Source organism: Leptotrichia sp. oral taxon 498, assembly GCF_002240055.1.
Classification (GTDB): Bacteria; Fusobacteriota; Fusobacteriia; order Fusobacteriales; family Leptotrichiaceae; genus Leptotrichia; species Leptotrichia rugosa.
Window position 1 is genome coordinate 1,726,229 of record NZ_CP016753.1, and the last position, 57,671, is coordinate 1,783,899.

Sequence of the window (57,671 nt, forward strand, 5' to 3'; positions counted from 1 at the left end):
ATTATTGCAGAAAAAGTTGGAGTGGAAATTAGAAACTACAATGTAATTTATCATGCAACAGAAGAAATCGAAAAAGCGATGAACGGAATGCTTGATCCTGAATACAAAGAAGTATATTTTGGAAGAATTGAAGTTAAACAGGTGTTTAAAGTGTCAAATGTTGGAAATATTGCTGGAGCAATTGTTGTTGACGGAAAAGTTACAAAAGATTCTAAAATTCGTGTGATTCGTGACGGAATAATCATTTTTGACGGAGAATTAGGTTCACTTAAGAGATTTAAAGATGATGTGAAAGAAGTTGCAACTGGACAGGAATGTGGAATTGGAATACAGGACTTTAACGACATAAAAGCGGGAGATATTATCGAATCATACATCATGGAAGAAATTCCTAGATAGTCATTTTAAAAAATTTAAATAAAATTTTATCAAATATTTAGCAGAAAAATTTTTGGGGAAGGAGGGGAAAAATGAACGAGAGAAGAAGACAAGGACTTGAAAAAGAAATTTCAAGAATTATTGGAATGACGCTTTTGACAGATATTGAGAATGAAAAAATAAAAAATCTTGTGTCGATTCATAAAGTTGAGTTGACAAAGGATGGTCGTTATCTCGATTTGACTTTTTCTATATTGGATTTAAAAAACAATGTAAATAAAGAAAAAATTGAAGAAGATTTGAATAAGTTAAAAGGATTTTTCAGAAAAAAAATTGGTTCACATCTTTCGATAAGATTTGTTCCAGAAGTGAGAATTCATATGGATAGCAGTGTTGAGTATGGAGTGAAGATATCATCAATATTAAATGATATTAAAAAAAATTAATAATATATTAATTTAGAAAGCGATTTAATTTGTGATGAAATGGGAATTAAAAAAATATGATATAAAATATTTAGCGAAAAAAAGTTCAGAATTTAGTAAAAGTAAATTGATTACGAGACTTTTGCTGAATAGGGGCATTGATACACGAAAAAAAGTTGAAAAATTTTTAAATACGAGTGAAAATGACTTACTAGATCCATTTTTGTTTGAAAATATGGAAAAAGTCGTTGAAAGAATAAAAGTAGCAAAATTAAAAAAAGAAAAGATTGTAATTTACGGAGATTATGATGTAGATGGAATTTCAGGAGTCGCGTATTTAGTTATTATGCTAAGAAAATTGGGTTTAAATATTGACTACTATATTCCAAATCGTGTGCATGAGGGTTTTGGAATAAATAGATCCACGCTGAATTTTTTGAAGCGAAGAGATACAAAATTATTTATTACAGTTGACATTTCTATAAATAGTCGTGAAGAAATAATGCTGTTAAAAAAAAATGGAATTGACATAATCGTGACAGACCACCACAGACAAACAACCATTTGTGATGAAATGGAAATTTTGACAATTAATCCCAAAATAAGTAAAAGTTATCCAAATAAATATTTATCTGGAGCTGGAGTCGCCTTTAAAGTGGCTTGTGCCATTTATGAGAGATCTGGAATGAGTAAAAAGATACTTTATGATTACTTGGATATTGTTATGATTGGGACGGTTGCAGATGTAGTTCCGATGGTCAATGAAAATAGATTTATTATAAAAAAAGGATTAAATAATATAAAAAAAACGAAAATAAAAGGTTTAAAGTATATTATTAATTATTTGAAAATAAATCCGAAAAATATTACGACGAGTGATATTGGATTTTTGATTGCACCAATTTTTAATGCTCTTGGAAGAATTGACAACTCAAAAATTGTAGTAAACTTTTTTATTCAGGAAGATGATTTTAAATTGATTTCCATTATTGAAGAAATGAAAAAAGCTAATAAAATACGGCGTTACTTGGAAAATGAAATTTACAATGAAATTGAAGAAAAAATACAAAGGTTAAATAGACCCAAATATATTTTTATGAAAAGCAGAAGTTGGCATTCTGGCGTTGTTGGTGTCGTTTGCTCAAGAATTTCCATAAAATATAATATACCTGTCATTTTAGTTTCAATAAAAAATGGGTACGGAAAGGCATCTTGCCGAAGTATTGAAGGAATTAATATTTTTGATATGTTAAAAGAAATTTCTACAAAATTGGAGCGGTTTGGAGGACATGATTTGGCGGCTGGTTTTTTGGTTTCGGAAAAATATCTTTTTGAAGTGGAGAGATATTTGCGGCAAAGATTGGTCAGAAAAAATCGGGAAGATGTGGAAAAGATTTTAAATGTGGATTCTTGGTTAAATATTAAAAGTATTAATAAGAAAAAATTATGTGATATAAATAGACTTGCTCCATTTGGCCTAGACAATCCAGAGCCAAATTTTATTGACACAGAAGTCGAATTTATAGGAATTTCAAAATTTGGAATAAATAATCGGCACTTTAAAGGATTTGCCAAAAAAAATGACAGGGTTATTTCTGTGATTGGATATAATTTGGGGCATAAATTAAAAGCAAAAAGCGAAAATGAAAGAAAGTACCGAGTTATTTATACTCCAATATTTAAATCGGTTCATTCTGATTTGTATATCGAACTCAGAATAAAAGATTTCATTTAAAAAATATATAAAAAAATTATTTTAAGTAATAAATTAATTAAATTTAATTAATATATAAAATAAAAAAATTAGGAGGAAAAATTAAATGGCAGTAAAAAAATTAGATGAAACAACTTACGAAGTATCAGCAGTTAGAGAAGGAGAAGAATTTAAACACTTAAAAGAACATGTTTTAGTGCATTTTAAAGATGCTAAAGTGGATGGATTCAGACCTGGACATGTACCTGCAAATGTTATTGAAAAAAAATTTAAAAAAGAAATTGACGGAGAAATTTTAAATCACATAATATCTGATGAATATCAAAAAGCAGTTGCAGAAAATGAATTAAAGCCAATTGCAGATATAAAATTAGAAAAATATGAAATTCAAGCAGACAAAGCTGAAGTTGTATTTACAATTCCTGTATTACCTGCGTTTGAATTGGGACAATATAAAGGACTAGAAGTTGAAAAAGAAAACTTTGAAGTAACTGATGAAAAAGTGAACGAAGAAATTGAAGGAATGAGAAAAAATGCTTCTAAATTAAAAGAAGTTCCTGAAAATGAAGAAGCTAAAAACGATGATGTTGTAAATATTAATTTTGAAGGATTTGTTGACGGAGTTGCATTTGACGGTGGAAAAGCCGAAGGATATGACTTGACTTTGGGATCTCATAGCTTTATTGACACTTTTGAAGACCAAATCGTAGGACACAAGAAAAATGACGAATTTGATGTAAATGTTAAGTTCCCTGAAGCATATCATGCGGAAAACTTAAAAGGAAAACCTGCTTTATTTAAAGTAAAGGTAAATTCTATTAAAAGAAAAGAAGAAGCTGAATTAAACGATGATTTGGCAAAAGAATTAGGATTTGAATCAGTTGACGACATGAGAGCTAAAACTAGAGAAAATATTACAAAAAGAGAAGAAGCTAGAGTAGAAAACGAATTTAAAAATAAAATAATCGAAAAAGTTGTTGACGGAACAAATGTTGAAGCTCCAAGAGCACTAGTTGACAGAGAAATTGAATTCCAAATTAATAGATTTGCACAACAATTGCAAATGCAAGGAATTAACTTGAGTCAATATTTCCAAATGACTGGTCAAACTATTGACAAAATGAGAGAAGATTCAAGAGAAATGGCAGAAAAATCTGTTAAAACCGAATTAGTTCTTTCTGAAATTTCAAAAGTTGAAAATATCACAGTTACTGACGAAGAAGTTGATAACGAATTTGAAGTAATGGCTACAATGTATGGAATGGATAAAGAATCAATGTTAAATGAAGTTAAAAAATCAGGGAATTACCAAAGATTTGCCGATGAAGCAAAATATAGATTGGTAAACAAAAAAACTATTGATTTATTGGTAAAAGAAACTAAAGTAAAGTAAGATAATAATTTAGTAAATCTTAATTATTATATATTTTGATTTTAAAAGAATTTTGTGATATACTTTATTGCAAGATTCTTTTTTATATAATTTTATAAATTAAAAGTGTTGATTTTATGGGAATATTATGATATAGTAAAAATAGTTTAAAAAAATTAGAAAATAAAAAAATAAATTTATAAATAAAAAGTAAGAAAAGGAGACGGTTATGTCAGTATATAGTCCAGTAGTTATTGAAAATGACGGTCGTGGAGAAAGAAGTTACGACATTTATTCAAGACTGCTAAAAGATAGAATAATTTTTGTGAGTGGAGAAGTTGAAGATAATATGGCAAATGCGATTGTTGCTCAACTTTTATTTTTAGATGCGCAAGATAAGGAAAAAGATATAGTTATGTATATTAACAGTCCAGGAGGTGTAATTACAGCGGGACTTGCAATTTATGACACAATGCGTCATATAAAATGTGATGTTTCGACAGTTTGCGTGGGACAGGCTGCCAGTATGGGAGCAGTTCTTTTAGCCGCTGGGACAAGAGGGAAGAGATATTCGTTGCCGAATTCTCGGATAATGATTCATCAGCCACTTGGAGGAGCAAGAGGACAAGCGACAGATATTCAGATTCAGGCAAGAGAAATTGAACGAATGAAAGAAATCACAAGTAAAATTTTGTCTGAAGCAACGAATAAATCGGTTGAAGAAATTTATAGAGATACAGAAAGAGATAATTTTATGTCAGCCGAAGAAGCTGTGGAATATGGATTGATAGATAAGATATTATAAAAAATTTTAAAAATTTAAAGAGGTGAAAAAATGCCAAAAGATAAGAAAAAATATTACTGTTCTTTTTGCGGTAAAGAAGAGTCCCAAGTTGAAAGACTTATTCAAAGTCAGGAAGAAGAAGATGTCTTTATTTGTAACGAATGCATAGAAGAAAGTGAACAGTTACTTGAAAGTTTCAGAGAATATGACGAATTTGAAAATAGACATAAAGAGATAACACTTTTAAAACCAGTTCAAATAAAAGCAAAACTGGATGAGTATATCATTGGTCAGGAAAAAGCAAAAAAGGTTTTATCTGTCGCAGTTTACAACCATTTTAAAAGAATTACACATAAACAGAATAAATCGGTTGATGACGATGTGGAATTGCAAAAATCTAACGTTTTGTTAGTTGGACCTACAGGAAGTGGGAAAACATTACTTGCACAGACGCTTGCTAAAACGTTGAATGTACCTTTGGCAATTGCCGATGCGACAACTCTTACAGAAGCTGGATATGTTGGAGACGATGTGGAAAATGTGCTGCTTAAATTAATCAAAGCTGCAGACTATGACATTGAAGCTGCTGAACACGGGATTATTTACATTGATGAAATTGATAAGATTGCTAGAAAATCAGAAAATATGTCAATTACAAGAGATGTTTCTGGAGAAGGAGTACAACAGGCACTGCTTAAAATTATTGAGGGGACAGTTGCAAGTGTGCCGCCTCAAGGTGGAAGAAAACATCCAAATCAAGAGATGATAGAAATTAACACAAAAGATATTTTATTTATCGTTGGTGGAGCATTTGAAGGGCTTGAAAGCAAAGTTAAAAATAGAATTAATGAAAAGAAAGTTGGATTTGGTTTGGAAACTGAAAATATTAAGTTGGACGATTTGACTTTATTTGAAAATGTGCTTCCTGAAGATTTGATTAAATTTGGACTTATTCCTGAAATAATTGGAAGACTTCCAGTTATTACGGCGCTTCACGGACTTGATGAAGAAGCTATGATTAAAATACTTACTGAGCCTAAAAATTCGCTTACTAAACAATATAAAAAATATTTTGAGATGGAAAATGTGGAGCTTATATTTGAGAAGGATGCGATTGTTGAAATTGCAAAACTTGCTCTTAAGAGAAAAATTGGAGCCAGAGGGCTTCGTTCGATAATTGAAAATGTTATGACAGATTTGATGTATGAAATACCATCTGAAAAAGGTGTAAAAAAAGTTATCATAACAAAAGAATCTGTTACGGACAAAACTAAAGTAAAGATTGAAAAAGAAGAAAAATAAAACAGAAAAATTTAAATTATGAAAGGGGAAAGAATGTCAAATAAACCATATATAGCGACGAGAGAATTAGTTATATTTCCAGAAACTGTAACGCCGATTTTTATTGGAAGAGAAGCTAGTTTAAAAAGTCTGGACGAAGCGATAAATAATTTTGACGGGAAATTAGTTCTTTCAATGCAAAAGGATACGGAGATGGAAGAGCCAAAATTACCGAAAGATGTTTATACAACAGGTGTTTTAGTAAAAATAATCCAATCTGTTGAAATGCCGAATGGGAATATAAAAATTTTGGTTGAATCAAAATCTAAAGTTGTAATAAATAAATTTGAAAAACAAAATGGTGTAATTTTTTGTGAATATGAAAAAATATTTTTAAGACCTATTTCTGAGAGCAAATCTCAGGCATTGAGAAAAAAAGTTTTGGAAAAATTTTCAGAATATGCGAAAAAGACGCAAAAAATTTTGCCAGACATTGTTCAAAATATAAATGGGATTGAAGATGTAGAAAAAGTTTTTAATTTAATTTGTACACATCTGCCAATAAAATCAGTTACAAAGCAGGAAATTTTAGAAATTACGGATATTGAAAAATGTGCTCTAAAAATTTTGGAAGTATTGAGTATTGAAATGGAAGTATTTGTACTGGATATGAATATTGAGAGCCGTGTAAAGGAGCAGATGGCAGAGTTACAGAAGAATTACTACTTGCGAGAAAAAATTAAAGTTATAAAAGATGAGCTGGGCGAAGAAATTGACAATGAAGAAGATGCGCAAGAATTGGATGGAAGAATTAAAAATTCTAAAATCCCAAAAGATTTGAAGGAAAAACTTTTGAAGGAAGTGTCAAGACTTAGAAAAATGCCTGATTTCTCTTCAGAAGCATCGGTTATTAGAAGTTATGTTGAAACGGTTTTAGATTTGCCTTGGAGCAAGTCGACGAAAGATGAAATTGATATTGAAAAAGCAAAAGAAATATTGGATGAGGACCACTACGGTTTAGAAGAAGTTAAAGAGAGAATCTTAGAATTTTTGGCAGTTAAAAAATTGAATAATACGTTAAAAGGTTCAATTATCTGTCTTGTTGGACCTCCAGGTGTTGGAAAAACTTCGCTTGCGCACTCAGTTGCTCGTGCGATGAACAGAAAATTTACAAGAATTTCGCTTGGTGGAGTCAGAGATGAAGCTGAAATTCGTGGACATAGAAGAACTTATGTGGGAGCTATGCCAGGAAGAATTGTAAATTCGCTGAAACAAGTTGGAGTAAATAATCCTGTTATGTTGTTTGACGAAATTGATAAAATGGCATCTGATTTTAGAGGAGATCCAGCATCTGCTATGCTTGAGGTGCTAGATCCCGCACAAAATAACAATTTTGAGGACCATTACATAGATCACACTTTTGACTTGTCCAAAGTATTTTTCATTTGTACAGCAAACGACTTGGGTGGAATTCCAGGACCATTAAGGGATAGAATGGAGATAATTTTTATCGAATCGTATACAGAATTTGAGAAATTAAATATTGCAAAAAGATATTTAATTCCACAAACTCAAGAAGAAAATGGATTGAAAGATTATAAAATTCCATTTTCAGATGCTTCGATTTTAAAGATTATTAACGAATATACGAGAGAAGCTGGAGTTAGAAACTTAAAAAGAGAAATTGGGAAATTATTTAGAAAGATGGCAAAGGAAGCAGTTCTTTCAAAAACTAAAAAATTGTCGGTTACAGAAACAAAAATTAAAAAATATTTGGGAAATGTCAAATATAGACCTGATAAGATTAGAAAAGAAGAAGGAAAAGTTGGAGTTGTAAATGGACTTGCATGGACAGTTGTCGGAGGAACTACATTGGAAGTTCAGGCGGTTAAAATGGATGGAAAAGGAAGGCTGCAGCTCACTGGAAAATTGGGAGATGTGATGAAGGAATCTGCTCAAGTTGCCTATTCTTATGTGAGATATATAAAAGATAAATTGGGAATAAAAGAAAACTTTTATGAAAAATGCGATGTTCACTTACATTTTCCTGAAGGAGCGGTGCCAAAAGATGGACCTTCTGCGGGAATTACAATAACTACAGCGATAATTTCTGTCTTGACAAATAAAGAAGTGAGACAAGATGTAGCAATGACTGGAGAAATCACGATTACAGGAGAAGTTTTAGCAGTCGGTGGAATTAAGGAAAAAGTTATAGGAGCGCACAGAGTTGGAATAAGAGAAGTTGTACTGCCTTTTGACAATAAAATCGATACGGAAGAATTGCCAAAGGAAATATCGAAACAAATGAAATTTTATTTTGCCAAAACTTACGACGATGTTAAAAAAATAGTTTTTAAAGATGAAAAAAAAGCGAAAAAAGTTGTAACTAAAAAAGTGGCAAAAAAGATTTCTGAAAAAAAAGAAAATAAAGTAATATAATAAAAAGTCAGATGTTTTGTGCATCTGATTTTTTTGTATAAAAAATATTTAATAACATTCAAAATCTATATAAGTGTATATAGAAATATAGTGATATAGAAATTTTTTGATATATTTACAAAAAGGTTTATATATCTTAACATTCTTCTTTTAATTTTTTAGCTTTTATTTGTTTTATAAATGCCTTCCGCACGTCTCCTAGTCGCAGTTTTAGAATACCAAGTATCTTCCAAAATAAGCGAATCTCTAAAAGGAGTTTTTAAAACTTGCTGTTTCATATGATTTAAAAACATACATCTGGAAGAATGATGATTGTCAAGTGTAACACAGGAAGCAAAGTGTATAGCCACTTCTTCAGGTGTAATCTTTCCTTCTTTTTTAATACATTTATTCACATTCGACAAAAGGGAATTTATTCCTTTTCCATTACATCCTCCACATTGAAACATAAGAAGTCTTATATCTTGCTCCAATGGATATTTTGAAAATCCACCGCTTCTCTCATAAAATGACTGGCTGCAATGATACCCACTACAGCGTCTTTTTGCAATTTCACATTGAATTATTATAACCAATTTAATTTTTGATAAATCCATAGCATCACCTCAAAATATATTTAAAACTTTTAAAATCTACTTAAATAAAATTATTTATTATAAAATATCATAATTTTAGGGAAAAATCAATTAAATTAATTTTACTTGATAAGATAAGTAAATTGCAAAAATTAATTGACATTTTTTTTAAAATAAATTATAATTTAAAAAGTAAAAACTTCAATAACTAAGGAGTGAACAAATTGAAAAAAGTACAATTTATAATAATTTCTACAATATTATCTTTTGGGTTGATTGTGTCGGCGGCGTTAATTTCAAATGCAATTGATAAGACAAATAAGCTGGATAATAGAATTACAGTAAAAGGAGTTGCCGAAAAGAGAATTAAATCGGACAAGGCACTTATTAAAATAATAATTTCAAATAAAAATGAAAATTTAGATAATTTAAAAAAAGAAATAGATGCGAGGGAAAAAATTGTAATTGACAAGTTAAAAAGTTTAAAAATCAGTGAAAATAGTTACGACATTGAAAATTTAAAAATTCAGCCAAATTATGATAAAGCAAAAGAGAAAGCTTCTCAAAATAATGAAGAGACAGTGGCTTTAGAAAGTAAAATTTTAAATTACGACGGACAGGAAATTATATCAATTGTAACTGGAGATATTGATAAAGCTAAAAAGTTCTATGAAAATTTATTGGAGTTAAAATTACAAAGTGACAATATTGAAATTACAAAGCCAGAATATATTGTTACAAACATTGATAAATATAAGAAGGATTTGTTAGTTGATGCAACAAAAAATGCAGAATTTAGAGCAATTGAAATGTTAAAAGTAAACAGCAATGAAATAAACGGTTTAAAAAGTATGACACAAGGACAATTTGAGATATTAAAAGATAATGAAGATATCTTAAATAAAGATGAAGAAATGCAAAATCAAATTTACAAAAGGATGCGTCTAGTTGTAACAGCCACTTATTTTATAAGATATTAGTTAATTTAAAAATAATAAATAAAATAAATCAGGAGGAAAATTAATGAAACCAGCAGCAGAATTAAGACAGGGAAGTACATACAGAAAGGACAACATACCATATTTAATACTAAAAGCTGAAAGACATCAATCGACATCAGGAAAAAGACAAAGAGCGGCAGAAGTAAAATTTAAGACAAAAGAATTAATTTCTGGAAAAATTCAAGAAATTACAGTACTTGCTACCGAACTTATGGACGACATTATTTTAGATAGAAATCAAATGCAATTTTTGTACGAGAGCGACGGCGATTACAACTTTATGGATCAGGAAACTTTTGAGCAAATAGCATTAACAGCAGAAGATTTAGGAGATGCAGTAAACTTTTTAGAAGAAGAAATGATTATTCAAGTATTGATGTATGAAGGAAGACCAGTTGGTGTGGAACTACCTAATACGGTAATTAGGGAAATCACTTATACTGAGCCAGGATTAAAAGGAGATACAATCGGAAGAGCAACAAAACCTGCAACACTAGCAAATGGTTACAGCTTACAGGTTCCTTTATTTGTCGTAATTGGAGATAAAATCAAAATTGACACAAGAACTGGAGAATACATCGAAAGAGCAAATTAATAACGAAAATAAAAAAAAGGATAAAATTATGAGCTATCGTTAAAAAACGATGGCTTTTTTTTGAAAAATAAGTTATAATTAATATTATATTAAAATTTAGGAGATGAGAAATTTATGGATGATAAAAAAACAAAAAAAGCTGAAATAGCTGAAAAAATAAAAAGAATTGAAGAAATGGAAAAAATTTTGGATAAATCGGCAGATATATTTAGAGAAGTAAATTTGGCGCTAGATAAATTAGAAAAAAATTTTTCAGATTATAGAAAATTAGACGAGTATTACAGCAGTAAAAATTGGTTTTCGGATGCAAACGATTACAATAATGGTAATTTGCCGCAGGACTTAAAATGCGGAGTTTTGAGTGAAGATGCGGCTTATGATTTGTTTGGGGACAGCCATGAGTTGGCGATTAGAATGGTGGAAATTGCGGCGAAGATGCTTAGAAGATAGTTTTTTATTTAAAGGGGAATTAGAGTCTTTTAAATTTATGAAAAATCATTTTAGATGAAAAAATTAAGGGGTTGATTGAAGTGAAAAAAAAGATAATAAAAGGGTTAATATTTATAATTATCATTTTAGGTTTATTTTGCTGTTCAAAAAAGAAAAATACTGATTTAGATTTAGGAAGTGGGATTAATCGGAGTGAAAATACAGTTTTAATTGCTTCGTTTAATGCGTTAAGACTTGGAGAAAAGCAAAAGGATTATTTAGCATTTGCAAAAATTTTGGCAAATTTTGATTTGATTGGGATAGAAGAGGTTATGAATGAAAAAGGTGTAAAAAAAGTGAAAGCTCAATTGGAAAAATTGACGCAAGAAAATTGGAATTATATAATTTCAGATCATTCTGTGGGAAGTGAAAATTATCGGGAATTTTATGCTTTTATTTACAGAAAAAATAAATTTTTGGAAGCAAAGCCAGTCGGATTTTATGTGGAAAAGGATGAAAATGAGTTTATGCGGGAACCTTTTGGCGCATATTTTAAAAGTGGAAACTTCGATTTTGTCTACATCATAGCGCACTCGGTTTTCGGGGACAAAGAAAAGCAAAGACTTATTGAAGCTTCAAATTATGCGAATGTCTACGAATATTTTTCAAAACTCACAGACGAAGATGACATAATTATTGCGGGAGATTTTAACATGTCTGCGGATAGCTTAGCTTTTAAAAATTTGTCTGAAAAATACGATGTTTCATATATTTTAGACCCAAAGGAAAACCCAACAACATTATCGGACACTAAACTTGTAAGTTCATACGACAATTTTTTTATTAATCGTAAAAAAACAAAAGAATTTACTGGAAATTCTGGAGTTTATAACTTTATAAAAAATGATAATTATGCTGAAATTAAAAAATATGTGTCAGATCATTTATTAATTTTTTCAGAATATTCGACGACGAGTGAATGAAATTAAACTTAAAAGAAAAATAAATTTTAATTGAATAAAATATAATATATAACTCATTTATTAAAATTTGCGGAAATATTAAATTATCAAGGTATATAAAAGTTGTAAATTTCTTTTTTTTGATGGTCTTGACTTTGATAGAAAATAAGGTATAATATATTGTTATTGAAAAATATCGAATTATAATTTTATCTTAGAGAGGAGTTTTTATTAAGTGTGTTAGAACACTCGTGGCTTTAGCCATGAGATGAATAACACCAACATTGAAAATATTGCTTTAAAATTTGCAATATTACTAATTTTAGAGTATAATATATTTGGGTTTAAAATTAATATACAGATAAAAAGTAGCAGTGTAGACATAATGTCTTATCTAGTAGTGGCTATTGTGGACTAGCCAAAAAGAATAAGGATTTTAAAATCAAACTTCTTAGAAGATAACTTACTTTTTCAGTTATCTTATGAAGCTCTTGACTTTTAGTCGTGAGTAGTTCACGAATAAGTATCATGATGATGCCGTTAAGTTATTAAAACTTGTCGGCGGAAAAGAAAATGTCGTAGCAGTAACTCATTGTGCGACTAGAATGAGATTTTCTCTTGCGGATGAGAAAAAAGCAAATCCAAAAGAGATAGGACAGCTTGATTCTGTTAAGGGAACGTTTACTAATGCGGGACAGTTTCAAGTAATTGTCGGAAATGATGTTGGAGACTTTTATAAGGAATTTATAAATGTGTCAGGTATTCAAGCGGCTTCAAAAGAAGATGTAAAAAAAGCCGCAATGAAACAGCAGCCATTATTACAAAGAATGGTTGCACATTTAGCGGAAATTTTTGTGCCGTTAATTCCAGCATTGGTAGCTGGAGGGCTTATGCTTGGTATTGGAAACTTTTTACAAGCTAATTTACCATTTTTAGGTGGAAAATCATTTAAAGATATTTCGGAATTAGCAAGAGTTATTTTATTCTTTACAGACTGGATTGGTGGAGCTGTATTCGGAATGCTGCCAGTATTAGTTTGCTGGTCTACAGTTAGAAAGTTCAAGGGGAACGAAGCTCTTGGTATTGTGCTAGGATTGATGTTAGTAGCAGGAACTATGTTAAATGCCTATGTTTACGGTGATATTTCTTCAAGTAAGGAATTGGCAGGTGCAGGAGTTCACCTAAAAGATATTTTAATTAATGGTTCAGCTAAATATGCTCATTTATTTGGTGGAAAAGATCCGTTTAACATTGAGGCAGGAAAGCATGTGTTAAATTTAGGATTTACAAAATTAATGTTAGTTGGATATCAGGCACAAGTATTGCCAGCAATGTTTGCAGGAATTGCATTATGTTATATTGAAGGTTTCTTTAATAAGAGAACACCAGAAGTATTAAAATTAGTGTGGGTTCCATTTATTACATTGATAGTTACAGGATTCTTAACAATTTTATTCATTGGACCATTTGCTAGAACATTAGGAGAATGGTTAGTTGCAATATTTGCGTTCTTATTTAAGACACCGGGGCTAAAATATGTTGGAGCACTTTTATTTGGTTCAACTTATGCACCATTGGTTATAACAGGACTACATCACACATTTATAGCAGTTGATTTACAATTGGCGGCAGCTTCGGGTGGAACATTCATTTGGCCATTGATTGCACTGTCAAATATGGCACAATCAGGTGCAGTTTTTGCAACATACTTTATTTACAAAAAAGATAAAAAACAAGAATCAGTATCGTTATCTTCAACTGTATCAGCTTGTTTTGGGATTACAGAACCAGCTTTATTTGGGGCAAACTTGAAATATATGTACCCATTTTATGCAGCAATAACAGCTTCAGCATTAGCAGCAGTTATTTCTACTGGATTTAACGTATTGGCAAATGGAATCGGAGTTGGAGGAATTGCATTAGCATTCCTATCAATTAAATTTGAAGGTGCTCATCAATTAGGATTCTGGTTAGCTTCAATAGTTGCTTTTGGATTGGCATTCGTATTGACATTTGTATTCTCTAAAAATCCAAAATTAAACAAAGGAAGTTTAACAAATTAATAAAAAGCTATAAAAATATAGATTAAGCTTTACAATAATATTATTTGTTGCGGAATTTGAGAATAAATTAATAAAATTTGGCGGGAGTTTTAACTCCTGCTTTTTTTATTTTTTTATTTCAGTCCTTGAATTTTAATCAAAGATTTGGTAAAATAAATACATAATTAAGTATTGCAAATATTAAAAAATATCGAGATATAGTGTAAAATAGTGATACATTATAATATTTGTATATAAAATAGAAATTTTAAAGTCAAAAAAGGAGAGACTATGTTCAAAATACTAGTTGGAGAATATATTGATGATGAAGCAATTTCACATTTAAAAGAGGCAAAAGATATAAAAGTGGATGTGAAAATTGGAATTAAAAGAGAAGAAATCTTAGATATTATACAAGATTATGACGCTTTAATTGTGAGAAGTGTTATTAAAGTTGACAAAGAATTGCTTGATAGAGCTAAAAATTTAAAAATAGTAGGTCGTGCTGGGAATGGAGTTGATAATATCAATATTCCCGAAGCTACTGCACACGGAGTAATTGTTGCAAATACGCCTGACAGCAACACAGTTTCGGCTTGTGAAATTGCAATTGGACTTATGATAGCGTCAGCAAGAAATATAGTTTCAGCAAATAATTTTATAAAAAGCGGAAAATGGGAAAGAGAAATTTTTGTTGGAAATGAATTATTTGAAAAAACATTGGGAATCATTGGTCTAGGAAGAATTGGAAGTCTTATGGCAAAGAGAATGAAAGCGTTTGGAATGAATTTAATTGCATATGATCCATATATTTCTGATGAAATATTTAAGAGAAATAATTGTGAAAAAGCAAATACGCTTGATGAACTTTTAAAAAAATCAGATGTAATTACAATTCATACACCGAAGACAAATGAAACAATAAATATAATAAATTCTGAAAATATTTCTAAGTTAAAAGATGGAGTTAGACTTGTCAATGCGGCTCGTGGAGGATTATTTAATGAAGAGGCAGTTGCAGAAGGTCTAAGAAGTGGGAAAATAGCAAGTTTCGGTTACGATGTTCACTCAGTTGAGCCAAGAAGTGAATGTGTACTTTATGAATTTGAAAATGCGATTGCAACACCACATATCGGAGCGACAACTTACGAAGCGCAAAGAAATGTTGGAACTCAAGTTGTAAAACAAGTATTAAACGGACTTCGTGGAGAAATCGTGGAAACAGCGGTGAACTTGCCGTCAATTGGAAGAGAAGAATATTTAATCGTAAAACCTTATATAAATTTAGCTGAAAAATTGGGAAAAATTTATTTTCAAATTGAAAAAAATCCAATTTCAAATATCGTAATTAATTATTACGGTGAAATAGCCCAGCAAGAAACAGCATTAGTTGATGCAACTGCAATAAAAGGGATTTTGGAGCCTGTATTAAAAGAAGAAGTGAATTACATAAATTCAAGACCGCTTGCTGAAAAAAGAGGAATTAATATTTCAATAAATAAAAAAGATGAAAAGTACAAAAATTACGCGTCAGCAATTGAATTTGTTGTAAGTAATGAAGAAGGGCATAAAGTTCATGTTGTCGGAACAATTGGGATAAATGGTGAAGAGAGAATAGTAAACATCAAAAAACACGATGTCGACATGGCAATTTCAGATAACATGATTTATCTTGGAAATGACGATGTTCCAGGAGTAATTGGAGCTGTTGGAGCAACATTAGGAAAAGCTGGTGTGAATATTGCAACAATGAATGTTGGAAGAAGAGATAACAGTGCTATAATGCTACTTACTGTGGATAGTGAAGTAGAAGGAAATGCGCTTAGAAATTTGAGAAAATTAAGTCAAATTAAATGGGCTCATTATTTGGATTTGAAATTATAAAAAATATAAAACAAAGAAAAGAAAAAAAAGAATAAGAAAGGAGCACGATCGAAAAGTTTTAATCAAATTAAAATTTTTCGATTTATAACAAGAAATGGGTTTAAAATTTAAAGTTAGAGTACCGGGAACTTCTGCAAATATTGGTGTTGGTTATGATTGTCTGGGAGTTGCACTAGATTATTTTTTGGAAATGGAAGTTGAAGAGAGCGATAAAATTGAGTTTTTTGAAAATGGAAAACCTTTTCCAATACCGATTGAAGAAAATTTAATTTTTGAAGCGATAAAATATACTGAAAAACATTTGGTAAAAAATATTCCAAGCTACAAAGTGAATATTACAAGAAACGACATTCCTATTTCTCGTGGGCTTGGGAGTAGCTCATCAGCAATTGTTGCGGGAATTTTAATTGCAAATAAATTTGCTGGAGATGTTTTGGACATGGATAAAATCGCAGAATTAGCTGTAGAAATGGAAGGACATCCAGACAATGTCGTACCTGCAATATTTGGAGGAATGGTCTTGACTGCTCACGACAAGGATAAATTGGTGTATAGTTCGCTTCTTAGTTCAGATGACTTATGTTTTTATGTTATGATACCAGATTTTAAATTATCAACTGAGAAAGCTAGAAGTGTACTTCCAAATTCTTATTTAGTTTCGGATGTAATTAACAATATGTCAAAACTTGGGTTATTAGTAAATGCTTTTAGCAAAGGAGAATATCAAAATTTAAGATTTTTATTGGGAGATAAAATTCATCAGCCTTATAGATTTGCACTTATAAACGATTCTGAAAAAATATTTGAAATGTCGAAAAAATATGGAGCATTGGGAGAATACATAAGTGGTGCGGGACCAACTTTAATCTCGCTTAATTATGACAACGATGAATTTTTGGAAAATATGAGAAAAGAACTTGAAAAATTGCCAGATAAATGGACTATTGAAAAGAAAAAAATAAATTTATATGGAGCTGAAGTTTTTTGAATAAATAAATAAACAAAAATTTAAATAAAAATTTTAAAATAAATAAATTTAATAAAAAATAATTGATATTTACTGTATTTTACAGTTTATATCTTTTATTTTTTTTATAAAAAATTAGAAAGGGGAAAGATGGAAAATCCTAAAATAGGAACACTCGAAGTAATAACTGGAAGTATGTTTTCTGGGAAAAGTGAAGAACTTATAAGACGACTCAGAAGAGCGAAATTTGCAAAACAAAAAGTTGTTACATTTAAACATTCTGTCGATAATAGATATGGAGAAAATGGCGTATTTTCTCATAGAAAAGAAAGTATTTTTGCATATCCGGTAAAAGATGTCGCTGAAATGGAAAAAATTATGGATGAAAATATTGATGCTGAAATTATTGGAATTGATGAAGTTCAGTTTTTTGGTGATGAAATTGTGGATTTTTGTAAGAAATATGTAAATTTTGGAAAAAGAGTGATTGTGGCGGGGCTTGATTTAAGTTTTAGAGCAGAGCCGTATGAGCCTGTTCCAGAACTTATGGCAATTGCTGACGAAGTTGATAAATTACATGCTATTTGTACCGTTTGCGGAAAACCTGCTTATGCGAGTCAAAGACTTTTAGATGGGAAACCTGCGTATTATGAAGATCCGCTTGTGATGGTTGGAACAAGTGAAAATTACGAAGCTAGATGTAAAAGGCATTTTATTATAAATCACAGAAATGAAAAAAAAGCTAAAATTTATTTTTTTGTTGGAACTGAAATTAATGTTGGAAAAAAATTTGTTGAAGAAATGTATATAAAAAATTTGGCAAAACATGAAAATATTAAAAGTGAAACGATAATTCTAAGTGGAAATATTTTAAATTGTGAAAAAAATGCGCTAAAAAATTTGCGGAAAAAAGTTGGAGAAAAAATTTCAAAAAATGATTTTTTGTTTGTGAGAATTACAGGTGGGATTTTGCTTCCAATTGAAAAAAATTATACAATTTTGGATTTTATGTGTGAGTTACGAAAAGATTCTGAAGTTATAATTGTTTCAAAAAATAAAAAGGGAGCTTTGAATCAAATTTTGGTCATGGCTGATCTGATAAAAAAATCGGATTTAAATTTAAGAGAAATTGTTTATAAAAAGACTAGCAATAATAATGAAATTGAAGAAAATCAAATAATTGAAAAAATTTCTAAATTAGCTGGAATTGGGTATAGAATGATTTAGAAAATAAAAAAGGAGAAGAAAATTGAGTATTTTAGATAAATTGAATGAAGAACAGAGAAAAGCGGCGGAAAAAGTTGAAGGGCCTGTGTTAATTTTAGCTGGAGCTGGAAGCGGGAAAACGAGAACAGTCACTTACAGAATGGCACATATGATAAAAGAAAAAGGAATTTCACCACTTAACATACTTGCGTTAACTTTTACTAATAAGGCTGCAAGAGAGATGAAGGAAAGAGCTGAAGAACTTATTGGAAGTGAAGCACAAAATTTGGTAGTTTCGACATTTCATGCTTTTTCTGTAAGACTTTTAAAAATGTATGCTGATAGAATTGGATATGACAGAAATTTTAATATTTATGATGTGGATGACCAAAAATCCATTATTACAAAAATAAAAAAAGAAATGAACATTGGAGACAATGACAGTTCAAAACCTGGAGTTTTGGCAAATAGAATTAGTAAATTGAAGGAACAGGGAATTGGCGTGAACGAATTAGGGCAGCAAGTTGACTTGAAAATTCCAGCAAATAAAATTTTTGCACAAATTTATCAAAGTTATAATGAAACTTTGAAAAAAAATAATGCGATGGACTTTTCGGATTTGCTTGTGAATGCAAGAAAATTATTGGACGATAAATTTATTCTTGAACGAATACAAGAGAGATATAAGTACATTATGGTGGATGAATATCAAGATACAAATGATATTCAATACGAGATAATCAATTTGATTGCAGAAAAATATAAAAATATTTGCGTCGTGGGAGATGAAGATCAGAGTATTTACGCTTTTCGTGGAGCAAATATTAACAATATACTGAATTTTGAGCGAGATTACAAAGATGCGTTTACCGTAAAATTGGAGCAGAATTACCGTTCAACTAAAAAGATACTTGATACAGCAAATGAACTTATTAAAAACAATAAAAGCTCGAAAGGAAAAAATCTTTGGACAAATTCTAGTGAAGGAGAAAAAATTAAAGTTTACAACGCCACAGATATTTTTGATGAAGCAAATTACATCGTGTCGGAAATAAGAAAAAAAGTTAAAAATGGAGCTTCTTATAAAAATATGACGATACTTTATCGTACGAATGCACAATCTCGAATATTGGAAGAAAAATTGCTGGCAGCTAATGTACCATATAAAATTTACGGTGGAATGCAGTTTTTTCAAAGGAAGGAAATAAAAGATATTTTGGCATATTTAAGTTTGTTAAATAATAGAAATGACAATCACAATTTTGCAAGAATTATAAATGTTCCAAAAAGAGCAGTTGGAGAAAAGACTCTTCAAAAAATTTCAGAATTTGCGATCGAAAAAAATGTATCAATGTTGGATGCACTGAAATATGTTGATGAAATTTCAATTAGAGCAACTGTAAAGCCAACATTAAAAAGTTTTTATAATATGATGGAAAGTATTCATTCAAACCTTGAAAATTTATCAATAAAAGAGATCTTTGAACAAGTTTTGTCAAAGACAAGCTATATTGATAGCCTTGAAGATAATAAAGAAGATAGAATAAAAAATATAGAAGAACTTTTGAATAGTATAATTGAAGCAGAAAAACAAAATCCAGATATTTCATTAGCTGAATATCTTGATATGATTTCATTAACTTCATCATCGGACAACATCGAAGAAGATGAAAATTATGTAAAACTTATGACAATTCACAGCTCAAAAGGATTGGAATTTGACTATGTATTTTTAGCGGGAATGGAAGAAGGACTATTTCCCTCAATTTCATTTGATACGCCAGAAGAAGAAATTGAAGAAGAGCGAAGACTTTGCTATGTGGCAATTACTCGTGCTAAAAAAGAACTGTTTATTTCTTACGCTTCGACAAGAAAAATTTGGGGAAGAGACGACAACTTTAGAAAACCTTCAAGATTTTTGTATGAGATGAAACAGGATAACTTAGAATATGTTGGTGGAAGATTTGGAACTTTAAGAAGATCTTCTGTAGCCAAAAGTGTTCCAACAATTGAAAACTTTAATCCATTTTCAAAAGGTGGATTTGGTAGAAAAGTTAAGCTAAGAAAAGTTGAAAAAACTGAAAATTCAAAATATAAAGTGGGGCAAACTGTGACTCACAAAAAATTTGGTTCGGGAAAAATAAAAAAAGTTGATACAAAAAGTATGACTGTGGAATTTAAAGTTGGAGAGAAAAAAATTGCGTTGATACTTGCCGATAAAATTTTGGAAAATTAAAAATTTAATAAATTAAAATAATTTAATTAAAATGAAACTTAAAATTAATGAAACTTAAAATTGTAGTTAGAATTGAAGAGTAGAAAAAAATTCTACTCTTTATTATTAAATAACCATTTTTTATAATTTAAAAAGATAATTTTTGAAATAATGAAATTAAAATAAATTAATATTAAAATCTAAAAAGTAAGTAGATATAAGATAATGAAAAAAATGTAAATTTAATTTTAAAGCTCTCGATAAAAAACTGAATAGATATAAAGAAAAAAATTATAGATTTTTTTTAGATTTATTGAATTACCCCAAAAAATATGTTATTATTTAATCAGTAAAAATTCTTGGGATAAAAATAAAAAATAGGAGAAAAAGATGAAAAAAGATATTATTTCAATGAATGATATGGCAAAAGAAGAGATAATGGAAATTTTAAGGTTAGCAAAAAAAATTGAAAATACTCCAGAAGAAGAAAAATTAAAAATTTTAAGTGGCAAAATTGTTTCCACTCTTTTTTTTGAACCGAGCACACGGACAAAGATGTCTTTTGAGTCGGCAGCTTATAGATTGGGAGCAAATGTTTTGCAGTTGCCACCAGCGGAATATTCTTCGCTAAAAAAAGGCGAATCATTTTTGGATACAATAAAAATGGTGGAAAGCTATTCTGATGTGATTGTTGTAAGACACCCATTTGACGGAGCGGCAAGACTTGCTTCAGTTGCTTCAATAAAACCTGTCATAAACGCAGGGGATGGTTCAAATCAACATCCAAGCCAAACTTTATTAGATTTATACACAATTTTGGAAGAAAAAGGGACGCTCGAAAATTTATCAATTGCGTTTGTTGGCGATTTAAAATATGGAAGAACAGTTCATTCACTTATGAGAGCGCTAACTCACTTTAATCCAACAGTTTATTTTGTGGCACCGCAAATTTTGCAGATGCCGGATTATTTGCTGGAAAATTTGCGTAAAAATAACATAAAATATGAAATTTTATCTGATTTCAGAGATTGTCTTGATAAAATCGATGTCTTTTATATGACTCGAATTCAAAAAGAGAGATTTCTCGATGTTGATGAATATGAGAAATTAAAGGGAGTTTACATTATAAATAAAAAAAATATTATAGGAAAATGTAAAGAAGATATGATTATTCTGCATCCGCTTCCAAGAGTTGATGAAATTTCGACAGATTTAGATTCGACAAAACATGCGCTGTATTTTAAACAGGCTAAAAACGGAATTCCTATTAGACAAGCAATGATGTTAAAAGTTTTAGAAAAAGAAAAAATGGTATAATAATTTATTATTTGATTTTTAAACGAAAGGTAAATGGAATGAGTAAAGGAAAAGAATTATTAATTGGAGCTATAAAAGACGGAATTGTAATTGACCATATTCCATCGAAAAAAGTTTTTTTGATTGTGGAAATTTTAAAGTTAAAAAATTATTCGCAAAGAATTACAGTTGCTACAAATATGCCAAGCAGTTCGCTTGTGAAAAAAGGGATTATAAAAATTGAAGATAAAATTTTGCAGGAAAATGAGCTTAATAATATTTCGCTTATTGCGCCAGATGCTACAATAAATATTATTGAAGATTATGAAGTTGTGGAAAAAACGAAATTAGAAAGACTGGATGAAGTTGAAGAACTTGTGAAATGCGATAATCCAAAATGTATTTCAAATCACGAAAATATTAAGACAAAATTTGTAAGATTAAAAGAAGAAAATAAATACAAGTGTTTTTATTGCGAAAAAATAATTTCAGAAGATGAAATTCATTTAAAAACTAAATAAATTTTTTGAAAAAATAATAAAATAAAAATTTTTAACAAAAATTTGAAATGGAGAGAAAATTTTAAAATGCAAGATAATTGTGAAAAAAATAAAAAAATGGAATTTTTAGAGAATGTGGAAATTTTGGAAAATAAAGCTGTTGGCGGAGATAATTTTTTGATGAGAGTAAAGTCTGAAAATGTTCCAAATAAAAAAAGCGCTCCTGTCGCTGGACAGTTTTATATGTTAAAGTTAAAAAATGAAATCATGATTTTAAGACGGCCAATAAGTTTGCACAGTGTCAATTCTCAAACTGGAGAAATAGAGTTTTTGTACAAAGTTTTGGGAAAAGGGACGAAAGAGTTGGCAAGTTATGCAAAAGGAGATGTCATAAACATTCAAGGTCCACTTGGAAATGGTTTTGAATTAATAAAAAAATCATCAAAAATAGTGATTGTTGGCGGTGGAATTGGACTTGCGCCGTTAAAACAGCTGTTAAAAGAATTATTGAAAAATAAAGAAAATAAAAAAATTGTCTTTATCGCTGGAGGTCGAGATAAAAAAACTTTGGAGATGCTTGACAGTTTTGATTTTTCAGATAAAAGAATTTCTCTTAAAGTTTGCAGCGACGATGGAAGCGCTGGAGAAAAAGCGAATGTTATTGAGTTATTAAAAAAAGAAATTTCAATTGATGAAAAAATTGATATTATTTATTCTTGTGGACCACACAAAGTGTTAGAATTAATTTCTGAATTGTCGAATGAAAATAATTTAACTTCGCAAGTTTCGATGGAAGAAAGAATGGCTTGTGGAGTTGGAGCTTGTGTGGGATGTTCTATTCCAAGCGAAGAAGGGATGAAAAAGGTTTGTAAAAATGGACCTGTTTTTTACAGCAAAATTTTTGGAAAAAAATCTGAAAATGTAAAAAATGGAGGTAAATTAAATGGAAAGTAAAACAAATAAACTTTCAACAAATTTTCTGGGAGTAAAATTAAATAATCCAATTTTTACAGGAAGCGGCTGTTTTGCTTTTGGAACAGAATATATGGATTATTTCGACCCAAATGAATTGGGAGCAATTGTAATAAAAGGCTTAACTTTGGAGAAAAGAGATGGGAATTCTGGCTCAAGAATTGCAGAAACGCCAGCGGGAATGCTAAATAGTGTGGGTCTTGAAAATCCTGGAATTGACTATTTTGAGAAAAATACGCTAAAAGAAATAAAAGAGCATTTAAATGTGCCAGTGGTCGCAAATATCAACGGAAGTACAGTTGAGCAATATGTGGAACTTACAAAAAGACTTGATAAACTTGAAGAAATAAAAATTTTGGAATTGAATATTTCATGTCCAAATGTAAAAGATGGAGGAATGGCTTTTGGAGCAAATCCTGAGATGGCAAGACTTGTCACAAGAGAAGTGAGAAAAGTCGCAAATAAGCCGTTAATGGTAAAATTGTCACCAAATGTGACAAATATTGTGGAAATTGCAAAAATTGTAGAAAGTGAAGGAGCAGACGCAATTTCGATGATAAATACTTTGCTTGGAATGGCAATTGACACAAATACTGGAAAAGCAATTTTGGGAAACACTTACGGCGGAATGTCGGGTCCTGCGGTTAAGCCAATTGCATTAAGAATGATACATCAAGTTTCACAAGCGGTGTCAATTCCGATTTTAGGAATGGGTGGAATAAGTTGTGCGAAAGATGCGATTGAGTTCTTTTTGGCGGGAGCATCGGCAGTTTCAATAGGAACGGCTTTTTTTGGAAATCCTTTAGTAGCTCTTGAAGTAAAAAAAGAACTTTTGGAATATTGTGAAAAGAAAAATTTATCGAATATTTCAGAGATTATTGGATTTTCTCATCCTGATGATGGAGTTTCTTATAGAAAAAGACTTGAAATTAAATAAATTAAAATTAAAATTATTTCAATTAATAGAGCTTTATGGTCTTTTAAAAATAATTAAATAAAATAAAAAAGGAGAAAAATTTTGAATAAAATAAATGAAAAAGCTAAAGAAAAAATATTTGTAGCGTTGGACTTTGACAATTTAGAAGATGCAAAAAAATTGGTGGAACAACTTGGAGATAATATTTCAATGTACAAAGTTGGGCTTGAGAGTTATTTGAGCACAGATGGGAAATTGGTTGATTATTTGCATGAAAAAGGGAAAAAAGTATTTTTAGATTTAAAATTTCATGACATTACAAATACAGTAAAAATGGCGTGTAAAAATGCTATTCAAAAAAATGTTTTCATGTTTAACATTCATTGCTCAAATGGAAGCAAAACTATGAGAGAAGTTTCAAATTTAGTGAAAGAAAGTGGTTCAAAAAGCCTTTTAATCGGTGTGACAGTTTTGACAAATTTATCTGGCGATGACATTTCTGAAATGTTCAAAAGTAGCTTAAATGTCGAAGAAATGGTTCTAAATTTAGCAACAATTGCAAAAAATAATGGAATGCACGGGATTGTCTGCTCTCCTTTGGAGTCGAAGAAAATTAAAGAAAAGTTGGGACAAAACTTTGTAACTGTCTGTCCTGGAGTAAGACCAGCGTTTACATTAAATGCGCAAGGAAAAAGTGATGATGACCAAAACAGAATAATGACACCATTTGATGCGATTAAAAATAATGTAGATTTTTTAGTCGTTGGAAGACCGATTACCAAAGCTGAAAATCCTGTGGAAAGTGCTAAATTAATTTTAGAAGAAATTTCCCAAGCTTTATAAATTTTATAAAAAAAGAGATAAAAAAGTTAAAATAAATTGAATTCAAATAAAATTGGATTATAATAACTAAAATAGAAATTTAAGGAGAAGATTATGAGAAAAAAAGCAATAATGATAGTAGTAGCACTTTTTTTATGTCAATTGTCATATGCAGTAAGTAATGTTGAGAATGTTAATCAGTCTGATGTGCCAAAAGATGTACCTTTAAATGCATATCCAAATTCAAATGATGAAACTTCAAATACAGCTGCAACTTCAGAAAAAATTCAAAATACAATAAATGATGGAACAGATGAAACCACAGTTTTAACTCCTGCAGCTGGAGATGAAGAAAAAGAAACGACTTCAGAAAATACAGATGCAAATACAAAAATAACAGAAACTAAAACAAAGAGAACAAATAAAACTCAGAAAAATCAAGTTAAAACAAAAAAAGAAAAAGCTAAGAAGCTGACTCTGGATGAAAAATTGGATTTGGAATTATCAAATCTAACTCGTATGTTAGACAGATTGGAAGGAAGATAAAAAAAAGAAATCTCTTGTAATATTTGATTATTCAAGGGATTTTTTTATAAAAAAAACTATCTTAAAATTATCTAGTCTTTAAGATAGTTTTTTATTTTAATTATATATTTCTTCTTTCTCTTTCTCGTCTTTCTCTTCTTGAAAGTGGTCTTTGAGGTTGTTCAAGTTTTTCTGGAATAACTTCTTGCTGATAGTCATCGCCAATTATGATTTTATCGTCAGTATGCTCATATTTTACATTTGAAACTTCTTCGTGAGTTAAGTTATTTGTGTCTTCTTCCCCTCGAACTTTTAATTTCAAGATAAACGAGCTTGTTTCCCTTTTAATCGCATCAATCATTTCATTATAGATATCGTACCCAACAATTTTGTAGTCATGAATTGGATTTCTTTGACCGTAAGAACGAAGTCTTATTCCCTCTCTTAATTCAGTCAAATCTTTTAAGTGTTGTCTCCATTTTGAATCCAGCACTTCTAGCATTATGTAACGTTCTATTTTTCTAAATACTTCATCTCCAACCGCTTTTTCTTTTTCATCATAAATTTTTATCAAATCGTCATAAATTAAATTTGAAACTTCTTCTGCCGATTTTCCTTCGATTCTATTAAGATCAATTTGGTAACCAAATATTTCGTTTAATTTGTCTTCTAACAAATTCAAATCTTTTTCTTCAGATTCTCCTGCGAATGCATTGCCTACAACAACGTCAACAGTTTCTGAAATCATTCCTTCAATCAATTCTCTTAAATTCTCATTTTTTAAAATGGCATCTCTTTGCTCATAAACAGCTTCCCTTTGAGTGTTATTTACATCGTCATATTCAATAAGACTTTTTCTTGATGAAAAGTTTCGGCTTTCAATTCTTCTTTGTGCATTTTCAACCGATTTTGTAATTTGTTTATGACGAATGTCCTCATCTTCATCAATTTTTAATATTTTCATCATAGATTTTAATTTGTCTCCACCAAAAAGTCTCATCAAGTCATCGTCTAATGACAAATAAAATTCTGATGCTCCGGGATCTCCCTGACGGCCAGCACGACCTCTCAACTGATTGTCAATACGTCGAGATTCATGTCTTTCGGTCCCTAAAATGAAAAGTCCTCCAGCTTTTAGAACTTTTTCTCTATTCTCAGCGCACTCTTTCATATAGGTTTGATAGATATCCTCATATTCAGGCGTTCCTTTTATAGCAACTTTAGAAGCAAAAGATTCAGGATCTCCACCAAGTTTTATGTCGGTTCCCCTCCCTGCCATATTTGTCGCAATTGTTACAGTTTTAAATCTTCCAGCTTGAGATACAATTTCCGCTTCTCTTTCATGATGTTTTGCATTTAATATTTCATGCGGAATTCTTGCTTTTTTAAGTAGTGCCGAAACTTCTTCCGAGTGCTGGATAGATGCAGTTCCGACTAAGACTGGCTGTCCTTTTTCATATAATTCTTCAATTTTTCTTGCTATTGCTCGATATTTCGCATTTTTATTCATATAGATAACATCTGGCAAATCTTTTCTTATAACAGGTTTGTTTGTAGGAACAACTATAACTTTTAAGTTATAAATTTGTTTAAATTCTTCTTCTTCTGTTTTAGCTGTCCCCGTCATTCCTGACAATTTTTCGTACATCCTAAAATAATTTTGCAGTGTGATAGAAGCTAGAGTCTGATTTTCTCCCGCAACTTCCAAATGTTCTTTGGCTTCAATCGCTTGGTGAAGCCCGTCCGAATATCTTCTACCTTCCATAAGTCTTCCAGTAAATTCGTCAACTATTATAACTTCTCCATCATTGTTGATGATGTAATCTCTATCAATTTTAAACAGTTCTTTCGCTTTTAATGCCTGTGTTAAAAAGTGTGTAAGTTCAACATATTCAGGTGAATAAAGGTTATCAATTTTCAAAATTCTCTCAACGTTTTTAATCCCTTTGTCTGTAATTGTAACAGTATGTGATTTTTCATCAACTTCATAATCTTCCCAATCTTCGTCAGGAATTACAGTATTTTTTTTATCTTTTATTTCTTCAGTTTTGTAACTTCTTTTCAATCTTTTAGCAACTTCCGCAAAAGTGTTGTACCACTCTGTCGTCTCTTCAGCCGCTCCAGATATAATTAACGGAGTTCTCGCTTCATCAATTAAAATCGAATCCACCTCGTCGACAATTACAAAGTTATGTCCTCTTTGAACTTTTTCTTCAAGTGAACCAACCATGTTATCCCTTAAGTAGTCAAATCCAAACTCACTGTTTGTTCCGTAAGTTATATCCGCTTGGTAAGCGATTTTTCTCCGTTCTTGAGTAATATTTCCACCGATAAAATCAGATCTCAATCCCAAAAATTCAAATAACTCAGCCATGATATCCCTATCCCTTTTGGCTAAATAGTCGTTTACGGTCACGACATGCACCCCTTTTCCAGTTAGTGCATTTAAGTAAATAGGAAGTGTCGACATAAGTGTTTTACCTTCTCCAGTTTTCATTTCTGCAATACTTCCCTTATGCAAAATCATACCACCTATGATTTGGACATCGTAGTGACGCATTCCTATTATTCTTTTAGACGCTTCTCTTACAGTAGCAAACGCTTCTATTAAAATATCATCTAAAGTTTCTGATTTTGAAATTCTTTCTTTAAATTCCACAGTTTTGTGCTGCAATTGTTCATCTGTCATTTTTTCAAATAGTGGTTCAATTTCATTAATTTTCTCCACTACTTTTCTCATTTTTTTTATTTCTCTTTCATCTGAAGTTCCAAATATTTTTTCTCCAAGTTTTTTTAACATTTTATTCTTCTTTTTCCTTTCGATTTAAATTTATTTAATTTAATTAAAATTTTTTGTAATTAAAATCGAAAATTTTTATTCTCTTATTCGCAAGTCATTCTCTTTTCTTTTTTCAAAAAATCTGTCATTTTGGAATAAGTTTTTATTTCTTATTACATCGTCGAAAAAATCTATATTTTCATTAATTTTTGTAATAACGTGAAATTCATTTCGTGAATTGCTTTCAATTTTTTTTCTTTTTCCAATTTTTTTAAGTTCTTTAGCAAAGACATCATTTTTATCACTATTTATTTTGCTAATTTCATTCGCAATATCATCAATATCTTTATGCGACAAATTATTGTCGTTTACAAAGTTATTAAGTTTACTTGTGAATTTTGGCGTTCCCAAAAGACTCGAATAAGTCATCATAAAAATAATGCTCATAACGACTAAAACTATATTTTTTTTATTCATCTTGTCATTTCCTTATAAAATTTTAATATGCATTGTGTTCATTTAAAAGAATAGTTCCCTTGAAAAATAAAGTTATTGCATAAAGTTATTATATCAAATATGTTAAATTATATCAATAAAAAAATAGGAAAAATAGAAAGCTAAATAAATAAAAATTATTGTAACTTAACTTTAACTTCTTATTTTCAAAAAGAATGCAAGAATATTCAAAATCCAAAATTGCAAAGGATAAAAAATATAGAAAAACCATTTGTGAATTGGTGCCTTGCTTCCTTTTTTTCCATTATACAAAAATATGAATGGCAAAAATAAAAATGTTAAACCGTCGCTGTTATAGCAAAAACTGTCAAACCATGCTCTTGAATTAGGGTATTTTGCAGGATTTAACGATGGCGTAAATAATGGAATATATAACATATTCAAAATTAAAAATGTTATTATCTGCTTTTTTCTATTTCCATAGAATGCCCAAAAACTAATCATTGTAAACAAAGTCTGTATTCCACCTTCAAGTCCCATGATATAATTTCCAATCACAATAGGAACAAAAGAAAATACCAATCCCAAAATAAAAAGAAAAATTCCTAAAATATTATAAATTACTTTTTTACTACTTCTCCCTTTTTGCAAGAAATAAATTATTGTAAATCCAATCGCAAGACTTAAAAAAATATTATCTACTATTTGATATCTTTCTCCTAGTATGATAAATGAAATTACATTTCCAAATTGCATCAAAATAGCGGCTATCCACAATCTTGCCATATATTTTTTACGGTTTCTTGTATGATAAAAGCCTTCCACTGTAAAAAATGCAAATAATGGTGCCACAAATCTTGTGATTAAATGAATCCAAGATGGTAAAAATCCTGAAAATGCAAAAAATACTGAGTCTAAAAACATAAAAAATAAAGCAATATATTTCAACTGATTTGTATTTAATTTTTTCATAAAATCCTCCTCAAATATTATTTTTGTAAAAAATTATAACACTTTTATCAGATAGATTTATAATATTTTATATAAAATAATCTTTATTATTAAAAATAAATAAAATATTTTTAAAAATTGAACTAATAAATATAAAATTTTTATATTTGAAAAAATAAGCACATTATTTTAATATGTTTAGGTGTTGTATTTTAATTATAAAATCCATATTACAAATTCCAAAGTAAAAATTCCCAATCCTCATTCTTAATTTCTTCATTAGACCTGTTCGATAACCTTGTATAAAAAATTAGAATAGGGTATAATAATACTGGTGATGAAGATGATAGATAATATTGAAAGAATAAAAAAACTTAAAAAAGAGAATTATCAAAAAATTTTTGGCATAAAAAAAGATACCTTTGACAAAATGCTGAAACTTTTGAATGAAACATACATAACTGAACATTTGAAAGGCGGGCATCCGCCAAAACTATCAGTTCTTGACAGGCTTGTAATCATGCTGTCATATTATCGCGAGTATAGAACTATGGAAAATATCGCCTTTGATTACGGCGTTGCCAAAAGCACCATTTGCGAGAGCATCAAATGGGCTGAAGGCATACTGATAAAGAGCGAGGCTTTTTCCTTGCCTAAAAAAAGGGAGCTTGCTAATGATGTAGACATTGAGGCGGTATTGGCTGATGCTACGGAATGTGAAATTGAGCGTCCTAAAAAAAACAGCAGAAATACTATTCGGGGAAAAAGAAAAAACACACTGTAAAGGCTCAGATAGCTGTGAACGAGAAGGACTTGAAAATCCTTAATGTTTCATTTTCATATGGGAGCGTGCATGATTTCAAGCTTTTATGCGAAAGCGGCCTACATTTTTCAAAGGATGTAGTTTTAATTGCAGATAAAGGATATCTTGGAATCAACAAGATACACAGTAATAGCCTGATACCGAAAAAGTCGACAAAGAAGCACAAATTAACGAAAGAGGAAAAGAAATACAATTCAATTATTTCAAAGCGGAGAATTTACATAGAGCATGTGAACAGATGTATTAAGAAATTTAAAATAGTGTCTGGACGTTACAGAAATAAAAGGAAGAAATTTTTTATGAGATTCTCATTAATTTGTGCAATTTATAATTTTGAATTATAGGTTATCGAACAGGTCTAATTTAATAACTTCGTGGATTGAATAAGAAACTTAAAATAGAAGTTTTTATTTACCTTTAAATGTTTTGCTTCATCTCAATTTTTTTATTATGATTGAAAAATTTTTCAAATAATGGTAATATTATTCTTGTATAATTTTATAAAAATAAAAAAATTTTAAACATAATTATTAAAGGAGAAGAATGAAAAAAACACTTTATAAAAAAGTCTTTTCTGTAGGACTTCCAGTTGCAATAGAAAATATGATTTACAGCCTTATGAATTTTATTGACATATTTATGGTTGGAAAAAATAATGTAGCTCTTGGACTTGGAACAATTGCAGTTGCTGGAACAGGATTTGCCAATCAAATATTTATGATTTTCGTGACCTCGCTTTTTGGAATGAACAGCGGTGGCGGAATTTTAGCAGCTCAGTATTTTGGGAACAAAGATTATAAAAATTTGAAGCGATGCCTTGGAATTACAATAATTGTTGGATTTGTGTTTTCGTTAATTTTTTTCTTTGCAGGAATTTTTATTCCAGAAGTTATAATTTCGATATTTACAAAAGATGCAAATGTTATAAAAGTTGGAGCAGCATATATGAAAATAGTCGCTTGGGTTTATCCACTTATGGGAGTTGGACTTGCGTTTAATATGCAGCTTCGTGCGATTGGAAAGACAAAATATTCGTTTTATTCAAGTGTCATTGGACTAGTCGTAAACTTAATGTTTAATACTGTGTTAATATTTGGATATTTTGGTTTTCCTGCGTTAGGAGTTAGAGGGGCTGCAATTGCGACTGTCATTGCAAGAATCATAAGCACCTTTTATATAATTTTTATAATTTATAAATTGAAGTTGCCAATTGCGGGGAAAATAAGCGAATTATTTGATTTATCGCCACATTTTTTTGTAAAAGTTATGAAAATTTCGCTTCCAGTATTTTTGCATGAAATACTTTGGGTTTTGGGGTCAAGTGTCTACATCGTAATTTTTGGACGAATGGGAACAAATTATGCGGCTTCGATTCAGACGGTAAAAGCAATAAGCAGCTTAGTTTTAACATTATTTTTTGGACTTTCAAGCGCAACTTCAGCGATTATTGGAAATGAAATTGGTGCGGGGAATGAAGAAAATGCCTACAACTATTCTATGATTTTATTAAAAGTGTCATTTTTTTGTGGACTTTTAGTCGGACTTTTTGTGCTTTTATTCAGTCCGTTAATTTTGTCGCTGATGGGAATTTCTAAAAGCATTTACCCATTGACAAAGCAAATTGTAAAATCAGAAGTTTTTATAATTGTTGTAAAATCTTTGAGTCTGCAGCTTTTAGTTGGAATTTTAAGAGCTGGGGGAGATGTGATTTGGACGATATTTATGGATTTAATTCCGCTTTGGTGTGTTGCAATTCCAATCACATATTTTACAGGACTTCAGCTAGGGTGGCCAATTTATATAGTTTATTTACTTTCATGCAGCGACGAAGTCATAAAAATTTGGCCTTGTATTAAAAGATTAAAAAGTAAAAAATGGATTAATAATCTGGTAAGTTAGGGAGAAAAAAATATGAAAGAAAATATAAAAAAGAATATAATAAAAAGAAGTTTTACAATAGGAGTTTTATTTTTTCTTGTGTCTTGTTCTACAATAAAGACGCCACCTGAGGGAGTCGACTATGAAAGCCCGGTTAGAGATAGTAAAAATGTCGACTTTCACTATGATTTAACATATTTGGACAAAGATGGAAATATTAAATATGATAGAAAGATTTGGGATGCGACTTACGAAGTTGTCGATAATGCAAAAGATTATTTGGTAATCGAAATGTTTTTATTTAACGATATTTATAACAAAGATGTGGATAAATTTCCTGAATTTGCAAAAGAATACACGAGAAGGCTTGTGAAAAAGAAAATGGAAAATCCAAATTTAAAAGTATATATATTATCGGACGAAAATAATGATTTGTATGGAGCATTTGAGCATCCGCTTATCACAGAAATGAAAAATGCTGGAATTGATGTTATAGATGTGGATATTTACAAGTTAAAAGACACTTTTCCATGGTATTCGCCCATTTGGCGAAGTGTGATAAAACCTTTTGGGAACCCACAGGGAAAAGGATGGATTACTAATTTTTATGGACCGATGTGGCCAAAACTTACGCTTAGAAATTTATTTCGTGCTTTAAATGTAAAAGCTGACCACAGAAAGATTTTTTTGAATGAAGATAAAGTTGTAATTGCGAGTGCAAATATTCACGATCCTAGTTATTTTCATGAAAATGTGGCAATTTCTGCTGATGGAGAAATTACTAAAGACATTTTAAGAGATTTACAGCTGGTTGCAAAATTTTCAGGTGGAAATATAGATGTCTCAAGTGAAAGTGAAGCTAAAAAACCTGTTAATATAAAAAATTTTCAAGCATCAAAAATTAAATTTAAAGAAGATGAAAGTTTAAAATCAGATTTGCAAAAACAAGTTGAACAAATTGAGAAGAATAAAGGAAATTTTGTAGATAAAGGAACGAAAGAATTTTACGAAACGGGAGAACTTACAAAAAATGAAGATGTTTTGCAAAATGATGATCCAAATAATAGTTACAAAGTTCAATTTGAGTCAGAAGCTAAGATTGGTGAAAATTTAGACAAAGATATTGACAGTTTAAAAGCTGGGGACGAAGTTCTTATGGGAATGTACTTTTTGGCGGACAGACCAGTTATAGATAAACTTATTAAAGCGGCTAACCGTGGAGTCAAAGTGAGAATTATTTTTGACAGAAGCAGGGATGCTTTTGGAATGAGTACAAATGGACTTCCAAATAAACCTGTTTCAAAAAAATTAAAGAAAAAAACAAAGAATAAAATCGAGATAAAATGGTATTTTACAAACAATGAACAATTTCATACAAAGATAATGCTAATGAAAAAAACAGATGGAAATGTTATAATACATACAGGTTCTGCGAATTATATTAAAAAAAATATTCGTGGCTACATAATGGATGCCAATTTAAGAGTTTTGACAAATAAAGATTCTAAGCTGACAAAAGATGTCTACAACTATTTTGACAGATTGTGGGAAAATAGAGATGGACTGTTTACAATAAATTTTGATGATGAGCCAACGACGAAAGCAAGTCAAGACTTTATGTACAAAATATTAGATGCGGCGCAATTAGGTTCGTTTTAAAATAATAAAAAATATAAATAATTTTAAAAGAGAGGAAAAAACTATGAAAATGAGAAAAAAAATGACATTTTTGCTAATTATATTAGCACTGGGAACAATGACAGTATCTTGTAAAAAGAAAGCAAGAAACAATAAGTCGGCACAGACACAGATTTCAAATAAACCAATAAATACAGATATTTTCAATTTAGGAGCGAAACAAGCACAAGGAAATCCAAATATCCAAAATCTGACTCCTGAAGAACAACAAAAATTGATTGACAATCAAATTGATCCAGCAAAAGTTTCAGAAGCGTTGACAAAAGCGCAAAATGGAGATAAAGAATCAATTATGTCATTGGCACAACTTTATTACAATTTAAAAGATAATAACAAAGTAAAACAAATTTTGCAGTATGGAGTTGATAAAGGTTACCCTGAAGCAATTTATAATTTGGCAGTAATTTTAAAACAGGAAGGAAATACAGAACAAGCTAATAAACTTATGGCACAACTTCCAAGAACTGAAAGAGTTGTGAGAAGACAAGGGGGAAGAGTTGTAAGCAGTGGAGGACCTGTCATGATTAGACAGCTTAGAATGCGTCTAGGAGCTGAAGAATATAATAGAGCGGTAGATTTGGTAAGAGCCAAAAAATATGATGAAGCCAAAAAATATTTTGAAAAAGCCTACAATGCCGGAATAAAAGAAGCGGATGTCCGTATAGCGCTTATTAATAAAGAACAAAAAAATACAGATGAGTCTGTAAAATGGTTTCAAAAAGCAGCTAATCGTGGTGTAAAAGAAGCAAATTTTGAAGTGGGAGCAATGCTTTATGACAGTGGAAAACAAGAAGAAGCTAGACCCTATTTACTAAAAGCATATAAAGCGGGAAATAAATCACTTGCCATGCCTATTGCAATGTCGTATCATAACCAAAAAGATACAGCTGAAGCGGTAAAATGGTATAAAATTGCTGCACAAAACGGAGATAAAAATGCAAAAGCGACACTTGAAAGACTTGAAAGACCAAATTCTTCAGGTGAAAACAGTTCTACAACTAAAGGTGAAGAAGGAAAATCTAGAAACTCTACGACTTTTTTAGGAAATCAAAATTCAAAAAGTCTTACTGAAAGCACTTTAAACAGTGTTAAAAGTAAAGGTAAAGCTGAAGAGGAGAAAAAAATAGAGGAAAAGAAAGATACAAGCGAAAAACATAATAATGAAAAAAAAGAAGTAAATATAGATGAAATTATGAACAGTAAAGCAAAAGAATATAGCAAATAAAAAATATTGACATTTAAAAAAAAATGTTGTATACTAATTATACAATAATCAAATTAAATAACTTATCAAGAGAGATATTAGGGACAGGCCCGTTTTGAGTATCCAGCAACCTGTATTTACAAGGTGCTAAATCCTGGCATTGAATGCGAAGATAAGAATTATAATTCTCTTCCTAGCAGGAAGAGATTTTTTTTTAAATATTTGAAATGAAATTTAGGAGGAAAAAATGGGAAAAAAAGTTTATTTTACATCAGAATTTGTATCACCGGGGCATCCAGATAAAATTTGTGACCAAATTTCTGATTCAATTTTGGATGCTTGTTTAAAAGATGATGAAAATTCAAGAGTTGCTTGTGAAGCGTTTGCAACAACTGGACTAGTTGTTATAGGTGGAGAAATTACAACTAAAACTTATGTAGATGTACAAAAAATTGTGCGAGAAAAAATAACTGAAATTGGATATAGACCTGGAATGGGATTTGACGCTGACTGTGGTGTGTTAAATACTATCCATTCTCAATCGCCAGATATTTCAATGGGAGTTGACACAGGTGGAGCTGGAGATCAAGGAATTATGTTCGGTGGTGCGGTAAACGAAACTGAAGAGCTTATGCCGCTTGCGCTTGTTCTATCTCGTGGAATTATTCAAAAATTGACAAAACTTACTAGAAGTAAAGAGCTTTCTTGGGCTAGACCTGATGCTAAGGCTCAAGTTACGCTTGCTTATGATGAAAATGGTAAAGTTTTAGGAGTAGATACAATTGTATTATCAGTTCAACACAACGAAGAAGTTACGCAAAAACAAATTGAAGAAGATTTAAAAGAAAAAGTGATAAAACCTGTACTTGAAAAATATGATTTAAAAATTGACGAAGTTAGAAAATTTCACATAAATCCGACTGGAAGATTTGTAATTGGAGGGCCTCACGGGGATTCTGGGCTAACTGGAAGAAAAATTATAATTGACACTTATGGTGGATATTTTAGACATGGTGGAGGAGCATTTTCTGGAAAAGATCCATCAAAAGTTGACAGATCGGCTGCCTATGCGGCAAGATGGATTGCTAAAAATATCGTTGCAGCGGGACTTGCCACTAAATGTGAAGTTCAGTTGTCTTATGCGATTGGAGTTGTTGAGCCGGTGTCAATAAGAGTCGAAACATTTGGGACTGGAACTGTTGACGAAACTAAAATTGAAGAAGCTGTTTCTAAAATTTTTGATTTAACACCTAGAGGTATTGAAAAATCGCTTAGTCTTAGAAAACCGTCGTTTAGATATCAAGATTTGGCGGCATTTGGACATATTGGACGAACTGATATTGATTTACCTTGGGAAAAGCTTGACAAAGTTGAAGAAATAAAAGAAGCATTAAAATAAAAAAAATTAAAAAAATAGTAAAATAAATTATGTAAATTTAGCATATTAATGAAAAAAGTACAAAACCATTTAATATATTTTAAAGGAGGAATTGTGAAAAAATTTAAAATTTTATTTTTCGTTATAGTTATTTTAATTTTAGGAATAGGGATAAAAAGTATTTTTTTTAAAAGTAAAACAAAAAATGATGATCCTGTGGTATTTAATTTAGGAATTAATTACAACACATTAGATCCACATTTATTTACGGAAATGATTTCTGCTCAAGTTGACAGTTCTATTTATGAAGGACTTTTGCGTCTTGACAAAAAAGGAAACTATACTGGTGGAGTGGCTGAAAGTTTTACAGAAAATAATAATAAGATGACTTTTAAAATTAGAAAAAATGCCAAATGGAGTGACGGTTCTAGGGTTACTGCAAATGATTTCGTGTTTGCATTTAGAAGAGTTTTAAATCCTAAAACAGCTGCAAGATTCTCAGAAATGCTTTTTCCAATAAAAAATGCGGAGAAATATTATGAGGGTAAAGCAAAAGCTGATGAATTAGGAGTTAAAGCGATAGATGATAATAACCTTGAAATAGAATTTGAACATCCAGTTGCTTACTTTAAATATATTTTAACACTTCCAATAACAGCACCTATTAAAGAAGATTTTTATAAAACTCACGAAAAGACTTTTGCTGTAAATTTAGATAGTTTTTTGTTTAATGGACCGTATAAAATAACAAAATTAAGCGATGGGGAAACATTACTTGAAAAAAATGAAAATTATTGGAATGCTAAAAATATAAAAATACCTAAAATAAAATACATTGTTTCTTCAGATTTCCATGCTGTAGATAATTTAATAGAAAATGGAGAAATTGATATTTCGAGAGTTGAAAACTATAATCTTGAAAAATATAGAAAAGATAAAACATTAAATTCTTTCTTAATAGGAAAACTGTGGTATTTAGATTATAATTTAAATAATAAATTTTTGAAAAATCAAAAATTAAGACAAGCTATTTCAATGGCGATTGACAGAGATGTGAATATAAAAAAAATAAAAAACAACGATGGTTCAATAGCCGCAAGATCAGTAATTAGTAATCAAATTTCTGGATATTCAAAAAAATATAGGGAAGAATATCCTGATAATAATTACATAAATGATAAAGATCCAAAATTGGCTAAAAAATTATATGACGAAGCATTAAAAGAACTTGGAGTGAAAGAGCTTGAACTGGGATTACTCGCAGGAAATTCTGATCCTGAAACATTGGAAATACAGCATATTCAGGAAGAATTAAGAGTAAAATTGGGATTAAAGACAAAAATAACAGTTGTATCGCTAAAAGAGCGTCTAAATATGACACGAAGCGAAAAGTACGACATCGTTCTAAATACTTGGTCACCAAAATATGACGATGCTACTACATATTTTGACAGATGGAAGACAAAAGATAATAAAAATGCTTCTGTTTGGCGAAAACAAAAATATGATTTGTTAGTTGACGAAATTTACAAAATGCCAAAAAGTGCTGAAAGGGATAAGAAAATTAACGAAGCAGAAAAAATCTTAATTGACGACGCAGTAATTGCACCAATTTATTTTGCAATCGAAAATACTTACACAAATCCTAAAATTCACGGACTTGTTCGAAGAGAAATAACAGGAATAACAGATTTTACATATGCGTATATTAAATGATTTATAATTTATTTTAACAACATAATTTAAATATAAAAAAGTTTCTTAAATAATGTAACTAAAAAATTGCATTTTTACAGAAACTTTTTTTATAAAATATTTTGTAAATCGAAAAAGAAAGAAAAAAATAAATAAAGAGAAAAAATTTGATATAATTTATTTTTTGTAGTAAAATATAAAAAAATATTAAATATTAAAGGAGTGAACTTATGAAACTAAAAAAATATTCTAAAATATTTATGGGTTTAACACTTTTAGGAATTTTGTCAAGCTGTACTACTGCACCACTTACAGGAAGAAAACAGCTTAGCCTTGTCAGCGATGAAAGTGTCAGAGAGAGCTCAATATCTTCTTACAACGAATTTATTCGTCAGGCGAGTGCAAAGGGACTTCTTGCTAATAATACGGCTGATGGGCAAAGACTTAGAAGAATAGGAAACAGAATATCTTCAGCGGTTGAACAGTATTTACGTGAAAATAATTTATCGAGTAAAGCTAAAAATTTGGACTGGGAATTTAACTTGATAAAAAGTAACGAAGTAAATGCTTTTGCTATGCCAGGTGGAAAGATTGCCTTTTATACGGGAATTTTGCCAGTGTTAAATACAGATTCTGGAATAGCGTTTGTAATGGGGCATGAAATAGGACATGTCATTGGAGGGCATCACTCTGAAGGTGCAAGTAATCAAGCATTAGCTGGAGTTGCGGCATCTGTTACAGGACTTTTTGCTGGAAACTTGGTAACTTCGCTTGTATCAGAAGGACTTAGTATAGGTCTGTTAAAATTTAATAGAACGCAAGAATATGAGGCTGATAAATACGGTATGATTTTTATGGCAATGGCAGGTTATAATCCAGCAGATGCCATTACCGCTCAAGAGAGAATGGAATCAATAGGTGGCAGAAATATAGAAATTTTATCGACACATCCATCTGGAAAAAACAGAGTTGAAGCAATGAGAAAATTTTTGCCAGAAGCTATGAAATATTATAAGAAATAAGAAAAATTAAGAAATAAAAATTAAAGAAATAAAAAAATAGAATAGTAATAAAATAAAATAAAAATAAAAAAATTGAGATAGAGTAAAATTTAAAAATAAAAATATTTTGCTCTATTTTTTAAATTATTAAAAAATAAAAGGAGTTTTATAAAAAAATGAATAAATATAAAAAAAAAGAAATTATAAAAAATAAAATAAGTGTTGCTCCAATGGTTGATAGAACTGACAGGCACTTCAGAAATTTTGTCAGAATGATAAATAAAGACGTGTTGTTGTATACGGAAATGATCACAGCACAGGCAATTATAAATGGGGATTTAGACTACATTTTAGGTTTTGACAAAATTGAAAATCCCATTGTTTTGCAAATTGCGGCGACAAGTCCTGAAGATGCATACAAAGCTGTAAAAATTTCGGAAAAATATGATTACGATGAAATAAATTTGAATGTGGGGTGTCCGTCAGACAGAGTTTCTGGAAATATGATGGGAGCTTGTCTTATGGCGTATCCAGAAAAAGTGGCAAAAATCTTGGAGGCAATGAATTCAGCTACTTCAAAACCTGTTTCGATTAAGCATAGAATTGGGATAGATGGAACAAAGATATTGCCTGATGAGATTTCAAAAAAAGTGTTTGACACATATGAAGATATGAAAAATTTTGTTGAAATTGTAAAAAAAGTTGGGATTAAAAAATTTATAATTCATGCAAGAATAGCAGTTCTTGCTGGTCTTGATACTAAGCAAAACAGAGAAATTCCGCCTTTGAGATATGATGAAGTTTATAAAATAAAAAAAGAAATACCAGATTTGTATGTAGAAATTAATGGAGGAATTAAAACAGTTGAAGAGATTGATAAGCACTTGGAACATGTTGATTCAGTAATGATTGGGCGGCAAATTTATGAAAATCCGATGATTTTAACACAGTTTGGAAAGTATTATGGTAAAAATATAAAAATTACGAGGGAAGAAATTATTGAAAAAATGATAAAATATGTTGAAAAGATAGAATTAAATGGAATAAGACCACATTTATTCTTAATGCACACTCACGGTTTATTTTTTGGAAAGAAAGGCAGCAAGTTTTGGAAAAGAGCTATTAATAATCCAAAAGCTGATTCTTTTATGTTAAAAAATTTATTGAAAGAATTAAAAAACGAAAGAAAAATTTAAAACAATGAAACTACTTTTAAAACCAAAATATTAATGTAACAAATATAAAAAAGTATTTTACAAATTAAAAAATATATGTAATAATTATAATGTTGATATTAAATTAAGTGAAAAAAATAATTTAAAAGGAGAATATTTATGCACGAAGACACAATATCTAAAGTTTCAAATGCGGCAAAAGGTAAAGTTGAACTACTGCGAGAAAGTAAAGCCAGATATTTAATGTCGGCAGGACTTGCGGGATTGTTTATTGGATTTGGAATTATGCTTATTTTTGTAATTTCAGGACTTTTAGGAAAGAGTCCAGCAACTAAAATTGTTATGGGAGTAGCTTTTCCAGTTGCCTTGAGTTTGGTGGTTGCACTTGGCGTGGAACTGTTTACTGGAAATAATATGGTTGGTTTTGCAGGATTTTTAAATAGAGCAATAACTGGAAAAGAATTGATTGAATTATGGATATTTTCATACATTGGAAATCTTATTGGTTCAATTATAGGTGGAGCGTTATTTGTTTTTTCAGGAGTTGCAACGCCGCAAATAGTTGATACATTTGTAAAAGCGGGTGTGGCAAAGACGACAGCACCAGCGGGACAATTTTTTTTAGAGGAATTTTATGCAATTTTCTTGTCTGCCTTGCCGTTCTTTCTGGAATAAAATTAAAAGAGGAAACTGCAAAATTAATAATGGTTTTCTGGTGTTTATTCGTTTTTATAACATGCGGATTTGAACATAGTGTAGCCAATATGACGCTTTTTACGATCGCAAATTTATTAAACGGTGCAAAAGTTACATTGGGAGGATGTGCTTATAACTTATTATTTGTAACATTAGGTAATATAGTTGGTGGCGGATTTATCGGTTTCGCATATTACTATATTGGAAGAGAAAAAAATAAATAAAATTTTTTATTAATATACGGAGAGAAATTTAATTCAGGAGGAAAAATGAAAATAAGTTTAGATTACGAAAATTTTAATGCAGCACTTTCAAAATTGAGCAAAGAATATGAAATCTATGCTCCGATTGAAATACCGTATCGTGGAACTTTTTCTGATACGCCTGTTATCAGATATTCAAAAATAAATAAAGTGGAAGAAATTTGCTTTGATAAAAAATCGCATTTTTCAGCAAAGGAAATAATGCTTCCTATAACTCAAACAATGTTCTATTTTACTGGTGACGAGTGTAAAATGCCAGAAGAACAGGATAAAAAATATTTAATATTTTTAAGAAGCTGTGATTTTCATGGAGTAAAAAGAGTGGATGAAATTTACTTAAATAACAAATTTTTAGATATTTATTATAAAAGAGTGAGGGATAAAGTTAAATTTGTCGTATTTGGATGTCCAAATTCATTTGAAAATTGTTTTTGCGTGGATATGGGAACTAACAAAACTGATAAATATAATTTGGGAATTAAAGTTACAGAAAATGAAATTTTTGTTGATATAAAAGACGACGAAATGAAAGAGTTTTTTGAAGAAACACAAAATAAAGAAAAAGATTTTGAAATGGAATTTGTAACTGACAATGAAATTCATGTAGATATTCCAGACAATATTGAACTTTCCGATATTATAAATTTAGATTTATGGCGTGAATATGACAGCCGTTGCATAGCTTGTGGAAAATGTAACTTTGTCTGTCCAACTTGTACTTGTACGACGACGCAAGATATTTTTTACAGCGAGAATGACAATAATGGTGAGCGGAGAAGAGTGTGGGCTTCGTGCCATGTAAATGGATTTACTGATATGGCTGGTGGTCATTCGTTTAGACAAAGACATGGAGATAGAATGAGATTTAAAGTTATGCATAAAATTTCTGACTTTAAAAAGAGATTTGGGTACCAGATGTGTACTGGTTGTGGACGATGTGATGATGCTTGCCCTGAATACATTTCATTCTCAAACTGCATAAATAAATTAAGTGCGGAACTAAAGAGAATTTCCAAAGAAAAAAGGGGTGAAATCTAATGGAAAATATTTATTTGCCGACAGCGCACAAAGTTTTACTTGTGGAACAGACGACAGAGTTGGAGTGGCTTTTTCGTGTGGAATATAATGAAAGTAGTGTGAATGCTGGACAATTTATGCAAGTGTCGCTTCCTAAAGTTGGAGAAGCTCCTATTTCAATTGCAAATTTTGACTTGGAAAAAGGATATTTGGATTTTTTGATTAGAAAAGTTGGGAAAGTAACAGATGAAATTTTTAAATTAAAAGCTGGAGATAAAGTATTTTTGCGTGGACCTTACGGAAATGGTTTCCCAATTGAGAAATATAAAAATAAACATATTGTAATGGTTGTTGGAGGAAGTGGAATTGCACCAGTTCGTCCGATTATTGAATATTTTACAAAACATCCTGAAGAAATGAAGTCTTTTAAAATAATTGTAGGTTACAAAAATTATGAAAGCGTGATTTTTGAAGAAGAGTTTTCTCGTTGGAGGGAAAATATTGAGATTTTAGTCACTTTGGACAATGCTGAAAGTGCAAGAGATTTAGGGAAAACTGAAGAAGAATTTCATGAAGGAATGGTAACTAAATATATTCCAGATTTGAAAATTGAAAATATGGATGAAACCGAGTTTATTGTAGTGGGACCGCCAATAATGATGCATTTTGCCTGTCTTGAAATTTTGAAATTGAATGTGCCAGTTGAAAAAATATGGGTTTCATTTGAGAGAAAAATGTCGTGTGCGGTTGGAAAATGTGGGCACTGTAAAATTGATGAGACATATATCTGCTTAGAAGGGCCTGTATTTAAGTATGACAAGGCACAAAAATTGTTGGATTAGAAAAATTTTTAGAAATCTAAATTTAAGAAAGAAGGCAATAAAATGAGTATGGATTTAAATAGAAAAGTTGTTACAAAAAATGCATATAGAGTGACAAAAGACAGATCAAAAACTGCACTTCGTGTAAGAGTTCCAGGTGGAGCTATTACAGCAGAAATAATGGGCTTAGTTGCAGATATAGCAAATACTTACGGAGATGGAAATGTGCATATTACAACTCGTCAAGGATTTGAAGTTTTGGGAATCAATTGGAAGGACATTGAAAAAGTCAACAAAATGGTTCAGCCAATTATGGAAAAATTAGATATTAATTACAAGGACAAAGATAAAGGATATGCAGCAGCTGGGACAAGAAATGTGGCAGCATGTATCGGAAATAAAGTTTGTCCAAAAGGGGCTTACAACACAACTGAACTTGCAAAAAAAATAGAAAAAGCGATTTTTCCAAATGATTTTCACTTTAAAGTTGCTCTAACTGGCTGTCCAAATGATTGTCAAAAAGTAAGAATGCACGATTTTGGAATAATCGGAATGGCAAAGCCTGAACTGGATGAATCAAGATGTGTTTCGTGTGGAATGTGTGAAAGAAAATGTAAAAAATTGTCTACAGGAGCGATTACATATAAAAATTATAAACCTGTGAGAGATCATGACAGATGCATAGGTTGTGGAGAATGTGTCTTAAACTGTCCTACAGGAGCGTGGACAAGATCACCCAAAAAATACTATAAGCTTGCGATAATGGGAAGAACTGGAAAGCAAAATCCAAGACTTGCTGAAGATTGGCTTTTGTGGGCAGACGAAGAATCAATTATAAAAATTATGAAAAATACTTATGAATATGTTGACAAATATATAGATAGAAGTCTTCCAAAAGAGCATATCGGTTATATCGTTGACAGAACTGGCTTTGATGAATTTAAGAAATGGGTTCTAAAAGATGTAAACTTACCTGAAGAAGCCATTATGATTGATAGAATTTACTGGGGAAATAGCATAAAATATCCTGGAATTAAATAATTTTTTGTAAAAAAATAATAAACTTGAAAAGAAAATAATAATTTGATACTATTTAACAAAAGAATAGTATCATTTTTATTTAATTTAATTAAAAAAAGGAGTAAAGAAATTGATAGAAGAAAATATAAAAAATGCGAAAGAAATACTTGAAAAAATGAATCCAAATCAAAAAATTAATTATCACACAATTTTGGGGAAATTAATAGATGATTGGAAAAAAAATGAAATCCGACCGAAAATATTGGTTCATAGTTGTTGTGCGCCGTGCAGCACCTATGTTTTGGAGTTTCTTACGCAATATGCCGATGTTACCGTACTTTTCGCCAATAACAACATTCATCCCCGAGCTGAGTATGAAAAAAGAGCTTTGGTGCAGAAGGAATTTATTGACAAATTTAATAAGAAAACTGGAAATAATGTTGGATTTATTGAAGAAGAGTATAAACCTGCTGATTTTTATCGTGCTGTAAAAGGTCTGGAAAATGAAAAAGAAGGAGGAAAAAGATGTACAATTTGCTTTCAAATGAGACTTGATATAGTGGCTAAAAAAGCGCAGAAACTGGGATTTGACTACTTTGGGAGCGCTTTGACACTGAGTCCACATAAAAATAGTCAGCTTATAAATACTTTGGGGCTAGAAATTCAAGAAATTTTTGATGTAAAATATTTGCCAGCGGATTTTAAGAAAAATAACGGCTACAAGCGTTCAGTTGACATGTGTGCTGAATATGATATTTACAGACAATGTTACTGCGGCTGTGTATTTGCAGCACTAGATCAAGGAATTGATTTAAATGAATATAAATAGATATTAAAAATAAAAAAACTCATTAATAGACGACCGATAATCATTTTAATGAGTTTAATTTTTTAAATTAAATTATTTAAAATGCTGTAACTGTTGCAAGAAATCCAAAAATAACTCCTGGTAAATTTGCTGCTGACAACGGATAATCTTTTTTTTCTTTTAAAAGTCCATAACTTGTCCAAATAGCACAGTTAACTGTTGCAGCTAATGGTTGTAGGAAAAATGTTTTATGTCCATGTAAATTTCCCATTATTTGCGGAACATAAGATACATACATTATTACAGAAAGTAATGTTCCGAGCCATCCTAAAATTTTTAGATTTTTTTCAGTCATCTTTTTTCCTTCTTTCTTTAACACTCTAGTTTTTTATTTTTTCTATAATTATATAATTATAAAATGTTGAGTATTAATCTTTATATTTTTATTTATTCAATAATTATACTACTTTTTATTTAAAAATTCAAGTAAACTTTTATATTTTTAGTAAAATTAAAATCAGAATTTTTCTAAATAAAAGAAAAAAATTATAAAAGTATAACTTAATTCAAAGTAAGATTGTGGTATAATATCAAAACGAAAAAATTTTTAAATATTAAAGTTAAATATTAAAATTTAAATTTTAGCAATAAAAGTTGCTAGTTTTTTTTATTTTAAGAAAAAAATTAAGAGAAAATGTACTTTCAAAAATTAAAAAAAACTTTTGAAGTATTGAGAAAGGAAGGAATATGATAAAGACACTGTTCTCACATATTGGTGAATATAAAAAAGTACTTTAATTGCGCCAATTTTCATTGCGCTAGAAGCTATTCTGGAAATGCTTATACCGACACTTATGGCTTCAATCATTGATTTAGGATTAAACAAGGGAGATATGAGCTTTACTGTAAAAGTTGGATCATTTACGCTAGTTATTGCGATGGTTTCGCTTACAGCTGGAATTTTGGCGGGAAGATATGCGTCACATGCTTCTGCTGGGTTTGCTAAAAATTTGAGATGGGCGATGTTTAATAAAATACAGCAATATTCATTTACAAATATTGATAAGTTCTCCACAGCTGGACTTATCACAAGATTTACAACCGATGTAAATAATATTCAAATGTCATTTCAACTTTTGATAAGAGCATTTTGCAGAGCACCAGTTATGCTTGTTGTAGCGATGTTTATGTCGTTTCTAATAAGTCCAAAACTTTCAGTTATATTTTTAATTGCAATTATATTTTTAAGCTGCGTTTTGGCATTTATAATGTTTGGAGTTCATCCTTATTTCTCTCGTGCGATTAGAAAATATGATGATTTGAACATAAATTTGCAGGAAAATATAAACGGAATTAGAGTTGTAAAATCTTTTATTCGAGAAAAGTATGAAACAAATAAATTTAAAAAAGCTACAAAAGAATTAAAAGAGTTGATGTTAAAAGGGGAACGAATGATAGTTTTTATTGCACCAGCAATGCAGTTAACAATATTTTCATGCATTTTATTATTATCTTGGTTAGGAGCAAAAATGATTGTTGTAGGAGATTTGACAACTGGACAGCTGACAAGTTTATTTGCGTATACAACAAACATTTTGATGAGCCTGCTTATGATGGCTATGGTTATGGTGAATATCGTTTTATCTCGTGAATCAGGGGAACGAATAGCACTTGTATTAAATGAAGAGTCAAGCATAAAAAATCCGCAAAATCCCATAAAACAAGTTAAAAATGGAGATATTGAGTTTAAAAATGTAAACTTTAGCTATAGCAATAATCCTGAAATATTAAATTTGGAAAATATTAATTTAAAGATAAATTCTGGACAGACCATTGGAATAATCGGCGGAACGGGAAGTTCAAAGTCGGCACTTGTTCAGCTTATTCCAAGACTTTATGATGTGATAAGCGGAGAAGTTCTTGTAAGTGGTAAAGATGTTAGAAATTATGATATAAAGACGCTTCGTGACAATGTAGCGATGGTTTTACAAAAAAATGTTCTTTTTTCTGGAACAATAAAAGAAAATCTTCGTTGGGGAAATAAAAATTCAACGGACAGTCAAATTGAGCATGTGTGTAAATTGGCACAAGCTGATGAATTTATCCAAAAGTTTCCTGATAAATACGATACTTATATAGAGCGTGGCGGGACAAATGTTTCTGGTGGACAGAGACAAAGACTTTGTATCGCAAGAGCATTGCTTAAAAATCCTAAAATATTAATTTTAGATGATTCAACAAGCGCAGTTGACACGAAAACGGATAAATTAATAAGAAATGCGTTTAAAAATGAAATTCCACATATTACAAAAATAATTATCGGACAAAGAATTTCATCAATAATTGATTCAGATAAAATCATTGTCATGAATGAAGGAAAAATCGTAAATTTTGGAACACACGAAGAATTGATTAAATCTAGTCAAATTTACCGAGAAATTTACGAATCACAGACAGAAGGGAGTGAAAAATAATGAAAAAAATTGAGAAAAAAATAAAAAAGAAAAAAAAGAAAGAAAAGAAGAACTTGAAGAAAAGAAAAGAATTCAAAAAAATCTCAAATAAAAGGTTTACTCAGACTTTTAAAATATATGTTTGAGCACAATAAAATTTTGACTGTATTAGTTATAATATTCATTTTATTAAGCACCCTTGGAATGGTTCGTGGGACAATGTTTACAAAAGAGCTGATGGACAATTTTATCGTGCCAAGCGTAAAACAATATAAATTGCATAAAAGTATTGATTATTCACTTCTTTTGGCGATTATTTCCAAAATGATAGCAGTTTATGGATTTGCAGTCATTTGTTCATACATTTATGGACTTATGATGATTTATATCGCTCAAGGAACGCTAAAAAGTTTAAGAGATGATGTTTTTGTCAATATGGAAAGTTTGCCAATAAAATTTTTTGACACAAATGCACATGGGGATATTATGAGTGTTTATTCAACTGATATTGACACTTTAAGAGCGATGATGGTGGAGAGCTTGTCACAGGTAATTTCATCAATTGTCACAATTATTGGAGTTTTAATTTCTATGTTTATTTTAAATGTGCCACTTACTTTTTTTGTCGTTTTTATGATAATCGTAATGATTTTTACGACAAAAGCGATTTCTAAAAGAAGTTCAAAAAATTATGTCGCACAGCAAAAAAATATTGGAGCTGTAAACGGATATGTTGAAGAAATAATCGAAGGATTGCGGGTTGTAAAAGTTTTTTCGTATGAAGAAGAAGCGAACAAAAATTTTGAAAAGTATAATGAAGAATTATTTAAAAGTGCCGACAAAGCGATGAAATATGCCAATATATTGGGACCTGCGGTGGGAAATTTGGGAAATATTAATTTTGTGTTGACTGCCGTTATTGGTTCAATAATTGTGTATAACAACATTGCGGGATTCACCCTTGGCGGATTAGTTTCATTTTTGCAGTTTATAAAAGTGATTAATCAGCCAGTTTCTCAAATTGCACAGCAGCTAACTTCAGTTATATTGGCGGCAGCTGGGGCACAGAGAGTATTTGAGCTATTGGATCAAGTTTCTGAAAAAGATGAAGGTTATGTAAAATTGATAAATGTGAAAATTGATGAACACGGAAATATTACAGAAGTAAAAGAACATACTGGAAAATGGGCTTGGAAACACCTTCATTCAGATGGAACAGTAACTTATACAAAACTTCTGGGAGATGTTGTCTTTGAAAATGTAACTTTTGGTTATAATGAAAATAAAACAGTACTTCACAATATAAATTTATTTGCAAAGCCAGGGCAGAAAATAGCGTTTGTTGGAGCGACAGGAGCTGGGAAAACTACGATTACAAATTTAATAAATAAGTTTTATGATATTAATTCTGGAAAAATTCGTTACGATGGAATAAATATTGATAAAATTCATAAGTCAGATTTACGAGCTTCACTTGGAATAGTTTTACAAGATACAAATTTATTTTCTGGAACGGTTGCTGATAACATACGATATGGTAAATTAGATGCGACAGATGAAGAAGTGAGAGCCGCAGCAAAATTAGCAAATGCGGATTATTTCATAACTCATTTGCCAAATGGCTACAACACAGTCTTAAGTGGAAATGGTGCAAGTCTTTCTCAGGGGCAAAGACAACTTTTGTCAATAGCAAGAGCAGCGATTGCCGATCCGCCAGTATTGATTTTGGATGAAGCGACTTCCAGCATTGACACAAGAACGGAAAAAATTGTGCAAGATGGAATGGATAAATTAATGGAAGGAAGAACGGTATTTGTAATTGCGCACAGATTATCAACAATAAAAAATTCAGATGTTATAATGGTTTTGGATCAAGGAAAAATAATAGAGCGAGGAAATCATGAGGAATTAATTGCACAAAAAGGAACTTATTATCAATTATATACAGGTGGCTTTGAAAATCAGTAATTAATTTTAAAATAAATAAATTTTGAAATTTAAAAAGAAGAAGTTTTGAATTTCTTCTTTTTTATTTTATTTAAAAATTTAAATTATTTTTATAAAAGAAACTTTTTTATTTTAAATTAAAAATCTTAAATTTATTATCGGACATTAAATTTTTTATAATTAGACAATCTATCTAACAAAAAAATTAACACTTTGAAAAAATCATTTTTTGTTGTATAATTAAAACGTTCATTATTTTTTATTTTATTAAATAAAAATATTGTAACTTTAAGTAATGAAAATATTTTTGATTGTCATACAAAATAATAATAAATAAAAAATTGGAGATTTTATGAAAAATATAATTTTTACTATTTTGAAAATATTTGTTATTTTAATTTTTGTAGCATTTATTTTGGAAGAATATTTTGTGATAAAAGAGTATAAAAATGATGATAAATTAATTTATAAAAATAAAAAAATAGATTATGTAATCATTCTGGGAGCTAGAGTTTATGGTGAAAAACCAAGTGAGTCACTTGTAGAGAGAATTAAAAAAGCTAGTGAGTTCTTACAGAAAAATAATTCGGTAAAGGTAATAGCAACTGGAGGAAAAGGGTCGAATGAAAAAATTTCGGAAGCACTAGCGATTAAAAGGGAACTTTTGAAATTGGGAATTTCGGAAGAAAGAATTATTTTGGAAGATAAATCTCGAAACACCATTCAAAATTTTGAATTTTCACTTAAAAAAATAAAAGAAGATAATCCACAAAAAAATAAAAAAAATATTTTGATTGTGACAAATAACTATCATATTTTTAGAGCGAAAAATATTGCAAAGTCTTTGGGATATGAAAAAGAAGGATATAAATTTTACGGATTACCAGCCAAGACTCCTTTGATTTTTATTCCAAAATCACATTTCAGAGAATTTTTGTCAAATATAAAATTTTTTATTTGGGATAAAAAATAAAAATGTTGTGAAAATTAAAAAAATATTATATAATTAATTAACAAGTCAAAAACGAAAGGATTAAAAAAATATGAAAAAATTAATGATATTTTTAATTGCGGGACTTAGTTTACAATCTTTTGCAAAAGTAAATGCCGGTGCTAATGTTATAGACAAGCCTCAGAATGAATTGACAAAAATTAACTCTTGCGAATTTTTAAACAAATCAGATGACCTTTTGAAAAGAGTGATTTCTCAAATAAAATCGGGAAATAAAGCTAATGAAATTTTTTGTGATTCTGATGGGACAAAAATGGTATATTATTTACTGCAAAATGGGAATTATGACCTGAATATAGGTATTGCAATTAAAGTTGATAACAATACGACAAATTCTGAATTTAAAGAAACTTTTTATAAAAAACTGGATGAATATAAAAATCTTTTGAAAACAATAAATACAGCAAAAATAAAAAAAGAAAATCTGCCAGATAGTGAAGTTGTGAGATTTTACGGACAAATAGATGAAAATAAATTTTTTGTAATTGGTAAATTGGTTTATGATATGAAAACGAAAACATACAGAGTAGTGGGAAGTACGCAAGGAAAAGAGTTGTTTGACAGAATATCTTTGTTTGACCGATTGGATTCTGTGACTTACAGTGATGAAATTTATTTTTAAAAAATAAGCGTTAAGGAGAAAAGTATGAAAAGAATTAGAAAAGCTGTTATTCCTGCAGCAGGTCTTGGGACTAGAGTATTACCTGCAACAAAAGCACAGCCGAAAGAAATGTTGTCAATCGTTGACAAACCGGCGCTTCAGTATCTAGTTGAAGAATTAGTGGAATCTGGAATTGAAGAAATTTTAATTATTACAGGTCGGAATAAAGTTTCGATTGAAAACCATTTTGACTACTCTTTTGAATTAGAAAAGACATTGGAAGAAAATGGTAAATTAGAATTGCTCAAAGAAGTGAATAAAATTTCCGAAATGTCCAATATTTATTATGTAAGACAGAAAAAACCGCTTGGACTAGGTCATGCAATAAGTTGTGCCGAAGCATTTGTTGGAAATGAACCATTTGTCGTACTTTTGGGAGATGATATCATTTATACAGATAAATCAAAAGGAGAAGTTCCTGTAACAAAGCAATTAATTGAAAAGTACAGTGAATTAGATGGAGGAAATATTTTAGGAGTACAGGAAGTTTTACAAAAAAATGTTTCTAAATATGGAATCATAAAACCGAAAAATCAAATTGACGCAAAAACTGTGATGGTGGAAGATTTTATTGAAAAACCTTCAATTGAAGAAGCACCAAGCAGAATGGCAGCTCTGGGACGATATGTTTTAGAGCCTGAAATATTTTCGTATTTAAAAAACACAAAACCTGGAAAAGGTGGAGAGATTCAATTAACCGATGCTATTTTAGCAATGAAAAAAGATAAGGACAGGTTATACGCTTACAATTTTGAGGGAAATAGATATGATACTGGAGATAAATTTGGAATGTTTGTAGCAAATGTTGAATTTGGACTTAGACATCCTGAATTAAAAGATAGAGCAAAAGAATATCTGAAAGAATTGGCAAAAAAATTGTGAATTTTTGAAAAAATTAAATAAAAAATAAAGGAGAATCTTAAGTTAAGGTTCTTTTTTTATAAAAAATAGAGATAATACCTATACAGATATTATCTCCTCCAAAGTCTTAATTTTAATTTTCAATTCTACAATTTGAAAATTATATTGATTTTTCTGATTGATTTACAAGTAACAGAAAACTTGCTATAAATATTATGTAAAAAATAAATTTTAAATTAAATACAAATTGTTGACTTTTTAACTAAACGGATTAATTGCCCATCTAAATGTTTTGTTGTAAAAACTACTGTCTAAACTAGAAACCATTACTTTTCTACCTCCAGAAGAAGCATGAATAAATTGGCTATTTCCCATATAAATTCCTACATGTGAAATTCTACCTTTTCCAGTTGTTTCGAAAAATACTAAATCACCTTTTTTCATGTTCATTGATGAAATTCTTGGTTTATATGCGGCTTGTGAACTTGAAACTCTAGGTAAGTCTACATTAGCAGCTTTTTTGAAAACATAACCAACGAAGCCAGAACAATCAAATGTATTTGGTCCTGTAGCACCCCATACATATGGCGAACCTAATTTAGTTTGTGCAAAACTGATAACTTTATCTCTTACTGCATTTGAAGTAGGATTAGCATAGCTATTATAACTATTCGCAGGTTCCACCTCTCTTTTTATAGTCAAATCAGTATTTTTGTAATGATTCTTGATTGTACTTTCTAAGTCTGCAAAAGATACTGCAGAAATAAGCAAAGCTCCAGCTAGTATCAATATTTTTTTCATTGTAACCTCCTATCTACCTTTGAACTTTGGTATACACATTATAGCAAGGCACACTTTTTATATTGTTTGATAAATTATATTTTTATCTTAGAAAAATGGCAAAAAAATCAGAAAAATTTCGATAAAACATTGATTATTAAAGGTTTTTTATCAAATATAAAAAAATTTAAAAAAATTATTAATTTTTAAAAAAATTCAAGAAAATCAATAAAAAAATTATCTTTTAAAGACTTATTTAAAAGATTTGTTTAAAATAATATTGACAAATTAACTTCCAATATTGTATTATTTAAGTGTGAAAAAGAAAATTAAAAGACGGGAGAGAAAAAAGAATGAGTAAATATTTTGAAACGATAAATTTTTGGATTGAAAATTTATTGGATTCTACGGAAAATTATATGATTGAAAGCAGTGAGAAAGGTAGACATATTGATGTTACAATTAATGTGATAAAAGAAGATATGGGAAAAGTTATCGGAAAAAATGGAAGAATTATCACGGCTCTTCGTGTTCTCATTTCTTCAATTGCCAAAAAAGACAAGAGATCTGTAAAAATTGAAATAAAAGAGATGTAAGGGAAAAATTTATGAAGAGTTTTAAACTTAGAATATATTATTATGATACTGATAAAATGGGAGTTGTTTATCACTCAAATTATTTGAAATGGATGGAAATTGCAAGAACTGAATATTTTAGAGATATTTTACCCTATAAGAACATAGAAAATATGGGATTTATTTTGCCAGTCAAGTCTCTTAATATCGAATATATTGACTCGGCTAAATATGACGATGAAATTGAAATTTTTGTAAAAATTGAAGAAATCAATAGTATAAAAATAAAATTTTACTATGAAATGTATGACTCTAATAAAGTTTTAAAAGCAAAAGCACGAACAGTAAATGTATTTGTAGATAAAAATGGAAAATTAAAAAGAATTTCAAAAGAGATGTTAGAAATTTTAAAAAAATAAATTTTATTAAAATACAATAAAAAATTTTTGAGAAAGAGGATTTTTAGATGAAATTAGTTATCGGAAATGATCACGCAGGAGTGGAATTTAAAGAAAAATTGGTAAAGGCGCTCAAAGGAAGAGGACACGAGATTATTAATGTTGGAACGGATTCATTGGAATCGGTTGATTATCCAGATATTGCAGCACTTGTAGGTGAAAAAGTTTTAGACGGGAAAGCTGAATACGGGATACTTATCTGTGGAACAGGGATTGGAATTTCAATTGCAGCAAATAAAATTAAAGGAATCAGAGCAGCACTTGTTCACAATGAATTTACAGCAAGACTTGCTAGACTTCACAACGATGCGAATGTCATTGCATTGGGAGCCAGAGTAATTGGAGATGAATTGGGACTTGCATGTGTTGAAACATTTATAAATACTGAATTTGAAGGTGGAAGACATGCTAGAAGAGTCGATAAAATAGAAAGATAATTTTAATTTAATTAAAAAATAAAGTTAAATGAAACTTACAAAAAAAATAATTTAGGCAGATTAGATGGAGATAAAAGAGATAACAGTAGAATAAATATAGAAAGGATAAAAAAAGTTATGTCAACAATTTTTAAAAAAATAATAGATAAAGAAATACCAGCAAATATAGTTTATGAAGATGATGATTTTTTGGCTTTTTATGATATTCAGCCACAAGCTAAAGTTCATGTCATTGTGATACCTAAAAAAGAAATTAAGAATTTAGATGAAGCGACTGAAGAAGATGTGCTGGTACTAGGAAAATTGCAATTGACAATTGCAAAAATTGCTCGTAAATTGGGAATTTCTAAGGATGGTTACAGAGTTATTACAAATATAAATGAAAATGGTGGACAAACAGTTTTTCATATGCATTATCATATTTTAGGTGGAGAAAAATTACCAGAAAACTTTAAATAATGAAGATAAATAAAAAAATTTAAAGATTTTATATAATTTAACTATAAAGAATTTAATTATGAAGAAAAAAAGAGAAAGAGAAAATAAATTTAATGAAAGATATAATAGCAAGTTCAGATAATAAGTTTTATAAATTGTTAAAAAAGTTGGATAAAAAAAAGTATAGAGATGAAAACAGTATTTTTAAAGCTGAAGGTGAAAAATTTTTAGGCGAAAATATAAATTTTAATAAAATTATTGTGAAAGAATCAAAATTTGAATATTTTGAAAAAAAATATAATATTTCTCAAAATGAAAATTTGACAATTTTAAAAGATAATTTATTTGACGAAGTTTCAACACAGGAAAATAGTCAAGGAATAATTTTTTTGTACTCCAAAAATTTGAATACGATTTTAGATATAAAAGGTGACGTTGTAATTTTAGATGATATTCAAGATCCTGGAAACGTTGGAACAATTATTAGAACAATGATTGCAACGGGTTTTTATAACTTAGTTCTTACGAAAGGTTCGGTGGATGTCTATAATCCAAAAACTGTGAGAGCGACTATGAGCGGGATTTTCAAATTAAATGTCATTTATGAAATGCCTAAAAATATTGTAAAATTTTTGAAAGAAAATAATTATTTGACAATTTCAACAGCATTGTATAAAGATTCTGTTTCATATGAGAAAATAGAATTAAAGGAAAAAAATGCTTTTATTTTTGGGCATGAAGGTGGTGGAGTTTCAGATTATATGATAAATAATTCGGATATAAAAGCAATAATTCCTATATATGGAAATATTGAATCCCTTAATGTAAGTGTTGCGGCTGGAGTTTTTTTATATAAAATGAAGGAAAAAATTATTGGCAAAAAATAAGAAAAATATCACAGTCATTGTCATTAAATTGATTGTGATTTTTTTAGTAAATTTCAAATAATTTTATTTTTTATAAATAAAAAATTATTAAAATAAATTTTTTTGAAATTTTGTAAAAATATAAAAATTATTGAAATAAAGTAAAATTATTTAATAAATTTTCAAAATAACTTGAAAGAACAATGGAATTTTGGTAAAATAAGAATTATATGTAATATTGTAATATTTTAGTAAAAATTTTAAAAGCAAAAAGAGTTTTGAAAAAATTTCTTGTTGAAATTAACTTTTAAAAATGTTACCATAAATAAAAATGGTAAAAATTTTATAAAATAAAAAGCATAGGAGGTAAAAATTTTGAAAAAAGTTTTGATGATAATATCAATATTAGCATTTGCAAGTCTTTTAAATGCAAATAATAATGATTCTTCAAAAGATGTTAAAAAGCCAGTTGAAATTATAATAAATAATGGCGCAAGTAATAATGGAAACTCAAATCCAAATCCAAATCCAGTTAGAAGCGGAAATCAGACAATTAGAAACTCAATAGGAAATATTACGATAAATTCTGACTACACTTCGGAAGGGCAAAATTATAGACAAAGATTTATAATTCTTCACTATACAGCAATTGGAAAGGAAGGTTCGCTTAAAACTTTGACAAAAGAGGAAGTGAGCGCACATTACTTAGTTTCTGACCAAAAAAATGATCCAGTTTATTATTTAGTTGATGAAAGCAAAAGAGCTTGGCACGCAGGAGCCAGTGAATGGAAAACAACTAAAAATCTAAATGATAGTTCAGTTGGAATTGAAATTGTAAATGATGGTGATGCACATGGATCATTTGTTCCATATAAAAATTTTCAAATAAAAAATGTCGCTGTTCTTGTAAAATACTTGGCTGATAAATATCAGATACCTGCAACAAATATTTTGGGACACGAAGATATAGCGCCTCAAAGAAAATCTGATCCAGGTCCTTTATTCCCTTGGCAAGAATTATATCAAAAATATAATATTGGAATGTGGTATGATAATGACAGAAAACAAGCCTATGAAGCACAATATTCAAGTGCTTGGAATACCGTTACACCATCAGTAGTACAAACTGAGTTAAAAAAGTTTGGTTATGCAATAGATATTACAAACGGATGGGATAAACAGACTCAAAATGTAATAAAAGTATTTCAGCATCATTTCAGACCATCAAAATATGATGGAAAAATTGATTTAGAAACATTTGCGATTCTAAAGGCATTAAATGAAAAATACAATAATAAATAAGTTAATTTTTATACAAGAAAAGAGGGAAAATGAAAGAGAGATTTTCAGATAGAGTACAAAATATGCAATATTCACCGATTAGGAAACTTGTTCCTTATATTGATGAAGCAAAAAAAGAAGGAGTAAAAGTTTACCAATTTCATATTGGTCAACCTGATGTGGAAACTCCGGATACTTTTTTTGAAGGATTGGATAATTATAAGGAAAAAATTGTAAAATATGCAAATTCCGCAGGAATACTGGAGCTCCGAGAAACATTTGTAAAAGCTTATAAAAAAGTGGGAATAGATATTTCAACAGAGGAAATTTTAATAACTCAAGGTGGGAGTGAAGCGATTCAGATTTCACTTCAGACAATTTGTAATCCAGGTGACGAAATTTTAGTTCCAGAACCTTATTACACAAATTATGATAGTTTTTTAAGAGCGGCTGATGCAAAATTAGTTCCAATTGAAACTGTTATCGAGAATCATTATCACCTTCCAAAGAAGGAAGAAATTGAAAAATTGATTACACCTAAAACTAAGGCGATATTATTTTCAAATCCATCAAATCCGACAGGAATTGTATTTACAAAAAAAGAGATGGAAATAATAAAAGAAATTGCACTAAAATATAATTTATTTGTAATTTCTGATGAAGTTTATAGACAGTTTATTTACGATGAAGAGATTGAATCGCAATATCAGTCATTTTTAACAATGAAAGAAATTGAAGACAGAGTTATTTTGGTTGACAGTATTTCAAAACACTATAGTGCATGTGGAGCAAGAATCGGAGTTATAGCTTCAAAAAATAAAGAGTTTATAGCTCAAGCGCTAAAATTTTGTCAAGCTAGACTTTCTGTATCGACAATTGAGCAATATGCGAGTGCAAACTTGATTAACACTCTTGACACTTATATAGACAACACAAAAT

At 29.7% G+C, this 57,671-nt stretch carries 53 protein-coding genes, 1 pseudogene and 1 riboswitch (2 of these 55 running past the window's edge); of the genes and pseudogenes, 48 read left to right on the forward strand and 6 right to left on the reverse strand.

Features of this window, described 5'->3' with window-relative positions:
* The 7 genes from infB to lon form a co-directional block, all read left to right on the forward strand.
* Positions 1–399: the 3' end of a translation initiation factor IF-2 gene (gene infB / locus BCB68_RS08560; protein ID WP_094080393.1), read on the forward strand. 2,394 nt of this gene lie to the left of the window's left edge; only the last 399 of its 2,793 coding nucleotides appear in the window; its start codon lies off the left edge, out of view; it ends in the stop codon at positions 397–399.
* A 71-nt stretch (positions 400–470) separates the two neighbouring features.
* Positions 471–824, forward strand: coding sequence for a 30S ribosome-binding factor RbfA (rbfA, locus tag BCB68_RS08565; protein ID WP_094080394.1), 354 nt, complete (start codon positions 471–473; stop codon positions 822–824).
* A gap of 34 nt (positions 825–858) precedes the next feature.
* A complete protein-coding gene (recJ, locus tag BCB68_RS08570) occupies positions 859–2,538 on the forward strand; it encodes a single-stranded-DNA-specific exonuclease RecJ (RefSeq protein ID WP_094080395.1) in 1,680 nt (559 codons plus the stop codon).
* 85 nt (positions 2,539–2,623) lie between these two features.
* Positions 2,624–3,910 carry a trigger factor gene (gene tig / locus BCB68_RS08575; RefSeq protein ID WP_094080396.1) on the forward strand — a complete coding sequence of 429 codons (1,287 nt, stop codon included), beginning with the start codon at positions 2,624–2,626 and terminating at the stop codon, positions 3,908–3,910.
* Positions 3,911–4,118: 208 nt separating this feature from the next.
* A complete protein-coding gene (gene clpP / locus BCB68_RS08580) occupies positions 4,119–4,694 on the forward strand; it encodes an ATP-dependent Clp endopeptidase proteolytic subunit ClpP (RefSeq protein ID WP_094080397.1) in 576 nt (191 codons plus the stop codon).
* Positions 4,695–4,724: 30 nt separating this feature from the next.
* On the forward strand, positions 4,725–5,975 hold the full coding sequence (gene clpX / locus BCB68_RS08585) for an ATP-dependent Clp protease ATP-binding subunit ClpX (RefSeq protein WP_094080398.1): 1,251 nt from the start codon (positions 4,725–4,727) through the stop codon (positions 5,973–5,975).
* A 33-nt stretch (positions 5,976–6,008) separates the two neighbouring features.
* Entirely contained in the window at positions 6,009–8,393 is a 2,385-nt protein-coding gene (gene lon / locus BCB68_RS08590; RefSeq protein ID WP_094080812.1) for an endopeptidase La, read from the forward strand.
* 158 nt (positions 8,394–8,551) lie between these two features.
* Here lon and BCB68_RS08595 read toward each other — a convergent pair whose 3' ends face one another.
* The gene (locus BCB68_RS08595) at positions 8,552–8,989 is read right to left on the reverse strand and encodes a CGGC domain-containing protein (RefSeq protein WP_094080399.1); all 438 of its coding nucleotides are present in this window, start codon (positions 8,987–8,989) and stop codon (positions 8,552–8,554) included.
* A gap of 194 nt (positions 8,990–9,183) precedes the next feature.
* Between BCB68_RS08595 and BCB68_RS08600 the strand changes: the two genes are divergently transcribed.
* From BCB68_RS08600 to BCB68_RS08670, 15 genes are all read left to right on the forward strand, one after another.
* Positions 9,184–9,948, forward strand: coding sequence for an SIMPL domain-containing protein (locus tag BCB68_RS08600; protein WP_237048610.1), 765 nt, complete (start codon positions 9,184–9,186; stop codon positions 9,946–9,948).
* 43 nt (positions 9,949–9,991) lie between these two features.
* On the forward strand, positions 9,992–10,564 hold the full coding sequence (gene efp / locus BCB68_RS08605; protein ID WP_068157814.1) for an elongation factor P: 573 nt from the start codon (positions 9,992–9,994) through the stop codon (positions 10,562–10,564).
* Positions 10,565–10,678: 114 nt separating this feature from the next.
* Positions 10,679–11,014 carry a DUF4298 domain-containing protein gene (locus BCB68_RS08610; RefSeq protein WP_094080401.1) on the forward strand — a complete coding sequence of 112 codons (336 nt, stop codon included), beginning with the start codon at positions 10,679–10,681 and terminating at the stop codon, positions 11,012–11,014.
* Positions 11,015–11,094: 80 nt separating this feature from the next.
* Entirely contained in the window at positions 11,095–11,976 is an 882-nt protein-coding gene (locus BCB68_RS08615; protein ID WP_094080402.1) for an endonuclease/exonuclease/phosphatase family protein, read from the forward strand.
* An 869-nt stretch (positions 11,977–12,845) separates the two neighbouring features.
* Positions 12,846–14,018, forward strand: coding sequence for a PTS transporter subunit EIIC (locus BCB68_RS08620; RefSeq protein WP_237048730.1), 1,173 nt, complete (start codon positions 12,846–12,848; stop codon positions 14,016–14,018).
* A 270-nt stretch (positions 14,019–14,288) separates the two neighbouring features.
* A complete protein-coding gene (serA, locus tag BCB68_RS08625; protein ID WP_094080403.1) occupies positions 14,289–15,881 on the forward strand; it encodes a phosphoglycerate dehydrogenase in 1,593 nt (530 codons plus the stop codon).
* Between the two features lie 94 nt (positions 15,882–15,975).
* Positions 15,976–16,869, forward strand: a complete 894-nt coding sequence (thrB, locus tag BCB68_RS08630) for a homoserine kinase (RefSeq protein ID WP_094080404.1) — start codon at positions 15,976–15,978, stop codon at positions 16,867–16,869.
* A gap of 129 nt (positions 16,870–16,998) precedes the next feature.
* Positions 16,999–18,075: a thymidine kinase gene (locus BCB68_RS08635; protein ID WP_094080405.1), complete on the forward strand. Its 1,077-nt coding sequence runs from the start codon at positions 16,999–17,001 to the stop codon at positions 18,073–18,075.
* A gap of 22 nt (positions 18,076–18,097) precedes the next feature.
* Positions 18,098–20,290, forward strand: coding sequence for an ATP-dependent helicase (locus BCB68_RS08640; RefSeq protein ID WP_094080406.1), 2,193 nt, complete (start codon positions 18,098–18,100; stop codon positions 20,288–20,290).
* 369 nt (positions 20,291–20,659) lie between these two features.
* Positions 20,660–21,586 (forward strand): aspartate carbamoyltransferase, encoded by a 927-nt coding sequence (pyrB, locus tag BCB68_RS08645; protein ID WP_094080407.1) that lies wholly within the window; start codon positions 20,660–20,662, stop codon positions 21,584–21,586.
* A gap of 38 nt (positions 21,587–21,624) precedes the next feature.
* Complete coding sequence (gene pyrI / locus BCB68_RS08650; protein ID WP_094080408.1) at positions 21,625–22,086, forward strand: aspartate carbamoyltransferase regulatory subunit; 462 nt, start codon at positions 21,625–21,627, stop codon at positions 22,084–22,086.
* 66 nt (positions 22,087–22,152) lie between these two features.
* Positions 22,153–23,019, forward strand: a complete 867-nt coding sequence (locus BCB68_RS08655) for a dihydroorotate dehydrogenase electron transfer subunit (RefSeq protein WP_237048611.1) — start codon at positions 22,153–22,155, stop codon at positions 23,017–23,019.
* Positions 23,009–23,974, forward strand: coding sequence for a dihydroorotate dehydrogenase (locus tag BCB68_RS08660; protein WP_094080409.1), 966 nt, complete (start codon positions 23,009–23,011; stop codon positions 23,972–23,974). Before BCB68_RS08655 ends, BCB68_RS08660 begins: the two co-directional genes overlap by 11 nt.
* A gap of 81 nt (positions 23,975–24,055) precedes the next feature.
* The gene (gene pyrF / locus BCB68_RS08665) at positions 24,056–24,796 is read left to right on the forward strand and encodes an orotidine-5'-phosphate decarboxylase (protein WP_094080410.1); all 741 of its coding nucleotides are present in this window, start codon (positions 24,056–24,058) and stop codon (positions 24,794–24,796) included.
* 93 nt (positions 24,797–24,889) lie between these two features.
* Positions 24,890–25,321 (forward strand): hypothetical protein, encoded by a 432-nt coding sequence (locus BCB68_RS08670; RefSeq protein ID WP_094080411.1) that lies wholly within the window; start codon positions 24,890–24,892, stop codon positions 25,319–25,321.
* Between the two features lie 100 nt (positions 25,322–25,421).
* On the opposite strand, the gene secA is transcribed toward BCB68_RS08670, so the two are convergent.
* From secA to BCB68_RS08685, 3 genes are all read right to left on the reverse strand, one after another.
* Positions 25,422–28,100, reverse strand: a complete 2,679-nt coding sequence (gene secA / locus BCB68_RS08675) for a preprotein translocase subunit SecA (protein WP_094080412.1) — start codon at positions 28,098–28,100, stop codon at positions 25,422–25,424.
* Positions 28,101–28,175: 75 nt separating this feature from the next.
* Positions 28,176–28,556 (reverse strand): hypothetical protein, encoded by a 381-nt coding sequence (locus BCB68_RS08680; protein ID WP_094080413.1) that lies wholly within the window; start codon positions 28,554–28,556, stop codon positions 28,176–28,178.
* Positions 28,557–28,727: 171 nt separating this feature from the next.
* Entirely contained in the window at positions 28,728–29,507 is a 780-nt protein-coding gene (locus BCB68_RS08685; RefSeq protein ID WP_094080414.1) for a TraX family protein, read from the reverse strand.
* Between the two features lie 322 nt (positions 29,508–29,829).
* On the opposite strand from BCB68_RS08685, the gene BCB68_RS08690 reads away from it, so the two are divergent.
* The 14 genes and pseudogenes from BCB68_RS08690 to BCB68_RS08755 all read left to right on the forward strand — a co-directional run bounded on the left by BCB68_RS08690 (position 29,830) and on the right by BCB68_RS08755 (position 44,984).
* Positions 29,830–30,270 carry a helix-turn-helix domain-containing protein gene (locus BCB68_RS08690; RefSeq protein WP_157697380.1) on the forward strand — a complete coding sequence of 147 codons (441 nt, stop codon included), beginning with the start codon at positions 29,830–29,832 and terminating at the stop codon, positions 30,268–30,270.
* A 14-nt stretch (positions 30,271–30,284) separates the two neighbouring features.
* The gene (locus BCB68_RS11005; protein ID WP_094080416.1) at positions 30,285–30,653 is read left to right on the forward strand and encodes a transposase family protein; all 369 of its coding nucleotides are present in this window, start codon (positions 30,285–30,287) and stop codon (positions 30,651–30,653) included.
* 199 nt (positions 30,654–30,852) lie between these two features.
* Positions 30,853–32,208, forward strand: a complete 1,356-nt coding sequence (locus tag BCB68_RS08700) for an MATE family efflux transporter (RefSeq protein ID WP_094080417.1) — start codon at positions 30,853–30,855, stop codon at positions 32,206–32,208.
* A 12-nt stretch (positions 32,209–32,220) separates the two neighbouring features.
* Positions 32,221–33,846: a phospholipase D family protein gene (locus BCB68_RS08705; RefSeq protein WP_094080418.1), complete on the forward strand. Its 1,626-nt coding sequence runs from the start codon at positions 32,221–32,223 to the stop codon at positions 33,844–33,846.
* Between the two features lie 43 nt (positions 33,847–33,889).
* Complete coding sequence (locus BCB68_RS08710) at positions 33,890–35,110, forward strand: tetratricopeptide repeat protein (RefSeq protein ID WP_237048612.1); 1,221 nt, start codon at positions 33,890–33,892, stop codon at positions 35,108–35,110.
* 59 nt (positions 35,111–35,169) lie between these two features.
* Positions 35,170–35,268: riboswitch (SAM riboswitch) on the forward strand.
* Positions 35,269–35,336: 68 nt separating this feature from the next.
* Positions 35,337–36,488, forward strand: a complete 1,152-nt coding sequence (gene metK / locus BCB68_RS08715; RefSeq protein ID WP_094080419.1) for a methionine adenosyltransferase — start codon at positions 35,337–35,339, stop codon at positions 36,486–36,488.
* Between the two features lie 93 nt (positions 36,489–36,581).
* Entirely contained in the window at positions 36,582–38,183 is a 1,602-nt protein-coding gene (locus BCB68_RS08720; RefSeq protein WP_237048613.1) for a peptide ABC transporter substrate-binding protein, read from the forward strand.
* A 209-nt stretch (positions 38,184–38,392) separates the two neighbouring features.
* Positions 38,393–39,184, forward strand: a complete 792-nt coding sequence (locus tag BCB68_RS08725; protein WP_094080421.1) for a M48 family metallopeptidase — start codon at positions 38,393–38,395, stop codon at positions 39,182–39,184.
* A gap of 155 nt (positions 39,185–39,339) precedes the next feature.
* Positions 39,340–40,359, forward strand: a complete 1,020-nt coding sequence (dusA, locus tag BCB68_RS08730; RefSeq protein ID WP_094080422.1) for a tRNA dihydrouridine(20/20a) synthase DusA — start codon at positions 39,340–39,342, stop codon at positions 40,357–40,359.
* 138 nt (positions 40,360–40,497) lie between these two features.
* A pseudogene (locus BCB68_RS08735) lies at positions 40,498–41,258 on the forward strand (formate/nitrite transporter family protein).
* A 45-nt stretch (positions 41,259–41,303) separates the two neighbouring features.
* Complete coding sequence (asrA, locus tag BCB68_RS08740; RefSeq protein WP_094080423.1) at positions 41,304–42,335, forward strand: anaerobic sulfite reductase subunit AsrA; 1,032 nt, start codon at positions 41,304–41,306, stop codon at positions 42,333–42,335.
* Positions 42,335–43,156, forward strand: coding sequence for an anaerobic sulfite reductase subunit AsrB (gene asrB, locus BCB68_RS08745; protein ID WP_094080424.1), 822 nt, complete (start codon positions 42,335–42,337; stop codon positions 43,154–43,156). The genes asrA and asrB overlap by 1 nt, the downstream gene beginning before the upstream one ends.
* Before the next feature lie 42 nt (positions 43,157–43,198).
* Complete coding sequence (gene asrC / locus BCB68_RS08750) at positions 43,199–44,176, forward strand: sulfite reductase subunit C (RefSeq protein WP_094080425.1); 978 nt, start codon at positions 43,199–43,201, stop codon at positions 44,174–44,176.
* Between the two features lie 154 nt (positions 44,177–44,330).
* Positions 44,331–44,984, forward strand: coding sequence for an epoxyqueuosine reductase QueH (locus tag BCB68_RS08755; RefSeq protein WP_094080815.1), 654 nt, complete (start codon positions 44,331–44,333; stop codon positions 44,982–44,984).
* A gap of 76 nt (positions 44,985–45,060) precedes the next feature.
* On the opposite strand, the gene BCB68_RS08760 is transcribed toward BCB68_RS08755, so the two are convergent.
* Positions 45,061–45,318, reverse strand: coding sequence for a SemiSWEET family transporter (locus tag BCB68_RS08760; protein WP_068153930.1), 258 nt, complete (start codon positions 45,316–45,318; stop codon positions 45,061–45,063).
* Positions 45,319–45,799: 481 nt separating this feature from the next.
* Here BCB68_RS08760 and BCB68_RS08765 point away from each other — a divergent pair, with 481 nt between their 5' ends.
* From BCB68_RS08765 to galU, 5 genes are all read left to right on the forward strand, one after another.
* Positions 45,800–47,437: an ABC transporter ATP-binding protein gene (locus BCB68_RS08765; RefSeq protein ID WP_237048614.1), complete on the forward strand. Its 1,638-nt coding sequence runs from the start codon at positions 45,800–45,802 to the stop codon at positions 47,435–47,437.
* 117 nt (positions 47,438–47,554) lie between these two features.
* Positions 47,555–49,384 carry an ABC transporter ATP-binding protein gene (locus BCB68_RS08770; protein WP_094080426.1) on the forward strand — a complete coding sequence of 610 codons (1,830 nt, stop codon included), beginning with the start codon at positions 47,555–47,557 and terminating at the stop codon, positions 49,382–49,384.
* A 331-nt stretch (positions 49,385–49,715) separates the two neighbouring features.
* Positions 49,716–50,336: a YdcF family protein gene (locus tag BCB68_RS08775; RefSeq protein WP_094080427.1), complete on the forward strand. Its 621-nt coding sequence runs from the start codon at positions 49,716–49,718 to the stop codon at positions 50,334–50,336.
* A gap of 70 nt (positions 50,337–50,406) precedes the next feature.
* Positions 50,407–50,997, forward strand: coding sequence for a hypothetical protein (locus BCB68_RS08780; protein ID WP_237048615.1), 591 nt, complete (start codon positions 50,407–50,409; stop codon positions 50,995–50,997).
* A 24-nt stretch (positions 50,998–51,021) separates the two neighbouring features.
* On the forward strand, positions 51,022–51,918 hold the full coding sequence (gene galU, locus BCB68_RS08785) for a UTP--glucose-1-phosphate uridylyltransferase GalU (RefSeq protein WP_094080428.1): 897 nt from the start codon (positions 51,022–51,024) through the stop codon (positions 51,916–51,918).
* Between the two features lie 237 nt (positions 51,919–52,155).
* On the opposite strand, the gene BCB68_RS08790 is transcribed toward galU, so the two are convergent.
* Positions 52,156–52,698 (reverse strand): C40 family peptidase, encoded by a 543-nt coding sequence (locus BCB68_RS08790; protein ID WP_094080429.1) that lies wholly within the window; start codon positions 52,696–52,698, stop codon positions 52,156–52,158.
* A gap of 332 nt (positions 52,699–53,030) precedes the next feature.
* Here BCB68_RS08790 and BCB68_RS08795 point away from each other — a divergent pair, with 332 nt between their 5' ends.
* The 7 genes from BCB68_RS08795 to BCB68_RS08825 form a co-directional block, all read left to right on the forward strand.
* A complete protein-coding gene (locus tag BCB68_RS08795; protein ID WP_094080430.1) occupies positions 53,031–53,273 on the forward strand; it encodes a KH domain-containing protein in 243 nt (80 codons plus the stop codon).
* A gap of 11 nt (positions 53,274–53,284) precedes the next feature.
* A complete protein-coding gene (locus BCB68_RS08800) occupies positions 53,285–53,671 on the forward strand; it encodes an acyl-CoA thioesterase (RefSeq protein ID WP_094080431.1) in 387 nt (128 codons plus the stop codon).
* Between the two features lie 47 nt (positions 53,672–53,718).
* Positions 53,719–54,147, forward strand: a complete 429-nt coding sequence (gene rpiB / locus BCB68_RS08805) for a ribose 5-phosphate isomerase B (protein ID WP_094080432.1) — start codon at positions 53,719–53,721, stop codon at positions 54,145–54,147.
* Positions 54,148–54,264: 117 nt separating this feature from the next.
* On the forward strand, positions 54,265–54,606 hold the full coding sequence (locus tag BCB68_RS08810; RefSeq protein WP_094080433.1) for a histidine triad nucleotide-binding protein: 342 nt from the start codon (positions 54,265–54,267) through the stop codon (positions 54,604–54,606).
* A 92-nt stretch (positions 54,607–54,698) separates the two neighbouring features.
* On the forward strand, positions 54,699–55,472 hold the full coding sequence (locus BCB68_RS08815) for a TrmH family RNA methyltransferase (RefSeq protein WP_094080434.1): 774 nt from the start codon (positions 54,699–54,701) through the stop codon (positions 55,470–55,472).
* Between the two features lie 354 nt (positions 55,473–55,826).
* Positions 55,827–56,753: an N-acetylmuramoyl-L-alanine amidase gene (locus BCB68_RS08820; RefSeq protein ID WP_237048616.1), complete on the forward strand. Its 927-nt coding sequence runs from the start codon at positions 55,827–55,829 to the stop codon at positions 56,751–56,753.
* A gap of 29 nt (positions 56,754–56,782) precedes the next feature.
* A protein-coding gene (locus BCB68_RS08825; RefSeq protein WP_094080435.1) for a pyridoxal phosphate-dependent aminotransferase crosses the window boundary here: on the forward strand, positions 56,783–57,671 show its 5' portion. Its footprint extends 326 nt past the window's final position; only the first 889 of its 1,215 coding nucleotides appear in the window; the start codon lies at positions 56,783–56,785; the stop codon falls past the right edge of the window.

Excerpts from the sequence above, each read along its gene's own strand:
- rbfA (WP_094080394.1), top strand. The coding sequence starts at position 471 with ATGAACGAGAGAAGAAGACAAGGACTTGAAAAAGAAATTTCAAGAATT.
- recJ (WP_094080395.1), top strand. The coding sequence starts at position 859 with ATGAAATGGGAATTAAAAAAATATGATATAAAATATTTAGCGAAAAAA.
- tig (WP_094080396.1), top strand. The coding sequence starts at position 2,624 with ATGGCAGTAAAAAAATTAGATGAAACAACTTACGAAGTATCAGCAGTT.
- clpP (WP_094080397.1), top strand. The coding sequence starts at position 4,119 with ATGTCAGTATATAGTCCAGTAGTTATTGAAAATGACGGTCGTGGAGAA.
- clpX (WP_094080398.1), top strand. The coding sequence starts at position 4,725 with ATGCCAAAAGATAAGAAAAAATATTACTGTTCTTTTTGCGGTAAAGAA.
- lon (WP_094080812.1), top strand. The coding sequence starts at position 6,009 with ATGTCAAATAAACCATATATAGCGACGAGAGAATTAGTTATATTTCCA.
- BCB68_RS08595 (WP_094080399.1), bottom strand. The coding sequence starts at position 8,989 with ATGGATTTATCAAAAATTAAATTGGTTATAATAATTCAATGTGAAATT.
- efp (WP_068157814.1), top strand. The coding sequence starts at position 9,992 with ATGAAACCAGCAGCAGAATTAAGACAGGGAAGTACATACAGAAAGGAC.
- BCB68_RS08610 (WP_094080401.1), top strand. The coding sequence starts at position 10,679 with ATGGATGATAAAAAAACAAAAAAAGCTGAAATAGCTGAAAAAATAAAA.
- BCB68_RS08620 (WP_237048730.1), top strand. The coding sequence starts at position 12,846 with ATGCTTGGTATTGGAAACTTTTTACAAGCTAATTTACCATTTTTAGGT.
- serA (WP_094080403.1), top strand. The coding sequence starts at position 14,289 with ATGTTCAAAATACTAGTTGGAGAATATATTGATGATGAAGCAATTTCA.
- thrB (WP_094080404.1), top strand. The coding sequence starts at position 15,976 with ATGGGTTTAAAATTTAAAGTTAGAGTACCGGGAACTTCTGCAAATATT.
- BCB68_RS08635 (WP_094080405.1), top strand. The coding sequence starts at position 16,999 with ATGGAAAATCCTAAAATAGGAACACTCGAAGTAATAACTGGAAGTATG.
- pyrB (WP_094080407.1), top strand. The coding sequence starts at position 20,660 with ATGAAAAAAGATATTATTTCAATGAATGATATGGCAAAAGAAGAGATA.
- pyrI (WP_094080408.1), top strand. The coding sequence starts at position 21,625 with ATGAGTAAAGGAAAAGAATTATTAATTGGAGCTATAAAAGACGGAATT.
- BCB68_RS08655 (WP_237048611.1), top strand. The coding sequence starts at position 22,153 with ATGCAAGATAATTGTGAAAAAAATAAAAAAATGGAATTTTTAGAGAAT.
- BCB68_RS08660 (WP_094080409.1), top strand. The coding sequence starts at position 23,009 with ATGGAAAGTAAAACAAATAAACTTTCAACAAATTTTCTGGGAGTAAAA.
- BCB68_RS08670 (WP_094080411.1), top strand. The coding sequence starts at position 24,890 with ATGAGAAAAAAAGCAATAATGATAGTAGTAGCACTTTTTTTATGTCAA.
- secA (WP_094080412.1), bottom strand. The coding sequence starts at position 28,100 with ATGTTAAAAAAACTTGGAGAAAAAATATTTGGAACTTCAGATGAAAGA.
- BCB68_RS08680 (WP_094080413.1), bottom strand. The coding sequence starts at position 28,556 with ATGAATAAAAAAAATATAGTTTTAGTCGTTATGAGCATTATTTTTATG.
- BCB68_RS08685 (WP_094080414.1), bottom strand. The coding sequence starts at position 29,507 with ATGAAAAAATTAAATACAAATCAGTTGAAATATATTGCTTTATTTTTT.
- BCB68_RS08690 (WP_157697380.1), top strand. The coding sequence starts at position 29,830 with ATGATAGATAATATTGAAAGAATAAAAAAACTTAAAAAAGAGAATTAT.
- BCB68_RS08700 (WP_094080417.1), top strand. The coding sequence starts at position 30,853 with ATGAAAAAAACACTTTATAAAAAAGTCTTTTCTGTAGGACTTCCAGTT.
- BCB68_RS08705 (WP_094080418.1), top strand. The coding sequence starts at position 32,221 with ATGAAAGAAAATATAAAAAAGAATATAATAAAAAGAAGTTTTACAATA.
- BCB68_RS08710 (WP_237048612.1), top strand. The coding sequence starts at position 33,890 with ATGAAAATGAGAAAAAAAATGACATTTTTGCTAATTATATTAGCACTG.
- metK (WP_094080419.1), top strand. The coding sequence starts at position 35,337 with ATGGGAAAAAAAGTTTATTTTACATCAGAATTTGTATCACCGGGGCAT.
- BCB68_RS08725 (WP_094080421.1), top strand. The coding sequence starts at position 38,393 with ATGAAACTAAAAAAATATTCTAAAATATTTATGGGTTTAACACTTTTA.
- dusA (WP_094080422.1), top strand. The coding sequence starts at position 39,340 with ATGAATAAATATAAAAAAAAAGAAATTATAAAAAATAAAATAAGTGTT.
- asrA (WP_094080423.1), top strand. The coding sequence starts at position 41,304 with ATGAAAATAAGTTTAGATTACGAAAATTTTAATGCAGCACTTTCAAAA.
- asrB (WP_094080424.1), top strand. The coding sequence starts at position 42,335 with ATGGAAAATATTTATTTGCCGACAGCGCACAAAGTTTTACTTGTGGAA.
- asrC (WP_094080425.1), top strand. The coding sequence starts at position 43,199 with ATGAGTATGGATTTAAATAGAAAAGTTGTTACAAAAAATGCATATAGA.
- BCB68_RS08755 (WP_094080815.1), top strand. The coding sequence starts at position 44,331 with ATGAATCCAAATCAAAAAATTAATTATCACACAATTTTGGGGAAATTA.
- BCB68_RS08760 (WP_068153930.1), bottom strand. The coding sequence starts at position 45,318 with ATGACTGAAAAAAATCTAAAAATTTTAGGATGGCTCGGAACATTACTT.
- BCB68_RS08765 (WP_237048614.1), top strand. The coding sequence starts at position 45,800 with ATGCTTATACCGACACTTATGGCTTCAATCATTGATTTAGGATTAAAC.
- BCB68_RS08770 (WP_094080426.1), top strand. The coding sequence starts at position 47,555 with ATGTTTGAGCACAATAAAATTTTGACTGTATTAGTTATAATATTCATT.
- BCB68_RS08775 (WP_094080427.1), top strand. The coding sequence starts at position 49,716 with ATGAAAAATATAATTTTTACTATTTTGAAAATATTTGTTATTTTAATT.
- BCB68_RS08780 (WP_237048615.1), top strand. The coding sequence starts at position 50,407 with ATGAAAAAATTAATGATATTTTTAATTGCGGGACTTAGTTTACAATCT.
- galU (WP_094080428.1), top strand. The coding sequence starts at position 51,022 with ATGAAAAGAATTAGAAAAGCTGTTATTCCTGCAGCAGGTCTTGGGACT.
- BCB68_RS08790 (WP_094080429.1), bottom strand. The coding sequence starts at position 52,698 with ATGAAAAAAATATTGATACTAGCTGGAGCTTTGCTTATTTCTGCAGTA.
- BCB68_RS08795 (WP_094080430.1), top strand. The coding sequence starts at position 53,031 with ATGAGTAAATATTTTGAAACGATAAATTTTTGGATTGAAAATTTATTG.
- BCB68_RS08800 (WP_094080431.1), top strand. The coding sequence starts at position 53,285 with ATGAAGAGTTTTAAACTTAGAATATATTATTATGATACTGATAAAATG.
- rpiB (WP_094080432.1), top strand. The coding sequence starts at position 53,719 with ATGAAATTAGTTATCGGAAATGATCACGCAGGAGTGGAATTTAAAGAA.
- BCB68_RS08810 (WP_094080433.1), top strand. The coding sequence starts at position 54,265 with ATGTCAACAATTTTTAAAAAAATAATAGATAAAGAAATACCAGCAAAT.
- BCB68_RS08815 (WP_094080434.1), top strand. The coding sequence starts at position 54,699 with ATGAAAGATATAATAGCAAGTTCAGATAATAAGTTTTATAAATTGTTA.